We start from the raw sequence: 56,024 nt of genomic DNA, 5'->3' as shown, positions 1-56,024 counted from the left end.
ATGTCGAGATCGCGCCCGCGTGTCGATTCGCGGTGTTCATTCCAGATGGCCTCCACGCCTGCCAATTCATCTGACAGCTGGTAGGGAAAGAGCGGCGATGCAGCCGCTGAATGGTTGATGAGCTTGTCAAGGCGGTGCGCGAAGTCCACCGCAATTGACCAGTCGTGTCTTGATTCACCCGATGCCCTGACGGCAGGACGCACGCGGCTGATGCAGCGTTCGCTGTTGGTCACGGTGCCAATCTTTTCGCCCCATGTCGTGGCGGGCAGAAGAAGGTCGGCGTAGTCACAGGTGGATGTTGTTGCAAAGGCTTCCTGCACGATCACCAGCTCGGCGCGTTCCAGTGCACGCCTGACGGTGGCCTGGTCCGGCATGGATTGTGCGGGGTTGGTGCAGGCTATCCACAGCGCCTTGATCTCGCCATCGGCGGCGGCCTGGAACATCTCAACAGCCGACTTGCCGGGCTTGTCAGGCACGGATGGAATGCCCCACAGCGCTGCGATTTCTGCGCGGTGATCAGGGTTGGCCATGTCGCGATGGGCGCTCATGAGGTTGGACAGGCCCCCCACTTCGCGGCCACCCATGGCATTGGGCTGGCCGGTGAGCGAAAACGGCCCGGCACCGGGCTTCCCGATCTGCCCCGTGGCCAGGTGAAGGTTGATGAGGGCCGCATTTTTCGCAGTGCCGCTGCTGGACTGGTTAAGCCCCTGGCAATACAGGCTGAGGGTCGCCTTTGACGTGGCAAACATCCGTGCTGCGGCCAGCAGGTCTTCTTTTTTGATGCCACAGGTCTCGGCCACAAGGTCCGGCGTGTAGTCGCGTACCGTGGTCTTGAGGGCATCAAAGCCGGTGGTGTGCGCTGCGATGTAAGCCGTGTCTACCCAGCCTTCCCAGAGCATGATGTGCAGCATGCCGTTGAAAAGGGAGACATCGGTACCCGGCTGAATAGGCAGGTACAGGTCAGCGATTTCGGCGGTATCGGTACGGCGCGGGTCGCAGAAAATGATTTTCAGTGCAGGGTTGGCTGCCCTGGCGTCCTCGATGCGACGGAACAGGATGGGATGCGCAAACGCCGTGTTGCTGCCGACGATAAACATGCATTGCGCATGGTTCACATCGTCGTAGCAGGTGGGCGGTGCATCGGCCCCCAGTGTCTGTTTGTAGCCCGCAACTGCACTGCTCATGCAGAGCCGTGAATTGGTGTCTACATTGTTGGTGCCGATCAGGCCCTTCGCCAGCTTGTTGAAGACGTAATAGTCTTCAGTCAGCAGCTGGCCCGAGATATAAAAACCCACCGCATCAGGGCCATGGTCGCGGATGATGTGCGCAAAGCTTTGCGCTGCGAAGTCCAGTGCGTTGTCCCATGACACCTGCTTTGGTGCCTCATGCCTGTGCTCACGCCGCATGGGCTTGAGAAGGCGGGTCTGCATGGTGACCGATGCGGAGGCCGTCAGCGCCAGGGTTGAGCCTTTGGTGCACAGCCTTCCAAAGTTTGCCGGATGGTCAGGGTCTCCCCGCACACCGGTGATCTGATTGTCCACGCTGGTGATCACCACACCACAGCCGACACCGCAATAGGGACAGGTCGAACGCGTTTCCTTTACGGCAGCAGGGGCAGGCAATGTAGTCACGAGGCAGTCACGCGGTATGTGGGGCCTGTACGTCGAAGCTGGCGTCGCCCAGCGCACCCGTGGTGCTGCCGGGGCCGGCACGCGGGGGAGTCACATCAATGGCCAGTGTTGCCAGTTCCGTGTGGTCCAGGTGCACGATACCGGCTTCAACCTTGCAGGAGAACTTCTGCACGCAACCCTCATCCGGGGCGCGGGCGCAACCGTCTTCCAGCTCTATGGTCCAGTTGTGAAGCGGGCAGGCCACGCTGGTCCCGAAGACTATGCCCTGCGAAAGCGGTCCGCCCTTGTGGGGGCAGCGGTCCAGCACTGCAAAAACCTGGTCTTCACTGTTGCGGAACACCGCCACATCCATGCCGCGCTCGCGCGCCACGCGGCGTGATCCCAGAACAGGGATGTCGTTGACCAGGCAGATTTTTTTCCATTCGCTCATTTTTCTTCTCCCTGATTCAGGCCGGTGCCAGTTTTTCGAACTGGCGCGTATCGACAGCTGCTTCCTTGAGGTCAAACCACGGATCGGGTTCGCCATCGAGCGCAAACTGCAGTTGTTCCCACAGTGCCTTGCGGCCTTCATGGTCTTCGAGGATGCGCTTCTTGACATGCTCCAGGCCGACGCGGTTCACATAGTGCACGGTGCGCTCCAGGTACCAGCCTTCCTGGCGATAGAGTTCACAGAAGGCGCCGGTGTATTCCAGCACCTCTGCGGCCGTCTTGACCTTGACCAGAAAGTGGGCCACTTCGGTCTTGATGCCGCCGTTGCCGGCGATATACATTTCCCAGCCGGAATCGACACCAATCACGCCAACGTCCTTGATGCCGGATTCGGCACAGTTGCGCGGGCAGCCGCTGACTGCGAACTTGACCTTGTGCGGTGCATACATGCGCCACATGGCGCGCTCCAGGTCCTTGCCCATCTGGGTGGAGTCCTGTGTACCCATGCGGCACCACTCGCTGCCCACGCAGGTTTTCACGGTGCGCAGCGCCTTGGCGTAGGCATGGCCAGACGGCATGCCGATGTCTTTCCAGACGTTGACGAGGTCTTCCTTTTTCACGCCCAGCAGGTCGATGCGCTGGCCGCCCGTCACCTTGACTGTCGGTATCTTGTATTTGTCGACAGCGTCAGCAATACGGCGCAATTCGCTTGCCGTGGTCTCGCCGCCCCACATGCGGGGGATCACGCTGTAAGTACCGTCTTTCTGGATATTGGCGTGGCTGCGCTCGTTGATGTAGCGGCTTTGCGGGTCGTCCTTGGCCAGCTTGGGCCAGGTGCTGATGAGGTAGTAGTTGATGGCGGGCCTGCAGCTGGAGCAGCCGTTGGGTGTTTTCCAGTCCATGAATTTCTGCACGTCTGCAATCTTCAGCAGCTTGTTGGTGCGGATGGCATCACGCACGGCCTGGTGACCGTGGTCGGTACATGCGCACATGGCCTTGAGCTTGGGCGTGGCAGAGTAGTCGCCGCCGGCCGTGAACATCAGGATCTGTTCAACCAGGCCGGTGCAGGAACCGCAAGACGCGCTGGCCTTGGTGTGCTTGCGCACCTCGTCGAGTGTGAACAGGCCTTTTTCCTTGATGGCCTTGCAGATGGTGCCCTTGTTGACACCGTTGCAGCCGCAGACTTCGGCGCTGTCAGGCATGGAGGCAGCCTTGCTGTGGCCCTCATGGCCGGTGTCGCCGATGTTGGATTCACCGAACATCAGTTTGTCGCGGATGTCGCTGACACTGCGCCCATCGCGCAGCAGCTTGAAGTAATAACTGCCGTCTACCGTGTCGCCGTAGAGGCAGGCGCCGATCAGCTTGTCGTCCTTGAGCACAAGCTTTTTATAGACGCCGCCAAAGGGGTCGCTCATGACGATTTCTTCGGTGCCTTCGCCACCCATGAATTCGCCGGCGCTGAACAGGTCAATGCCGGTTACCTTGAGTTTGGTGGAGGTGAGTGAGCCGGTGTAGCGGCCAATGCCGAACTGGGCCAGGTGGTTGGCGGCGACCCTGGCCTGCTCAAACAGCGGAGCCACCAGTCCATAGGCGATGCCGCGGTGGGCGGCGCATTCACCGACCGAATAAATACGTGCGTCGGTCACGGTCTGCATGGTGTCGTTCACCACAATGCCCTTGTTGCAGTGCAGGCGCATGGCTTCGGCCAGCGCTGTGTTGGGGCGTATGCCGACCGCCATGACCACGAGGTCTGTGGCCAGCTCTGTGCCGTCCTTGAACCTGATTGCGCTGACGCGGCCATCTGCACCACCGACCAGTTCCTGCGTCTGCGCGCCCATCAGGAACTTCAGGCCACGGTCTTCAAGGGATTTCTGCAGCAGCTTGCCGGCCACGCTGTCGAGCTGGCGCTCCATCAGCGTCGGCATGACGTGCACAACGCTGACGTCCATGCCACGCAGCATCAGGCCGTTGGCGGCCTCCAGGCCCAGCAGGCCGCCACCAATGACAACTGCCTTTTTGTATTTGACAGAGGCGTCGATCATTGCGTTGGTGTCTGCAATGTCGCGGTAGGCAATCACGCCCTGCAGGTCCTTGCCGGGCACCGGCAGCATGAAGGGGTTGGATCCGGTGCACATCAGCAGGCGGTCGTATTCGACTTCAGTTCCGTCGTCCGCACGCACAATGCGTTTGATGCGGTCGACTTCGACCACGGTTTTACCTGCGTGCAGGGTGATGTGGTTTTCCTTGTACCACTCCCATGAGTTGAGGACGATTTCGTCCAGCGTCTGCTCGCCGGCCAGCACGGGCGAGAGCAGGATGCGGTTGTAGTTGGGGTGGGGTTCAGCACCGAATACGGTGATGTCGTAGAGATCCGGGGCGATTTTCAGCAACTCTTCGAGGGTACGTACCCCTGCCATGCCATTGCCCACCATCACCAGTTTTGATTTTTTCATGGAGACTCCATCGTCTGATCGTGGAAAACAAAAATGGCGTCCTCACCTCACGTGCAAAACTGAATTTGCTCACGGGTGGGGACGCCATTGTCCTTTTGATGAATCTTCCTGTGCATCGTTGCGCGGGCTGACTCGAAATGACCTGCAGTGGTCTTGCGTGCACAGGATGCAAGACACATGCCAGTATTGATGCGTGCTCTCACTTTCAAATGAATAGCTTCAAGACCCTTGAATTCATTAAACTTTTTGCTATCAAAATGATTTTCTTCAAGGCTTCTTTTCCCTTGGGGATGCCCGCATATGCTTGCGGTATTGGTGCGTCGCACCATTTCCGGTTTTTACTCTGGTCTTTTCTGCCGCCAGCCGCCGGCATCGATGGACATGGGGTCTGCACTGTTTTGGGCACAAAACCTGCTTGCGGTGGTGCATGAGTTTTGACATCGACATTGGCTTCACGTCGCACGCCGGCAAGAAATCCCTGAACGAAGATTTTGCGGCGGCCATGCTGCCAGAGCCCGGTCAGGAGGGAATGGGCGCCATTGTGGCCATCGCCGATGGCGTCAGCACAGGTGGTATGGGGCGTGAAGCCGCACAGACAACGGTGACCAGTTTGGTGCGTGATTACTTCGGCACCCCTGAAATATGGGACACCACCGTCGCGCTTGATCGCATTATTGGTGCACAAAACTCGTGGCTTGCCGGCCTGAACCGCCGCAGGCACCCGGTCATGGGACTGACGACGCTGACGGCACTGGTGTTGCGCGGCCAGTCCTACACCCTGGCGCATGTGGGCGATTGCCGGGCTTACCTGATACGCGAGGGTAAAACCACCCAGCTGACCCACGACCATGCTGTCATGCACCCCGATTTCCGGCACCAGTTGCTGCGTTCCATCGGGGCGGAGGACCATGTGGTGGTCGACTACATGCAAGGCGAGTTGCATGTAGGGGATGTATTTGTGCTGGTGTCCGACGGGGTGCATGGTTCGGTGCGCGACACGCGGCTTGAATCCTTCGTGGGGGCGCCAGAGGTGGAGGGCGCGCAACCCGCCAGCCAGCGTCTGGTGGATGCCGCCCTTGCCAAAGGAAGCCTGGACAACGTGACCGCCGTGGTGGTTCGTGTGCTCGGCCTGCTGGACGCCACCCTGCAGGACCTGGACCGCGCTGCGCAGGCCCTGCCTGTCCCGGCCCGCCTGAAGGTTGGCGAGGTCATTGATGGCCTGACCGTGACTGCGACGGTTGCCGACAGCGGCATCAACGTGCTCTACCAGGTCAGGGGCCCGACTTCCGCCGAGCCAGGCTCTACACCCGGCAAACTCTACGCACTCAAGACCCTCAACCCTGCGAGGGCCCATGACGACGAGGAGCGCGCCATGCTGGCGCATGAGGGCTGGCTCGCCGCCCGAATGCAGTCGGGGCGGGCTGCAGAGCACCTGGTCAGGATTCATGAAAAGCTGCCGGGCGGGCAGGCGCGCTCGGCTTTTTATCTGCTTTATGACTGGCACAGCGGCGAAACCCTGCAGCAGCAACTTGCCAGGGGCCAGAAGTTCAGTGTGCAGCAGGTGCTGGCCGTCGCGACCCAGACGGCGGCGGCCCTGGGACGCCTGCACCGCCAGTGCGTGATTCACCGCGACATCAAGCCTGCCAACCTGCACCAGGGCGAAGACGGCGTACTGCGCCTGCTTGACCTGGGTGTGGCGCTCAGCGGCAGGGAGCCCGAGTCCGCGCGCAAGCTGCATGCCGGAACGCCCAGCTTTGTGAACCCCGAGCAGTGGGGGTTTAACGGAGCCGGTGCAGCCGGCAGCGATGCCGTGGAAGAGTTGCCTGATACGCAAAGCGATTTGTTTGCGCTCGGCGTGACGCTCTACCAGTTGCTGACCGGACGCCTGCCCTACGGCGATGTATTGCCCTACCAGGTGGGGCGTTATTACCGCGATCCGCGGGCGCCCAGCCGCCACAACCCGGAGGTGCCAATCTGGCTGGACCACATCGTGCTCAAGGCCATTGCGCGCGACAAGCGCAAACGGTTTGAAACGGCCGAGGAACTGTTGCTGGCACTTGAACGCGGTGCCTCCCGGCCCCTGACAAGCCAGCAGCTTGCACCGCTGATGCAGCGCGACGCTACCGCGATCTGGAAGATCGCCCTGGCGGTGTCCGTGCTGGTCAACCTGCTGCTGGTTTACTGGCTCGCGTTTTTACCCCGGTAAAGGGCATCAGATCTGCGGGAAGGTGGTCATGCGCTGCGTGCTCTCCCGCCTTTCTCTGCCCAAGTCCTTGTCCAGCGAATCTGCATCAGGCGCAGCATTGCCAGCATGATGAGTGAGAGCGCCGCGAAGAAGAAGAAACCCCACATATAGGTTCCGGCGTATTGTTTTGAGACGCCCATGGCGTTGGGCACCAGCCCGCCGCCCAGTGCGCCTATTTCGCCGATCATCGATCCGGCGACTGCCGTTGACAGTGGCCAGCGCAGGGGCACCAGCTGGAACAGTGCGCCGTTACCTGCGCCCAGGGCCGCAAAGCACAGCATCACCAGCAGGGTGGTCGCCACCAGCGAACCACCGGCCAGACCGCAGGCGACCAGCGTGAGCGCGATGGTCAGCAATACCACCGTGAGTGTGTTGACGCCGCCCCAGCGGTCGGAAATCCAGCCCCCAAAAATGCGCAGGGCTGCACCCATGAAGGCGGCGAGCATGGACAGCTGCCCAGCCTGTACCTTGCTGACGCCGAACTGGTCGTAATAGTAGGAGGGCAGAAAGGTGGCCAGGCCGATGAATCCGCCAAAACTCACCGCATAGATCAGGCTGAAAGCCCAGCCATCCTTTTCGAACAGGCAGGCGATGTGCTCGCGCAGCGTGGCGTGGCTGTCAACGTCGTCGGGTTCCTTTGCAAACAGGATCATCGCCATCATGGGCAGCAGCATGGCAATGGCTGCTATGCCGTAGACCGACTGCCAGCCGAAACGCTGGGCCAGTGCCGGTGCGACCAGCACCGAGACGGCCGTCCCGACGTTGCCCGCGCCCACCAGGCCCATGGCCAGACCTTTGTAACGTGGCGGGAAAGAGCCGGAACCCAGGCTCAAGGCCACACCGAAGCTGGCGCCGGCAATGCCCAGCAGCACACCCATGGCCAGCAGGGAGCTGTAGGAGTTGACGAAAAAATAGCCAAACAGCAGGGCCACCATGATGAGCCCCATCTCGACCAGGGTGGCGCTTTTGCGGCCAATGTACTGGGCCAGCACGCCCAGCGGAAACCGCATCAGCGCCCCGGCGAATATGGGGACGGACAGCATCACGCCCTTTTCCGTCGGTGACAGCTTGTAGGCTTCTGAAATGAAGGGCGCCATCGCGCCATTCATGACCCATATACAGCAGGAAAAAGCAAAGTAGAAAAACGCTGCTCCCAGCGTTGGGGCGTGCCCCGCCTTGAGGAAATTACGAAACCCGGACATGATGTATTTTTCTTTTAAGGGTAATTGAAGGACGAAAACAGGCCGGGTGGGCTACAGACGTCTTCCGTGTCTGGCCCACCCGGCGGTGAGGTGGTTGGCAGTGTGTGCTGTGCGTAGGGCGTGGTCCCGATGTTGGTGTTTTGGGTGGTTGAAGGGTCAGGCTGCGGTACAGCCAGCCGCGTCAGCGTCAGTGTTTGCGCTCCATGTCCACGCAGACCATGGCAAGGTGGTGGTTCCAGCGCAGTGTGATCACATAGGGCCGCTTGCGCACCCTGGCCTTCATGCCGTGTGCGCCCTGGAGCTTGATGGGTACCGAAATCTGCAGGTCAGCACCCATGGCCTTGCGCGCATTGCCGGCCAGTGTGTTGGCGATTTCGCCCACCGCGTCCAGCAGGTTGCCGTCGCTCAGGTCGGTTTCATGTTGCAGCAGCAGGATTTCACGCACCAGCTTGGGCGGCATGGACACCACCACATGGCCGTTGTAGCTGCCCGAAAAAGTCACGATGCCGTTGAACTCAAAGCCTTCGACATCGCCGGTGCCGAGAAAGGCCGAAGTGATCTGCGGCTCCTGCCGCGTGGTCACCTGGAGGTAGCGCTTGATGGAGTTGACGAACATCTTGAGGTCGTCTTCATTGAGGGTTTCCATGCGCGACTCCTAATGAACGTCGGCAACGTCGAGCAGTGCGATCTGCAGCTCTTCGTCGGTGAAGGGTTTGGAGACGAAGCCGCGTGCGCCCAGCTTCAGCGCCTGGATGGCGGTTGACTTGTCGCTCAGTGCGCTGACCACCAGGATGTTGATCTTGGGGTCGAAGGCGATCAGTGCCTGTATGCATTCGATGCCGTCCATCTCTGGCATGGTCAGGTCCATGGTGACAACTTCAGGCCTTGCCGCTTTCGCAATGCGCAGGGCTTCGTGGCCGTTTCTGGCCAGCCCGGTAATGACGACATTTTTCAGTCCGCCGTTTTGCACCACACGCGAGATGCGCGTGCGGATCATGTTGGAGTCGTCGACGATGAGCAGTCTCATAATGTTTAGGCCTTTAGCGCGAAAGATATGGGACAGAACGGCCGCAGCGTCGGGCCGCCCCAAGCAAGGCCAGCCCCCACGGGGGGCAGAGAGCTACACGCCAGTGAGCGAGCGTGGGGGCCGCATGGTTTCGCCGGGCCGCCCCAAGCAAGGCCAATCCCCCCGGGGGGCAGAGAGCTAAACGGCAGTGAGCGAACGTGGGGGCTCTCATGTTCACGCCGCGAAGCGGACCTTGAATTCGGTGTGTTGGCCCGGCACGCTTGACAGGAGCAGCCGTGCACCGAGGCGTTGAACTGTGGCCTGCACCAGATCGAGGCCTACGCCGCGGCCGGCATGTTTGCCCGCTTCGGAGGCTGTTGAGAAGCCGGGCTTGAAGATGTGCGCGACGATCTGTTTGTCGCTGAAGCTTTCAAGCTGCTCGCTGCTGTACCAGCCCAAATCTTCCAGCTTGCGGCGAATGCGGTCTGCATTCAGGCCTGCGCCATCGTCGCGCACGCTCAGCTGCCATTCACTGGACGCATCACGAACCAGCTCCACCTGCAACTGCCCTTCGGCGGCCTTGCCCGAAGCCATGCGTACCTGAGGCGCTTCAACACCGTGCACGACGGCGTTGCGCACCAGTTGAATGGCGATCTCGCGGACCTGGTCCAGCTTGTCTGCCGGCATGTCCTGGGCGCTGCTCATGCGTACGCTTGCCAGCACACGTTTGCCGCAATCTGCGCCCACATCGCTGGCGAGCTGCGCCAGTACCGCATTCAGCGATGCGGCGTTGGCACCAGCAGCGGAGTCTGTACCTGTCTTGCGGGCACCGATCAGCTTGAAGGTCGCCAGCTTGTTGAGCAGGTCTTCCAGCGGCAGGGGCAGCGCCAGCAGGGTGTCGCCCGAGGCAACACCCGTGTCCTTGAGCTTTTGCAGCTCGCTTTCAAACTGGTGCGCCAGCGTGGCCAGCACGTCAAGGCCGAGGGAGGCGGCATCGCCCTTGAAGGCGTGGATGCGGCGGTATGCGCCATCTACAGCCTTGAGCACCTGATGCTCGGACGATGCGGACGATGTGCTGCGCAGCAGGTCATTGATCTCCAGCAGGGAGGCTTCCGAGCGGGCCACAAAGTTGCGCATCATGGCCGGCTCTGTTTCAAAAGCCTTGAGCAGCATGGAAAATTCTTTTTGCGAGCGCTGGCGCTCGCCCTGCAGGCGGGCTTCGAGTTCCACTTTCTGCGAGATGTCCTGCACGGTAACCAAGAGGTGCCGCACCACGCCGCCGTCCAGCACGCGGTTGAAGTGGAATGAGAGATAGCGGGTAGTGTCCTGGCCGAGGCGGTTTTTGGTGGTTGCCTGCACTTCGGCCAGTGGATTGATGCCCTGCACCAGCTGCTCCTTGACGTGGGGCGAGAACAGCAGGTCAACGTAATCCCGGCCGTCGCTGAGTACCTTGCCCGGAACCAGCGTGCCCAGCACCTGGAAAAAATCCTGGCCCGGGGACAGCGTCTTGCCAAACAGTTCATGCGTTGAACGCGAGAGCTGCGAGCCGAGCTGGCCATCGGGCGTCAGCAGGAAAAGGCCTTCACGTACGCTCGCGAGAATTTCGCGGTTTTCTTCAGTGGCTGCTTCAATGGCCGCGTCCGATGTCTTCAGGCGCCTGAGGAACTTGAACAGGATGAACGCAAAGTTCAGCAATGCCAGCACGATGCCGCCGGTCTGCACCATGCGCAGCACACTGGCGCGCGAGGCGCCGATCTGCTGGGTTTCCGTCACGAAGTCATTGGCCACGCCCAGCAGCTTGATGTTGTAGGCCTGGCTGTAGGCCAGGGCGTCGGCGAGGTCTTCCGGCGTGAAGCCGTCCTTCAGCAGGGGCTGAAGCTTCTGGTAATAGGGTTTCCAGAGGGCATCGACCTTGTCTTCAAGTTCGCGGCCACGCTCCGATATGACGGGCTCAAGGTAGACAGGTTTTCCGTCACCGCCGGGAATGGTCCCGCCATCGCGAAAGGCAGCCTGCGAGATCTGGAAGATCTTCGTGCCGGCGCGCAGTTCCGCCAGGGTTTCAGGTTTGTACGGTTTGCCTGCGGCGCGCATGGCGTCAAGTTCAAGCAGGGTTCGGGCGACGCGCTGCGAGACATAACGCTGGCGGCCCGAGAGGTTGATGGCGACGGTGTCCTGGTCAATCTTGAACGAGGTATAGAAGTTCAGAACCAGCACGCCAAGGTCAAACAGCAGGAAAAAGCCAACCGCAATGATGATCTCGCGGTACTTGCCAAAGGCAAAGCTGCTGCCTTTTTGGGAGGCACGGGATTTTTTTGCCGGCTTGGCGGCAACCGGGAAGCTGCTGTCGGATTGGAATACTGCGCTCATATGGTGTCCTCGGGCTTTTTTCCAGTGGCTATTGATGCAGGCCGGCTGTTGTGGCCTGCATGCTTGGCGATATCCGTGAGGGGGGCTATTTCTCAGGCTGTCAGTTTTTCCACATGCGCCTGGCGGGTGTACAGGAAGTCGATGACGGCCTTGCGGTAGTGCAGGTATTGCGTGCTCTCTGCAAGTGCCACGCGGTCACGCGGGCGGGGCAGTTCTATGGCGAGCACTTCGCCGATAGTTGCTGATGGACCATTGGTCATCATCACAATCTTGTCGCTCAGGAGTACGGCTTCATCGACATCATGCGTAACCATCACCACGGTGCTCTCGGTCTTTGCCACGATCTGCAGCAACTCGTCCTGCAGCTTGGCGCGGGTCAGGGCGTCCAGTGCGCCGAAGGGCTCATCCAGCAGCAACACTTTTGGTTCCATGGACAAAGCGCGTGCGATGCCGACGCGTTGCTTCATACCGCCCGAGATTTCGCCGGGGCGTTTTTGCGCAGCAGCCGTCAGTCCGACCATGGCGAGCACCGCATCAGTGCGTGCCTTGAGTTGTGCCTTGTTTTCGGTGGCCGAGAACACCCGTTCTACGGCAAGGTAAACATTCTCGAAACAGGTCAGCCAGGGCAGCAGTGAATGGTTCTGGAACACCACAGCACGTTCCGGCCCGGGGCCGGCGATTTCACGGTTGGCGCAGATCAGGCTTCCCTGCGTGGGTGTGGTCAGGCCGGCGATCAGGTTGAGTAGCGTGGACTTGCCGCAACCGGAGTGGCCGATCAGCGCGACAAACTCGCCCTTGGCAACCGTGAGGTTGACGTTCTGCAATGCGCAGAAAGGCCCCTTCTTGGTCTTGAAGGTCTGCTCGACGTTCTGGATCTCGATGTACTTGGTGGTCAGTGAACTCATGGTGTGTCCTTGGTTTTCCGTATGACCGGTCAGTTTTTGACTTCTTCAAACGTGAATGCGGTGGCCAGCTTGATCAGCGCGAATTCCAGCACCAGGCCGACGATGCCAATCACAAAAATCGCGATGATGATGTTCTTGACGTTCAGGTTGTTCCACTCGTCCCAGACCCAGAAGCCGATGCCGACGCCGCCGGTCAGCATCTCTGCGGCCACGATCACCAGCCAGGCGGTGCCTACAGCCAGGCGAACGCCGGTCAGCATGTAAGGCAGCACAGCGGGGAAGAGGATCTTGGTCACGATCTTCCATTCGCTGAGGTTCAGCACACGCGCCACGTTCATGTAGTCCTGCGGCACACGCTGCACGCCCACGGCGGTGTTGATGATCATGGGCCAGATAGAGCAGATGAAGATGGTCCAGATGGCGGCGGGGTTGGCGCCCTTGAACACCAGCAGGCCGATAGGCAGCCAGGCCAGCGGGGAAACCGGGCGCATCAGGCTGATGAGCGGGTTGAACATCTTGCTCAGGAAAGAGAAGCGTCCGATCATGAAACCGACAGGAATGCCGACGATGGCCGCCATGCCGAAGCCCATGGCCACGCGCTTGAGGGATGACAGCACATTCCAGCCCACGCCCTGGTCATTGGGACCCTTGCTGTAGAAGGGGTCGCTGAAAATCTGCACGGCCTGGATGAAGGTGTCCTTGGGCGATGGAATGCTGCCGCCCGTGCCCATAAAAACCAGCTCCCACAACAGTGCAAGCAGGCCAAGGCCGAGTACCGGCGGCAAAACGGTGAGCCAGAGGAAAGATGCATCCCGGGGAGGGCGGGGCGCGGCGGCAGTCGTGGAATTCATGGGTGTACTGGTTTTGACGTCCGCAGGCGGGGCACTGGCAACTGCCACCGGCGCTGCGGCTCTGGATGGAGCAGGTGTCGCCAGGACAGTGGCGTCGAGTGAGGAGTGAAATACGGCACTGACCATGGCTTGACCTCTTTGATGATTGAAGACTTTTGCGCTCGTGTTCAGGCGCGGATCTTGAAGCTGTCTGCGTACTTTTTCGGGTCCTTGCCGTCCCAGATCGAGCCGTCCATGAGCTTGCTGGTGCGCATGGCGTCCTTGGGGACGCTGGCCTTGGCGGCTGTTGCGGCCTCCTTGTAGAGGTCAATGCGGTTGATCTGTTTGGCGATGCCCAGGTAGTCCGGGTGATCCTTGATCAGGCCCCAGCGTTTGTGCTGGGTCAGGAACCACATGCCGTCGGACAGGTAAGGGAAGCTCACCGCGCCGTCGTTGTAGAACTTCATGTAGTTGGCGTCATCCCAGGTCTTGCCCATGCCGTTCTGGTAACGGCCCAGGATGCGCTGGTTGATGGCGTCCACGCTGGTGTTCACATAGGACTTGTCAGCGATGGTTTCTGCCATCTTGTTTTTGTTGCTGAGGTTGGCGTCAATCCATTTGCCGGCCTCGATGATGGCGGCGGTGACTGCACGCGCGGTGTTCGGGTTTTTCTGCACGAAGTCAGACGTGGTGCCCAGCACCTTTTCAGGGTGGTCTTTCCAGATGTCCTGTGTGGTGATGGCGGTGACGCCTATGCCGTCGATGATGGCGCGGTGGCCCCAGGGTTCGCCGACACAGAAACCATCCATGTTGCCGACGCGCATGTTGGCGACCATTTGTGGTGGCGGCACGGTGATGACCTTGGCATCCTTCATCGGGTCAATGCCGTTGGCCGCCATCCAGTAATAAAGCCACATGGCGTGGGTGCCGGTGGGGAAGGTCTGGGCAAAGGTGTATTCGCGCTTGTCCGACTTCATCAGTTTGGCGAGACCCGCACCATCAACAGCGCCCTTGTCGGCCATCTTCTTGGACAGCGTGATGGCCTGGCCGTTGTTGTTCAGCGTCATCAGCACGGCCATGTCTTTCTTGGGGCCGGAGGTGCCCATGTGCACGCCGTAGATCAGGCCGTAGAGCACGTGGGCGAAGTCGAGTTCGCCGTTGACCAGCTTGTCGCGCACGCCGGCCCAGCTGGCTTCCTTGGTCGGGATGATCTTGACGCCGTATTTCTGGTCAATTCCCAGCACCGAGGCCATGACGACGGACGCGCAGTCGGTCAGCGGGATGAAGCCGATCTTGACTTCCTTCTTCTCAGGCGCGTCCGAACCGGCCGCCCAGGCACCGCCTGAGCCGGCGCTGGTCAGAAGCGTGGCGGCGCTGATGGCGCCTGCCTTCTTGATGAAATCGCGACGGGCGGGTGCTGCGGGTCCGGGAAACTGCTGGGTCATGTGAACTCCTGGTTGGCAAAACTGAAAGAGATAAAACGAAATCGGAAAACAAAAACGGCGTCCATCCTTCGCCCGCCGTGAAGCAGGTGAGAGATGGACGCCGTTGTCCAAAACAGGCCATTGGGGACCTGGTGCCAAACCGCCATTGGTTCAGCTTGGGTTCAATAAAGCAGAAACCATGCCAGCAGGTTTAAAGGTGTTTGGGTTGAAAATTTTCCTTGTGAATCAATGACTTGGGAGATCTGTTCGGTGCCGCATGCGCTGGCAGATGCTTTTCCCATCGTGGTGCACAAGGTGTGCAGTGGCACGAGATTTGTGCGGTGCAGCAGTGCATGACCGGGCTGGTGCGTCAACTGGTACCTGCTATGGGGCCTCCAGCGATTGATATGAAAAAATTTAACGTATACGTTAAAAAATCACCAAAAGTTAACCTGGGTATTAACTTTTTGACCTGAAACCGCGGTTTCAAGCCGCTCAAGGTTCAAAAACGGCTAAAAAATGCCTGTTTTTGAGGCCAAAATAGGCTGCAAGTCAATAAATACGTGCGTGAGCCGCTACTGAATTGATAGCGAAAAATCCTGACCTGCGTTTTTTACAGGTAGTCAGACATCGCCAGGACCGACTCGGCGACATGAACCAGCTTGCGGTTCTGGCTCATGGCCGTCTGGCGCAGCATTTTGTAGGCGTCTTCTTCGCTGAGCTTGCGCGTGGCCATCAGCAGACCCTTGGCGCGTTCAACAATCTTGCGCTCGTTCAGTGCGGCGCGCACCGTTTCGAGCTCGTCGCTCATGTCCTGGAGGCGCCTGGCCTGCTCCTGCACCATGCCCAGCACCGAGCGTTCCAGTTGCGGGCCGTAATGGGTTGAGGCGTCCGGGCTGGCACTGCTTGCCTGGCGCGACAGCTCTTCAAGGATGACCTGCTGGTCGCGCAGTTCGGTGCGGGCCTGGGCAATCTTGCGTTCGCAGAGTTCGCGCAGCTTGCCGGCCAGCACCTCCTCGACGTTTTTCATGGCGTCAATGCGGCGGGTGCAGCAGTCAAACCAGGCCTGGCTGAGGTTGGCGTCGAGTTTTCCGCCGGCGCGGGTCATGGCGCCGGTGCGCCGCAGGCGCTCCAGTTCGGCGAGCGATTCGCCGGTCTGGCTGTTGTTCCAGGCGTGAAGGGCGGCTGTATCGGCAAACTCGCTGAAGACCTGGAAGCAGCGTTCCTGCGATTCGATCAGGTGCAGCCATTGCTGCTGGTGGACGTTGTCGGTTTTCCCCGACGCAAACGCGGCAGAGCCCAGGGCGCGCTCCTGGCCGGTGAATTCCTTGCCCTGCATGAAGTTGAACAGCGCCACCAGCGCGCGTGAGATTTCAGGGTCGGTCGCACTGTCTGCGGCCTCAAACACCACCACCAGCAGGCCGGAAATCAGCCGCGAAAAAGCAATGGTGGACTCTTCCGGCACCAGTTCCTGAGCGCCTATACGGCGGCGCAGCTCAGGCAGGGAGTCCAGCGCGTGCAACACAAAGGCGATCCGGCTGAAAAGCCTGGCGCCATTGCGCACCTGGCTGGAATCCGTGTCCAATGCATCAAAGTGTGCGCGCACCTGCAGTTCAATCTCCGCACATTCGGCGGCCTGCTGCAGCCGCATGTCATCGAAGCGTGTGCCGTTCGAGCCGAGGAAAACATTGGAAATGCCGCGCTCTTTCTGCAAGGCGTGAATCAGGCGGCCAATGCCGCTGACCAGCTCGCTGGTGCGTGCGAGCTGCTCAAGCTCGCCAATTTCGCACTGGCGGGCCGCAACAAGGAAATTGAGTCCGGATTTCATCGTGGTTTGTTCTTGTGTATCAGCAGCAACATTCGTGCCCCGGACGCCGCGCGCCCCCACTGCCTTCATTGAATGCCCGTGACTTTACACTCGTCCCATGCTGGTATTGGGAATCGAGTCGTCATGCGACGAAACAGGGGTAGCCGTGGTGGACGCCAGCGGCCATGGTGTGCCGCGCCTGCTGGCGCACCAGTTGCACAGCCAGATCGACATGCACCAGGCCTATGGCGGCGTGGTGCCCGAACTGGCCAGCCGCGACCATATCCGCCGCGTCGTGCCGCTGACCCGGCAAGTCATGGCGGAGGCCGGCCTTTCACTGGCAGATATTGACGTGGTGGCTTACACCCGCGGGCCAGGGCTTGCCGGCGCATTGCTGGTGGGCTCGGGCGTCGCCTGTGCGTTGGCTGCCAGTCTCGGCAAGCCCGTCATGGGCGTACATCACCTGGAAGGGCATTTGCTGTCGCCGTTTCTGGGCGCCGATCCGCCCGAGTTCCCTTTTGTGGCATTGCTCGTCTCCGGCGGCCATACCCAGCTCATGCGTGTAGACCGCGTCGGAAGTTACGAACTGCTGGGCGAGACCATAGACGACGCCGCTGGCGAGGCCTTTGACAAGTCGGCCAAGCTGATGGGCCTGCCTTATCCCGGCGGGCCGCATCTTTCAAAGCTGGCGGCGCAAGGCGATGGCGCGGCTTTCAAGCTGCCCCGGCCGCTGCTGCACAGCGGGAATCTCGATTTCTCGTTTGCCGGTTTGAAGACGGCCGTATTGACGCAGGCGAAGAAACTCGGCGATGAGCTTGAAGTGCGCAAAGCCGACCTGGCGGCATCCACGCAGGCGGCCATCGTCGAGGTGCTGGTCAGGAAATCACTCGCGGCGATGAAACAAACCGGCCTCAAGCGGCTGGTGGTCGCGGGTGGTGTAGGCGCCAATGCGCTGCTGCGCCAGCAGCTCAATGACGAATGCAAAAAGCGCGGTATTCGCGTGCATTACCCCGAACTGCACCTGTGCACCGACAACGGCGCGATGATCGCGCTGGCAGCCGGCATGCGCCTGCAGGCGGGGCTGGAGGCGCCCGAAAAAAATCCAGCGGGCTACACTTTTGACGTGAAACCGCGCTGGAGTCTTGCCGAGCTGGTCCCCTGAGGACCAGCGGCTTTTTATTGAATGGCCAACTGGCTGACGTTGCTGACAGGTACTTTTTTGCCAAGCGTCAGGGTCAGCACGCCGTTTTCAAGTTTTGCGCTGCTGGCCGCAACATCAATCTCGAGCGGAAAGCGCCAGGCGGCTTTGACCTTGCGGGCAGCGTCTTCCTTGCTGGAGACGCGCACCACATCGCCTTCAATACCGATGTCCAGCTGTTCTTTTGCCACGCCAGGCACGTCAAACGTGAGCAGATAGGTTTTTTCCTGGTCTTCAACAGAAGCCGAGCGCGCCAGGTTGCTGTCTGCAAACGACGAGAAGGTGTCGTTCAGGAAGCGGTCAAGTGCGCCGTTGCTGACCACGGGTGCGTGGGTGCGCTGGACGCTGCGGACGGGGCGGGTAGCGAGCGAGTAAAACATCATGGCTCCTTTAATGGGTTAATGCTGGAAAAACAAGGGGACCATTCCCCTTACACTTCGCGGCGTTCACCGTGATTGCCGCATGCAACCCAGCTATGGTTTGCAAATGATTAATTCAAGTAAAAAAAGGGATGTATTTTTTTATGCAACGACTCTTGAAACGTGTTCTCGCAGCCTTATTTCTTGGCGCTGCCATTGCCGCCTCATTTGCCGCCGCTGCCCAGACGTCAGTACAGCCGCCCATACGCATCGCGCTGATCGAAAGCATGTCGGGCGCCTTCGCCAACACCGGCGAAGCGGTGTTCCGCAACCTTGTCTGGGCAACCGAGCGGGTCAACGCGCGCGGTGGTGTGGCCTTGCCCGGCGGCGCGCGCAACCTGGTCATGGAACGCTATGACAACAAAGGCCAGAACGAGGAAGCGCTGGCCGCATTGCGCTCTGCGATTGACGACGGTGTGCGGGTGGTTGCCCAGGGCAATTCTTCGGCCATTGCTGCGGTATTGATTGATGCGATCAACAAACACAATGAGCGCGAGCCGGGCAAGCGCGTCATCTTCCTGAATTACTCGGCAGTAGACCCCATCCTGACCAACGAAAAATGCAGCTTCTGGCATTTCCGTTTTGATGCCCACGCCGACATGCGTATGGCCGCGTTGATGGACGTGCTCAAGGATGATGCCTCTGTCAAAAGCATTTACCTGATTGGGCAGGACTACAGCTTTGGCCAGTCGGTTCTGCGTGAGGCACGCAAACAGATCGCGGTGCAACGCCCCGACGTGCAGATTGTTGGAGATGAATTGCATGCGCTGGGACGCGTCAAGGACTTCATTCCCTATGCCGTGAAGATCAAATCCAGCGGCGCGCAGGCTGTGCTCACCGGCAACTGGGGCAACGACCTGACCCTGCTCATCAAGGCCGCCAAGGAAGTCGGCTATGAAGGCAAGTTCTACACCTTCTACGGTAATGCGCTGGGCGTTCCTGCCGCGCTGGGTGATGCCGGCATTGACAAGGTGGTGGCCGTGGCCGACTGGTTCCCGAATGCGCCCGGTGCGGCATCCGAGGCGTTTTACCGCAGCTTCCGCCAGCGCTTTCCCAAGCCGCAGGACGACTATGTGCACATGCGCATGCAACTGATGATGGAGGCGCTGGCCCAGGGCATAGAAAAAGCCGGCACGACCGATGCGACGGCTGTTGCGACACAACTGGAAAAAGTCTCGGTGTCGCTGGCCGGGCGCCAGGGCACCATGCGCGCTGCTGACCACCAGTTCCAGCAGCCGCTGGAAGTGGCGCTCATGGGCAAGCAGGGCGCCCCCGGCGTCAGGTTTGATGTTGAGGGGTCTGGTTATGGCTTTCGTATCATCAAGACCATTGCTGCCGATCGTGCAGCGCAGCCGCAAAGCTGCAAGATGGCCAGGCCTTAAACGACGCCTCACGTTCAACGGGATTTTTATGCGCCAGGCAGTATTGAACCTCGAAGAGTCCATGATCCGTCAGGTCGCCAACGCAGGCATGGGCCGCAGCGACGTGCTTCGCTTCTGGTTCGGTGAAAGTGACGAAGCCACACCTGCTTTCATCCGTGATGCTGCGGTGGCCTCATTGCAGCAGGGCGAAACCTTTTATGCGCAGAACCTTGGGTTGCCGGAACTGCGCGAAGCCATCGCGCACTATGCAAGCGGCCTGCGCTGTGAAGGCGCTGTGCCGATTGGCGTCAACCGGGTCGCGGTGACCTCCAGCGGTGTGAACGCACTGATGCTGGCGGTGCAGGCCCTGGTCGATGCGGGCGACGAGGTGGTGGCGGTGACGCCGGTCTGGCCCAACCTGCTCGCGCAGCCGGCCATCATGGGCGCGACGGTCACCTGCGTCAGCCTGCGGCCCGTGGGTGGCGAGTGGCAGCTTGACCTGCAGGAACTGCTGTCTGCGGTGACTTCACGCACCAAACTGCTGGTCATCAATGCCCCCAACAACCCGACCGGCTGGACGCTGTCGCGTGATGAGCAGCGGGCCATCCTCGACCATTGCCGCAGCACCGGGACGTGGATTCTGGCTGATGAGGTCTATGAGCGCCTTTATTTCGAAACCACTCCCAATGGGTGCGCTCCCAGCTTCCTCGACATCGCCGCAGAGGACGACAGGCTGGTGGTCGCGCACAGCTTTTCCAAGAGCTTCCTGATGACCGGCTGGCGTCTGGGCTGGCTGGTGATGCCCCCGGCCATGACCGAACAGGTCGGCAAGCTGATCGAATTCAACACATCCTGTGCGCCCGTTTTTGTGCAGCGCGCGGGGCTGGTGGCGATTGATCGGACAGACGAAATCACGCCACGGGTGGTGCAGCACCTCAGGCTTTGCCGCGACACCCTGGTGCCGCTGCTGCAAGCCGTGCCGGGCGTGCAGGTCGCCCCGGCAAAGGGCGGCATGTATGCTTTCTTCAGGCTGGAGGACCAAAGCCGCTTCAGTGATTCGCTGGAAACCGCCAAAAAGCTGGTGCTGGAGGCCGGGCTGGGCCTGGCGCCGGGCGATGCCTTCATGGTCAACCCCAGGCCGGAAGCCCGGGGCTGGCTGCGCTGGTGTTTTGCCAGCCAGGACCTGGACAGGCTGCGCCAGGGGGTGGGGCGGCTGGAACGCTGGCTTGGGCTATAATCCAAGGCTCTGCGCAAAACGGCCCTCAAAAGCCGGTTTACCAGAACACGACGAAAGCGGCCAAATCCCATGTCGGGAAAGCTGCATCGATCGCAAGTCAATGCACCGCGCGAGCGTGTGCAGGAAAGAAAATCATGATCGCAAAATCAGTGAAGGCCGAGATTGTCCAGGCCAACGCACGCGCTGCCGGAGACACTGGCAGCCCTGAAGTTCAAGTGGCGCTGCTCACGGGCCGCATCAATGAACTTACCCCCCATTTCAAGGCCAATGCCAAGGACCATCACGGTCGCCGCGGCCTGCTGCGCATGGTCAGCCGCCGCCGCAAGCTGCTGGACTACCTGAAGTCCAAGGACGCCGACCGTTACACCGCGCTGATCGCCAAACTTGGCCTGCGTAAGTAATCGGTAACAACGATTTGAAAGCGCCTGAGTTAGTTCACTAGCTCAGGCGCTTTTTACTTCGGAGCAAGGCAAAACGGACACGCGCTGTGTCATTCCACAAGAAAAGCCCCTGATTTGATAAATGTTCAGGGCATTTTGTGGAATGGCATCGTGTCAAAAAGCCGCTACTCCGGGCCTCGGGCGCTGCCTCAAGCGCCAGACACTAGTGGAGAAAAACACATGAGCATTTTTAACAAAGTCACCAAATCCTTCCAGTGGGGCCAGCACAAGGTCACGATGGAAACCGGCGAAGTCGCACGCCAGTCGAGCGGCGCCGTCATTGTTGATATGGACGGCACCGTTGTGCTGGCCACCGTGGTCGCCAAATCCGATGCCAAGCCCGGCCAGGATTTCTTCCCGCTGACCGTTGATTACCTCGAGAAAACCTACGCCGCAGGCCGCATTCCCGGTAGCTTTTTCAAGCGAGAAGGCCTCCCCAGCGAATTCGAAACGCTGACGTCCCGCCTGATCGACCGTCCTATCCGCCCGCTGTTTCCTGAAGGTTTCTTCAATGAAGTTCAGGTCGTCATCCACGTGCTGTCGCTCAACCCTGAAGTTGAAGGCGACATCCCTGCGCTGATCGCCTCCAGCGCTGCGCTGTCGATCTCCGGCATCCCGTTCAACGGCCCCATCGGCGCCGCACGCGTTGCCTACATCAATGGCGAGTACGTGCTGAACCCCGGCAAGACCCAGCTGAAAGATTCGCAGATGGACCTCGTCGTGGCCGGCACCGAAGCCGCCGTGCTGATGGTCGAGTCCGAAGCCCAGCAACTGTCAGAAGAAATCATGCTCGGCGCCGTGGTGTTCGGCCATGAGCAGGGCAACATCGCCATCAATGCGATTCATGAACTCGTTCGTGACGCCGGCAAGCCGGTCTGGGCATGGCAGGCGCCTGCCAAGGACGAGCCACTGATTGCAAAGGTCAACGAACTGGCCGGCGCCAAGCTGCAGGCCGCATACCAGATCCGTGCGAAGCAGGCGCGTACACAGGCCTGCCGCGTGGTGACGTCTGAAGTCATGGCCGCGCTGAAGGCTGACGGCGTTGTTTTTGATGGCGTCGCTGTTGAAGGCATGCTGTTCGACATCGAAGCCAAAATCGTCCGCAGCCAGATCCTGGCCGGCGAGCCACGCATTGACGGACGCGACACGCGTACCGTTCGCGCGATTGAAATCCGCAACAGCGTGCTGCCACGCACCCACGGCTCCGCACTTTTCACCCGGGGTGAAACCCAGGCGCTGGTCGTGACCACGCTGGGCACCGAGCGCGATGCACAGCGCATCGACGCACTGAGCGGCGACTACGAAGACCGTTTCATGCTGCACTACAACATGCCTCCGTTCGCCACCGGCGAAACCGGCCGTGTGGGCTCGCCAAAGCGCCGCGAAATCGGCCACGGCCGCCTTGCCAAGCGTGCCCTCGTTGCCGTGCTGCCATCGAAAGAAGAGTTCCCGTACACCATGCGTGTCGTCTCTGAAATCACCGAGTCCAACGGTTCTTCGTCCATGGCTTCGGTCTGCGGCGGCTGCCTGTCGCTGATGGATGCAGGCGTACCGATGAAGGCGCACGTGGCCGGTATCGCCATGGGCCTGATCAAGGACGGCAACCGCTTTGCCGTGCTGACCGACATCCTGGGCGACGAAGATCACCTCGGTGACATGGACTTCAAGGTGGCCGGCACGACCAACGGCATCACCGCACTGCAGATGGACATCAAGATCCAGGGCATCACGAAAGAAATCATGCAGGTTGCGTTGGCCCAGGCCAAGGAAGCCCGCATGCACATCCTCGGCAAGATGCAGGACGCCATGGGCGAAGCCAAGGCTGAAGTCTCCGATTTCGCACCGCGCCTGTATGTCATGAAGATCAACCCCGAGAAGATCCGTGACGTGATCGGCAAGGGCGGCGCCGTTATTCGCGCGCTGACCGAAGAAACCGGCACGCAGATCAATATCGAGGAAGACGGCACCATCACCATCGCTTCGAATGACAGCGCCAAGGCTGATGAGGCCAAGCGCCGCATCGCCGAGATCACGGCTGAAGTCGAAATCGGCAAGGTCTACGAAGGCCCCGTGACCAAGATTCTTGATTTTGGCGCACTGATCAACCTGCTTCCGGGCAAGGACGGCCTGCTGCACATCAGCCAGATCGCCCATGAGCGTGTCGAAAAGGTGACCGACTATCTCAAGGAAGGCCAGATCGTCAAGGTCAAGGTCATGGAGACCGACGAGAAGGGCCGCGTCAAGCTGTCCATGAAGGCTTTGCTTGATCGTCCTGCCCAGCAGGAACAGGATCGCGGCTGATCGGCATCTGCTGTGGATTTTGTAGCTTGCCTGCATCCGTTCGCGGGTGCCGCAGGCGCAGAAAGCAAATGAAACCCCCATGAAAGCCGTTGAAATAACTTCTTTTGGAGCGCCTGAGGTGCTGCGTCTCGGCTCGCGCCCTGCGCCTGTGCCAGGCGCGGGTGAGCTGCTGATACGTGTGAGCGCCAGTGGCGTGAATCGTCCTGACGTGCTTCAGCGTACTGGCAACTACCCCGTGCCGCCTGGTGCTTCGGATATTCCGGGCCTTGAGGTTGCCGGCGTCATAGTTGAGGGCGACAAGGCCGCAATGGCGGAAGCCGGCCTCAAGGTCGGTGATCGCATTTGTGCGCTGGTGGCTGGTGGCGGCTACGCTGAACTTTGCGTTGCGCCTGTGGGTCAGTGCCTGCCAGTGCCGCAAGGCCTGAGTGACATTGAGGCAGCTTCCTTGCCGGAAACATTCTTCACTGTGTGGAGCAATGTATTTGAGCGTGCAGGGTTGCGTTCCGGCGAAACCCTGCTCATTCAGGGTGGCTCCAGCGGTATCGGTGTTACGGCGATCCAGATGGCCAAGGCTTTGGGCGCCACTGTCATCGTGACGGCGGGTACCGATGAGAAGTGTGCGGCCTGCGTGGCGCTCGGTGCCGACCACGCGATCAACTACAAGACTTCGGACTTTGTCGAAGAGGCCAAAAAACTGACGGCGGGCAAGGGCGTTGATGTGGTGCTGGACATGGTCGCCGGCAGCTATCTTTCGCGTGAGGTGGAATGCATGGCCGAAGATGGCCGCATCGCCATCATCGCGGTGCAGGGCGGGGTCAAGGCCGAGGTCAATGCCGGTCTTGTACTGCGCAAACGGCTGACCATCACGGGCTCAACATTGCGGCCACGTTCGCTGGCGTTCAAGACCGGGCTTGCAAAAGCGCTGAAAGACAAGGTCTGGCCGTTGATCGCAAGTGGTGCCATCAAGCCTGTGATTCACAGCACCTTTGCTGCTGGTGAGGCCGCCAAAGCGCACGCATTGATGGAGTCCAACCAGCATGTGGGCAAGATTGTTTTGACCTGGTGATGCAGAAATGAAAAAACTGATTGCAGGAAACTGGAAGATGAACGGCAGCCTGGCCGCCAACGAGGCCTTGCTGTCTGCGTTGGCCAACGGGCTCGCGGGCAAGCCGGCAGTGGATGTCGCGGTCTGTGTGCCTGCACCTTACCTGGCGCAGTTCCAGGCGCTGAAATCCGTCCAGCCTGCACTGTCTGCCATCGACCTCGGTGCGCAGGATGTTTCTGCACAGGCTTCCGGTGCTTACACAGGCGAGGTCAGTGCTGCCATGCTGCATGATTTTGGTTGCCGCTATGCCATTGTTGGCCATTCCGAGCGGCGCCAGTATCACGGCGAGAGCGATACGCTGGTGGCTGAAAAAGCCAGGGCTGCTCTGGCGTCCGGCATCGCACCCATCGTGTGTGTGGGTGAAACGCTCGCCGAGCGTGAAGGCGGTCATACGGAAGAAGTCGTCAAGCGCCAGCTGGCGGCGGTGATTCATCTGAATGGGCACTGCATCAGCGAGATCGTGGTGGCTTATGAACCCGTCTGGGCCATTGGAACCGGTAAAACCGCTTCGCCAGAAGAAGCGCAAGCGGTGCACGCCGTGCTGAGGGCGCAACTGAAGGCTGCGACCGACAAGCCTGATCGTGTGAAGATTCTCTACGGCGGCAGCATGAACGCTGCCAATGCGGCAAGCCTGCTCGCCCAGCCTGATATTGATGGCGGCCTGATAGGCGGCGCTTCACTCAAGGCCCCGGATTTTTTGACAATTATTGCTGCGGCTCAATAAATCAGCGCGCAGCCAGCTATTAAATTAGGAGTAGATATGAACGTGATTCTGACCATAGTCCTTGCGGTGCAAATGCTGACTGCGCTTGGCATGATCGGCCTGATCCTTGTCCAGCACGGCAAGGGTGCCGACATGGGTGCAGCCTTCGGCAGCGGCGGTTCCGGCAGCCTGTTCGGTGCAAGCGGCAGCGCCAACTTTTTGTCGCGTACGACCGGCGTTCTTGCAGCGGTCTTCTTTGCATGTACCCTGCTGCTGGCTTACTTCGGAAATGCCCAGCCGCGCAGTGTCGGTTCCAGCGTGCTTGAAAATGCCGTTGTGGTCCCGGGGGCTTCCCCTGCGCCCGTAACCGCAGCTTCTGGTGCGGCGCAGATTCCAGGAACAAGCGCGCCGGCTGCAAGTGCGGTAGCCGCGCCTAAAGCTCCTGCATCGGGTGCTGCGCAAATCCCGACGAAATAACGTGATTTAGCTGCCGTCCTCAGGAGGGCAGCGCGTGATTTCAGGGTAAACTCTGAGACTGTCTGGAAAGCCAAAAAGCCGCAAGGTTCCTCATGCCATCCAGACATTTGGCTTTCAGGCCAAGAAGAGCGGACGTGGTGAAATTGGTAGACACGCTATCTTGAGGGGGTAGTGCCGAAAGGTGTGCGAGTTCGAGTCTCGCCGTCCGCACCAAAATTTGAAAAAGGGGTTATTGGGGTCAGGCACCAATTTCGCAGCAGTGCAGGCACTGCTCCCTGCGGGCGAGCCAGAGGCTCGGCGAATTTGGGCCCTGACCCCAAAAACCCCAAACGGCAAACTGGCTCGAAGCAAAAACCGCTTTCCAGAATTTGAGTCCACGATGAACCTCGATCAATACCTTCCCGTTCTCCTGTTCATTCTGGTCGGTGTTGGTGTAGGCGTAGCGCCCCAGGTTCTCGGCCGTTTGCTGGGCCCCGTCAAGCCCGACAGCGAAAAAAACTCCCCTTATGAATGCGGCTTCGAGGCTTTCGAAGATGCCCGCATGAAATTCGATGTGCGCTATTACCTGGTCGCCATCCTCTTCATCCTTTTCGACCTTGAAATTGCTTTCCTTTTCCCATGGGCTGTTGCGCTCAAGGATATTGGTGCAGTCGGTTTCTGGTCGGTGATGATTTTCCTGGGCATTCTGGTCGTGGGCTTCGTCTACGAATGGAAAAAAGGCGCCCTGGACTGGGAATAGACAAGATAAACGAGATCCCCGAGGGTTCTTGCGACGCTGTGTCGCCATCCAATCCACCAACGAAGGTACGGGTATGTCACTTGAAGGTGTTTTCAACGAAGGCTTCATGACCACGAGCTACGACTCGGTGGTCAACTGGGCCAAAACGGGCTCGCTCTGGCCCATGACTTTCGGGTTGGCCTGCTGCGCCGTCGAAATGATGCATGCTGGCGCCGCACGCTACGATATTGACCGCTTCGGCATGCTGTTCCGCCCCAGCCCCCGTCAGTCTGACCTGATGATCGTGGCCGGCACGCTGTGCAACAAGATGGGCCCCGCGCTGCGCAAGGTCTACGACCAGATGTCAGAGCCGCGCTGGGTGCTGTCCATGGGTTCATGCGCCAATGGGGGTGGCTACTACCACTACAGTTATTCGGTAGTCCGTGGCTGTGACCGCATCGTGCCGGTAGACGTCTATGTCCCCGGTTGTCCTCCTACGGCTGAAGCTTTGATGTACGGCATCATCCAGCTCCAGCAGAAGATCCGCCGCACCAACACGATTGCGAGGGTCTGATGCAATCGTCCTCCACTGTCCTGGCTTCCCCGGCAACCGCTCTGCAAATCGCAGAGGCGGTTTCAGCCGCGCTTGGTGACAAGGCAAAAAGTGTCCAGGTTGCGTTTGGCGAAGTGACTGTCGTTGTGGCTGCTGCCGACTACCTGGTTGCCGCCAGGTTGTTGCGTGATTCCGCTGGATGCAGGTTCGAACAACTGATTGACCTCTGCGGCCTCGATTACTCCGAATACAAGGATGGCCAGTACGACGGCCTGCGTTATTGCGTTGCATCGCACCTGCTTTCTGTGAGCCTGAACCAGCGTGTGCGCCTCAAGGTGTTTTGCCCTGATGATGATTTCCCCGTGGTCGATTCGGTCAATGACATCTGGAACGCTGCCAACTGGTTTGAGCGCGAAGCTTTCGATCTGTATGGCATCGTCTTTGAAGGCCACAACGACCTGCGCCGTATCCTGACGGATTACGGCTTCATCGGTCACCCCTTCCGCAAGGACTTTCCTACAACGGGCCATGTCGAAATGCGCTATGACCCCGAGCAGAAGCGCGTGATTTACCAGCCAGTCACTATTGAGCCGCGTGAAATCACCCCGCGCGTCATCCGTGAAGACAACTACGGCAACGGCCTCCAGTAAGCAGCTGAAAAAACATGGCTGAAATCAAAAACTACACGCTCAATTTTGGGCCCCAGCATCCTGCGGCTCACGGCGTTTTGCGTCTTGTGCTTGAGCTCGATGGCGAAGTCATACAGCGCGCTGACCCACACATCGGGCTGTTGCACCGCGCGACTGAAAAGCTCGCCGAGAGCAAGACTTACATCCAGTCGCTACCCTATATGGATCGCCTCGACTACGTGTCGATGATGTCCAACGAGCACGCCTACTGCCTGGCGATTGAAAAACTGCTCGGCGTTGATGTACCTGTACGCGCGCAATACATCCGTGTGATGTATGCCGAAATCACCCGCCTGCTGAACCACCTCCTGTGGCTGGGCGCGCATGGTTTCGATTGTGGTGCGATGAACATCCTGATTTATTGTTTCCGTGAGCGTGAAGCCCTTTTTGACATGTATGAAGCCGTTTCCGGCGCGCGCATGCATGCGGCTTATTTCCGTCCGGGTGGTGTGTACCGGGACCTGCCGGACACCATGCCGCAGTACAAGGTCAGCAAGATCAAGAACGCCAAGGCGATCGAAGCCCTCAATGAAAACCGCCAGGGCTCGCTGCTGGACTTCATTGACGATTTCGTCGCTAAGTTCCCCGGCCTGGTTGATGAATACGAAACGCTGCTGACCGACAACCGCATCTGGAAACAGCGCACCGTGGGTGTTGGCGTTGTGTCGCCCGAGCGTGCCCTCAACCTGGGTTTCACGGGTCCGATGCTGCGCGGCTCCGGCTTCGCATGGGACCTGCGCAAGCAGCAGCCTTACGACGTCTACAGCCATATGGACTTTGACATTCCCGTCGGTAAAACGGGTGATTGCTACGATCGTTACCTTGTGCGTGTTGAGGAAATGCGCCAGTCCAACCGCATCATCAAGCAATGTGTCGACTGGCTGCGCGTGAATCCCGGCCCGGTCATAACCAGCAACCACAAGGTGGCTGCACCTGACCGTGAATCCATGAAATCCAACATGGAAGAGCTGATTCACCACTTCAAACTTTTCACTGAAGGCTTCCATGTGCCCGAAGGTGAGGCTTACGCCGCTGTTGAACATCCCAAGGGCGAGTTTGGCATCTACATCGTGAGCGATGGCGCCAACAAGCCTTATCGCCTGAAAATTCGTCCACCCGGCTTCCCGCACCTTGCTGCCATGGATGAAATGTCTCGCGGCCACATGATTGCCGACGCTGTCGCTGTCATCGGCACCATGGATATTGTTTTCGGCGAAATCGACCGTTAAAAATAATGAGCTCCACCATGACTCCAGTCCATGCGCCGGTTGGCGCGCGCGCCTTGTCCGAGCAGGCCTTCACCCGTTTTGCACGCGAGGTCGCCAAGTACCCGGCAGACGGCAAGCAGTCCGCTGTCATGGCCTGCCTCACCATCGTTCAGGAAGAGCTGGGTTTTGTCAGCGCAGAGAGCGAGAAGGTTGTTGCGGAATATCTCGGCATGCCGCCCATCGCCGTGCATGAAGTCACGACCTTCTACAACATGTACAACCAGCAGCCGGTTGGCAAGTACAAGCTCAATGTGTGTACCAACCTGCCGTGCCAGTTGCGCGATGGTGCCAAAGCACTCAAGCACCTTGAGCACAAACTTGGCATAACGATGGGCGAGAGTACGGCTGACGGCCTGTTTACCCTGCAGCAATCCGAGTGCCTCGGTGCATGTGCAGATTCCCCTGTCATGCTGGTCAACGACCTCACGATGTGCAGTTTCATGAGCAACGACAAACTCGACCAGCTTATCGATGGTCTCAAATCCGCCGAGGCGAAATAACATGACGCTCGCAAGCCCCACAACCTCTGCTGCGGCCCTGTCAGTGTTGTCGCAATTTGCGGCCACCGGCGTGCAGACCTGTTTCCACGGCCGGCACATCAACCCGCAGATCCTCGCTGATCTCGACGGGAGCAACTGGCGTCTGAAAGATTACGAAGCGCGCGGTGGTTATCAGGCGCTGCGCAAGATACTGGCGCAGGACGGTGGTGCGGGCCTGACGCCCGACCAGGTGATTGCAGAAGTGAAGGCCGGCGCCCTGCGCGGTCGCGGTGGTGCGGGTTTTCCGACCGGGCTCAAGTGGAGCTTCATGCCGCGCCAGTTCCCGGGCCAGAAATACCTAGTGTGCAATTCCGATGAAGGCGAGCCTGGCACCTGCAAGGACCGCGACATCATGCAGTACAACCCGCACAGCGTGATTGAAGGCATGGCAATTGCCGCTTACGCGATGGGCATCAGCGTTGGCTACAACTATATTCACGGCGAGATTTTTGCCACCTATCAGCGCTTTGAAGAAGCGCTCGAAGAAGCCCGTGCTGCAGGCCTGCTCGGCGACAAAATCCTCGGCAGCGCCTTCAGCTTCCAGCTTCATGCATCGCATGGTTTTGGGGCCTACATCTGCGGCGAAGAAACCGCGCTGCTTGAATCACTGGAAGGCAAAAAAGGCCAGCCACGCTTCAAGCCCCCATTTCCTGCGAGCTTTGGTTTGTATGGCAAGCCGACCACCATCAACAACACCGAAACCTTCGCGGCCGTGCCCTGGATCATCCGCAATGGTGGTCAGGCCTATCTTGATTGCGGCAAGCCCAACAACGGTGGCACCAAGATTTACTCGGTTTCCGGCGATGTCGAATTGCCTGGCAATTATGAAGTGCCCATGGGCACACCCTTCAGCAAGCTGCTGGAGCTCGCGGGCGGCGTGCGCAAGGGCCGCACGCTGAAGGCCGTGATTCCTGGCGGCTCTTCCGCTCCCGTGCTGCCTGCATCGCTCATGATGGAGTGCACCATGGACTACGACTCCATTGCCAAGGCGGGTTCCATGCTCGGTTCTGGCGCCGTTATCGTGATGGACGACAGCCGTTGCATGGTCGAGTCGCTCAAGCGCCTGTCCTATTTCTACATGCATGAGTCCTGCGGCCAGTGCACGCCCTGCCGTGAAGGCACGGGCTGGCTCTGGCGCGTGGTGGACCGCATTCACACAGGCCATGGCAAATCAACCGATATGGATTTGCTGAACTCTGTCGCTGACAACATCCAGGGCCGCACCATCTGCGCGCTGGGCGATGCGGCTGCCATGCCGGTGCGCGCGATGATCAAGCATTTCCGTCATGAGTTCGAAGCCATGATCAAGCCAAAAGCTGCAGCGCCTGCTGCCCAGGCCGCCGTACAAGCCTGACCCGCGAAAGACAAGAAACATGGTTGAAATAGAACTCGACGGCCAGAAGGTGGAAGTGCTCGAAGGCAGCACGGTGATGCATGCGGCCGAAAAGGCCGGCACCTACATTCCGCACTTCTGCTATCACAAGAAACTTTCCATCGCGGCCAACTGCCGCATGTGTCTGGTGGATATCGAGAAAGCGCCCAAGCCCATGCCGGCCTGCGCGACGCCTGTGACCCAGGGCATGATTGTCCGCACCAAGAACGACAAAGCCATCAAGGCCCAGAAGGGCGTGATGGAGTTTTTGCTGATCAACCACCCGCTGGATTGCCCGATCTGTGACCAGGGCGGTGAATGCCAGCTGCAGGATCTGGCTGTCGGTTACGGCGGCAGCGAGTCGCGCTATGAAGAAGAAAAGCGTGTGGTCTTTCACAAGGACGTCGGTCCGCTGATCTCCATGGAAGAAATGAGCCGCTGCATTCACTGCACGCGCTGCGTCCGTTTCGGCCAGGAAGTCGCTGGCGTGATGGAACTAGGCATGTCGCATCGCGGCGAGCATGCAGAAATCGAAACCTTTGTCGGCATGTCGGTTGATTCCGAACTCTCGGGCAACATGATCGACATCTGCCCGGTCGGCGCGCTGACCAGCAAGCCTTTCCGTTACAGCGCCCGCACCTGGGAACTGTCGCGCCGCAAGTCTGTCAGCCCGCATGACTCCACCGGCGCCAACCTCATCGTCCAGGTCAAGAGCAACAAGGTGATGCGCGTTGTGCCGCTCGAAAACGAAGATGTCAACGAATGCTGGATTGCTGACCGTGACCGCTTCTCCTATGAAGCGCTGAACAGCGACGAGCGCCTGAGCGCACCCATGCTCAAGCAGGGCGGTGAATGGAAGACGGTTGACTGGCAGACTGCACTTGAATACGTAGCCAATGGCCTGAAGCAGATCAAGACGGATTACGGCGCTGCCAGCATAGGCACGCTGGCCAGCCCTCACAGCACACTGGAAGAGCTGTACCTTGCCGCATCCCTGATGCGCGGCCTGGGCAGCGACAACATCGACTACCGCCTGCGTAACGCAGAATTTGCACCGTCCGGTGCGGTCCGCTGGCTCGGTACGTCCATCGCATCACTGTCACAGCTGCAGCGTGTGCTGGTCGTGGGTTCCAATCTGCGCAAGGACCACCCGCTGTTTGCACAGCGCATCAGGCAGGCAAACCGCAAGGGCTGCGTGGTCAGCACCGTCAACTCCGACATCGAGTTCGCGGGTGGTGATGCCTGGGCCATGCCTGTGGCCAATGCCGTCATCGGTACACCTGAATCCTGGGCGCAATCGCTTGCTGATCTGGCTTCAGCCATTGCTGCTGAAAAAGGTGTGCAGGCGCCAGCTTCAGGGCAGGCTACAGATACCGCCAAAATGCTCGCCAAGTCCCTCATGGGCGGTGAGCGTAAAGCCATTCTGCTGGGCAATGCTGCCGCACATCATGCCAACGCTTCCAGCCTGCTGGCACTGGCCAACTGGATTGGTGCACAGACGGGTGCAACTGTCGGGTATCTCACGGAGGCTGCCAATACGGTGGGCGCCCAACTGGTAGACGCTTTGCCCACGGGCAAGGGTCTCAATGCTGGTCAGATGCTGGGCGGAAAGCTCAAGGCCGTTTTGTTGCTCAACAACGAGCCCGAGTTTGATTCTGCTGCGGGCGCAAAAGCAGGCGCATCGCTCAATGCCGCACAAATGGTGGTGACTTTGAGCCCGTTCAAATCCAATATGGCTTTCAGCGATGTGCTGCTGCCGATTGCGCCGTTCACTGAAACCCCCGGCACATTTGTGAATGCAGAAGGCCGTGCGCAGGGCTTTCATGCTGTCGTCAAGCCACTGGGTGAGACGCGTCCCGCGTGGAAGGTACTTCGCGTGCTGGCCAATCTTCTTGATCTGCCTGGTTTTGACTTTGAGTCATCGCAGGATGTGCTTAAACAGATCGCTGGCATTGATGCGGGCCAGGTCAACGCCGCGCGCCTTGGCAATGCGTCCGAAGCTCCTGTCACGCTGTCGTCCCCTGGTGGCGGTGTGCCCGCAGTCGCTGGTATCTATCAGCTCGACGGTCTTGTCAGGCGTGCAACATCCCTGCAGTTGACGGCAGACGCGCGGCAAGCCGGCGCGCAGCCAGCAGTTGCGCAAGAGGTGGCAGCATGATCGACACCATTTACGGTTTTGGACAGGGGCTGATGGGTGGCATGTGGCCGGCAACGATATGGCCGGTCGTCTGGACGCTGATCAAGATTATTTGTGTGGTCGCGCCGCTCATGGGTTGCGTGGCTTACCTGACGCTGTGGGAACGCAAGGCTATCGGCTTCACGCAGATTCGCCTCGGCCCCAACCGGGTCGGCCCTTTCGGCCTGCTGCAGCCGATTGCCGATGCGCTCAAGCTGCTGACCAAGGAAATCATTATTCCTACGGCCGCCAGCAAGGGCCTGTTTGTGCTCGGCCCCATCATGACCATCATGCCGGCGCTCGCTGCATGGGCTGTGATTCCATTTGGTCCTGACATTGCGCTGGCCAACATCAATGCCGGCCTTCTGTTCCTGATGGCAATCACTTCGCTTGAGGTCTATGGCGTGATCATTGCCGGCTGGGCATCCAACTCGAAGTACGCATTTCTGGGTGCCATGCGCGCATCGGCGCAGATGGTGAGCTACGAAATCGCCATGGGCTTTTGCCTGGTGGTGGTGCTCATGGTCTCGGGCAGCCTGAATATGACCGACATCGTGATGGGCCAGGGCAAGGGCATGGCGGCAAGCAATGGCCTGACATTCCTGTCATGGAACTGGCTGCCACTGCTACCCATATTTGTGGTGTATTTCATCTCCGGCCTGGCCGAAACCAACCGCCACCCATTCGACGTGGTGGAGGGCGAATCTGAAATCGTTGCAGGCCACATGGTCGAATACTCGGGCATGGCGTTTGCCATGTTCTTCCTGGCTGAATACGCCAACATGTGGCTGGTCGCCATCCTGGCAGTGCTGCTGTTCCTGGGTGGCTGGTTGCCGCCGGTGGAATTCCTGAGCTTTATTCCCGGCTGGATCTGGCTCGGCATCAAGACCTTCATGGTTGTCACCATGTTCCTCTGGGTGCGCGCCACTTTTCCGCGCTTTCGCTATGACCAGATCATGCGTCTGGGCTGGAAGATTTTCATACCTGTGACCCTGGTCTGGCTGGTGGTCGTTGGGGCCTGGATGCAGACCCCTTACAACATCTGGAAGTGAATATGAGCCCCCACGTTCGCTCACTTCGTGTAGCTCTCTGCCCCCTCAAGGGGCTAATTTCCCTAGGGGCGGCCCGTCGGGAAATTGGCCGTTCTTCTTTGAAATCTCTTATCAGCTTCGGCAAAACACCATCATGAGTGCAGTAGCTTCATTCAAAGACTTCGCATCGAGCTTCATGCTCACCGAGCTGTTCAAGGGCATGGCCCTGACCGGCAAGTACATGTTCCGCCGCAAGATCACGGTGCAGTTTCCTGAAGAAAAAACTCCGGCGAGCCCGCGTTTTCGCGGCCTGCATGCCTTGCGTCGTTACGAAAACGGCGAAGAGCGCTGCATCGCCTGCAAGCTGTGCGAAGCGGTTTGCCCGGCCATGGCCATCACCATTGAGTCCGATGTGCGTGAAGACGGCAGCCGCCGCACCTCGCGTTATGACATTGACCTGACCAAATGCATCTTCTGCGGGTTCTGCGAGGAGAGCTGCCCGGTCGACTCCATCGTCGAAACGCACATCTTTGAATACCACGGCGAAAAGCGTGGCGACCTCTACTTCACCAAAGAGATGCTGCTGGCGGTGGGCGACCGCTACGAAACCGAGATCGCTGCCAACCGTGCAGCCGACGCGAAGTACCGCTAAGCGGCGTTCGCCAAGCTACAAGAAAGAATTCGACACAACATGGACGCCAAAACAGGTCTCTTTTACGTCTTTTCGGCGATATTGCTGTTCGCAGCATTTCGCGTGATCACGGCGCGTAACCCGGTGCATGCAGCACTGTTCCTGGTGCTGGCGTTTTTCCAGGCATCTGCTGTCTGGATTTTGCTTAAGGCCGAGTTCCTCGCCATCACGCTGGTTCTTGTTTATGTCGGTGCCGTGATGGTGCTTTTCCTGTTTGTGGTGATGATGCTGGACATCAACCTCGACGGCGTTCGCAAGGGGTTCTGGAAGCATTTCCCACTGGCCGGAACGGTTGGCGCCATCATTGCGCTTGAGATGTCTTATGTGTTGATGGGTGGTTTTCGCGACCCGCCAAAAGCTGCAGCCGCAGCTACGGCTGGCCAGATTGGTGCCCAGGTTTCCAACACCAAGGAACTTGGCAAACTTCTCTATTCCGAATATCTCTACCCGCTTGAGATCGCTGCCGTTATTTTGCTGGTGGCCATCATTGCTGCGATTGCACTGACCCTGCGCGAGCGCAAGGACTCCAAATACCAGAACCCTTCCGAGCAGATTCGCGTCAAGAGCACTGACCGCGTGAGCCTGGTCAAGATGAAGTCGGTAGTGCCTGTAGCGCCAGTCATTCCCGCCGCTGAGGACAAACAAGCATGACACTCACCCTCGGACACTTTCTTTCATTGGGCGCGATGCTGTTCGCGCTGTCGGTGATCGGCATCTTCCTGAACCGCAAGAACCTGATTGTTCTGCTGATGGCGATTGAGCTCATGCTGCTTGCCGTCAACATGAATTTCGTCGCCTTCTCTTATTACCTCAACGACATGGCCGGCCAGGTGTTTGTGTTTTTCATCCTGACCGTTGCTGCGGCTGAATCGGCCATTGGCCTCGCCATTCTGGTTCTGCTTTTCCGCAATAAATCCAGCATCAACGTCGATGAACTCAATACGCTGCAAGGCTAAACAGATATGAGCCAGACCCTTTCAGCCTCAACATTGCTGGCAGTTCCGCTAGCGCCACTGGCCGGCGCCATCATTGCCGGCGTTTTCGGTACTGCTTTCGGTGGCAACCTGCTGGGCCGCCGCCTGTCGCATTCGCTGACCATTATTGGCGTGCTGGTCGCATTCATTCTTTCTGTCATGACGCTCAAAAGCGTGGCCATCGACGGTGCGCGCTTCAACGAGACGCTCTACACCTGGATGACGGTCGGCAGCCTGAAGATGGAAGTCGGCTTCCTGGTTGATGGCCTCACGGCCATGATGATGTGTGTGGTGACCTTTGTGTCGCTCATGGTGCACATCTACACCATAGGCTACATGGAAGAAGAAGAGGGCTACAACCGCTTTTTTGGCTACATCTCGCTGTTCACCTTCGCCATGTTGATGCTGGTCATGAGCAACAACATGCTGCAGTTGTTCTTCGGTTGGGAAGCCGTGGGCCTGGTGTCTTACCTGCTGATCGGCTTTTACTTCAACAAGCCGACGGCCATCTTCGCCAACATGAAGGCCTTCCTGGTCAACCGCGTGGGTGATTTCGGTTTCATCCTCGGCATTGGCCTGATCGCGGCCTACGCAGGTACGCTGAACTACGGCGAGGCCTTCGCCAAGGCGGGTGACCTCGCCAAACTCAACCTGCCTGGCACCACCTGGATGCTGGTCACGGTGATCTGCATCTGCCTGTTCATCGGTGCGATGGGCAAGTCGGCGCAGTTCCCCCTGCATGTCTGGCTGCCTGATTCGATGGAAGGCCCGACGCCCATTTCCGCACTGATCCACGCTGCGACCATGGTGACGGCCGGCATCTTCATGGTGGCGCGCATGTCGCCGCTGTTTGAACTCAGCGACACCGCGCTCAGCTTCATCATGATCATAGGCGCCATCACCGCGCTGTTCATGGGTTTCCTCGGCATCATCCAGAACGACATCAAGCGTGTGGTGGCCTATTCAACGCTGTCGCAGCTCGGCTACATGACGGTTGCGCTGGGTGCGTCGGCTTATTCGGTCGCTGTGTTCCACCTGATGACGCACGCCTTCTTCAAGGCGCTGCTGTTCCTGGGTGCAGGCTCGGTCATCCTGGGTATGCACCACAACCAGGACATCCGCTGGATGGGCGGCGTGCGCAAGTACATGCCCATCACATGGATCACCTCGCTGCTCGGCTCGCTCGCCCTGATCGGTACGCCGCTGTTTGCTGGTTTCTACTCCAAGGACAGCATTATTGAAGCTGTGCATGAGAGCCACCTCACCGGCTCTGGCTTTGCCTACTTTGCCGTGCTGGCCGGTGTCTTCATCACCGCCTTCTATTCGTTCCGTTTGTACTTCCTTGTCTTTCACGGCAAGGAGCGTTACGACCAGAACCCGGATGCCCACCATGGCGACCATCATGGCGCGCATGATGCACACGATGACCACGGCCATGGCGACCACGCCAAACCACATGAGTCACCATGGGTTGTCACCGTGCCGCTGATACTGCTGGCCATTCCGTCGGTGGTGATTGGTTTCATGACCATTGAGCCCATGCTGTTTGGTGAATTCTTCAAGGACGCGATCTTCGTCAACCTTGAGAAGCACCCGGCGATGGAAGAGCTCGCCAAGCTATTCCACGGCCCGGCCCAGATGGCTTTGCATGGCCTGATGACGGCACCGTTTTGGCTGGCATTGTCAGGCGTGGCGCTGTCGTATTACATGTACATGGTCAACCCGGCACTGCCTGCGGCCATCAAGCGCAACATCATGCCGATCTACAACCTGCTTGATAACAAGTACTACCTCGACTGGTTCAATGAGAACGTGCTTGCCCGTGGTGCCCGCATGCTCGGCATGGGCCTGTGGAAGGGCGGCGATCAGAAGTTCATCGACGGTGCGCTGGTTAACGGCTCCTGGAAGGTCGTCGGCTGGGTGTCCAGCATCGTGCGCCGCCTGCAGTCCGGCTACATCTATCACTACGCCTTCGGGATGATCATCGGCGTGTTTGTGCTGATGACCTATTTCGTCTGGCTCAATAAATAAGAACAAGGAAGAACAAAAATGGGTTTGTTGAGCCTTGCCATCTGGATGCCGATTGCTTTCGGTGTCGTTTTGCTGGCCTTCGGTCGTGACGACCAGGCCAAGAGCGTCCGCTGGATCGCGCTGATAGGCGCTGTCGCCAGCTTTCTGGTCACGCTGCCTTTGTACGACGGCTTCAAGCTGGGTACCTCGGCCATGCAGTTTGTCGAGAAGGCCAGCTGGATACAGCGCTTCAACGTCAACTACTACCTCGGTGTCGACGGCATTTCGCTGTGGTTTGTGTTGCTGACCGCCTTCATCAACGTCGTGGTCATCATCGCCAGCTGGGAGTCCATCACCACCCGCGTGAACCAGTACATGGCGTCGTTCCTGATCCTCAGCGGCCTGATGATCGGTGTGTTTACCGCACTCGATGGCCTGCTGTTCTATGTGTTCTTTGAAGCCACGCTGATCCCGATGTACCTCATCATCGGTATCTGGGGCGGCCCGAACAAGATTTACGCGGCCTTCAAGTTCTTCCTGTACACGCTGCTGGGCTCTCTGCTGATGCTGGTCGCGCTGATTTATCTGTACAGCAAGTCGGGTGGCAGTTTCGACATTCTGGTCTGGCACAAGCTGCCGCTGGGCAGCACCATACAGACGCTGCTGTTCTTTGCCTTCTTCGCGGCATTTGCCGTCAAGGTGCCGATGTGGCCGGTACACACCTGGCTGCCCGATGTGCACGTTGAAGCACCCACAGGCGGTTCTGCCGTTCTGGCAGCCATCATGCTCAAGCTCGGCGCCTACGGCTTTTTGCGTTTCTCGATGCCGATTGCGCCCGATGCGTCGCGCGAGTGGGCCTGGCTCATGATTGCGCTGTCGCTGACGGCCGTGATCTATGTCGGCCTGGTCGCCATGGTGCAGCAGGACATGAAAAAGCTGGTGGCTTATTCGTCTGTCGCGCACATGGGTTTTGTGACGCTGGGCTTCTTCATCTTCAATGATCTCGGTGTTTCCGGCGGCATCGTGCAGATGATTGCGCACGGTTTTGTGTCGGGCGCGATGTTCCTGTGCATTGGCGTGCTGTATGACCGCGTGCATTCGCGAGAGATTTCCAGCTACGGCGGTGTGGTCAACACCATGCCCAAGTTTGCTGCGTTTGCACTGCTGTTTGCCATGGCCAATTGCGGCCTGCCTGCCACTGCCGGTTTTGTCGGCGAATGGATGGTCATTCTGGGTGCGGTCAAGTTCAACTTCTGGGTTGGCCTGGCATCGGCTACGGCGCTGATCTTCGGCGCGGCCTACACGCTGTGGATGTTCAAGCGCGTCTACCTCGGCCCCGTGATCAATGATGACGTCAAAGGCCTGACCGACATCAACAGCCGCGAGTTCCTGATGCTCGCCATCCTCGCCGTCGCCGTGCTGTACATGGGCATCTATCCAAAACCGTTCACCGATGTGATGAACACCTCCGTGGCTGATTTGCTCAAGCATGTCGCCACGTCGAAACTGAACTAATCCAGAGCATCAAGATGATAGACAAACTCTCCTTGATCGCGGTCTACCCGGAAATCATCCTCCTGGTCATGGGCTGCGTGATCGCGCTGGTTGACCTGGGTGTCAAGTCACCACAGCGCACCCTGACCTATGTGTTGACGCTCATCACGCTGGCCGTTGTTGCCGCCCTCGAAGCCGCCTACGCTGCCGGCGGCGAAACCTTCTACGGTTTCAACAAGATGGTGGTCGTTGACCCCATGGGCGGCTGGCTCAAGTGTTTTGCCTGCCTGGCCCTGATGGTGACTTTTGTTTACGGCCGCCCCTATGCTGCAGGCCGCGACATGCTGCGCGGCGGCGAGTTCTTCACGCTGGGCCTGTTTGCGCTGCTCGGCATTTTTGTGATGATTTCCGGCCACAACTTTCTGGTGCTCTACATGGGCCTTGAGCTCATGACCCTGTGCAGCTACGCGCTGGTGGCGCTGCGCCGCGACAACGCGACGGCCACAGAAGCGGCGATGAAATATTTTGTGCTGGGTGCGCTGGCTTCGGGCTTTCTGCTCTACGGCCTGTCGATGCTCTATGGCGCTACCGGCTCACTGAACGTCAACACCGTGTTCAACGCCATCGCCAGCCGCACGGTGAACCATCAGGTGCTGATATTCGGTCTGGTTTTCATTGTTGCGGGCCTGGCCTTCAAGCTGGGTGCCGTGCCTTTCCACATGTGGCTGCCTGATGTGTATCAGGGTGCACCCACCGCGATCACGCTGCTGATAGGCGGCGCACCGCAACTGGCGGCATTCGCCATCTGCATCCGCCTGCTGGTCGAGGGTATGTTGCCTCTGGCTATTGACTGGCAGCAGATGCTGGCGCTGATGGCGATTGGCTCGCTGCTGGTGGGTAACCTGGCTGCTGTCGCGCAATCCAACCTCAAGCGCATGCTGGCGTTTTCGACCATCTCGCAAATGGGCTTTTTGCTGCTTGGCCTGATGTCTGGCGTGGTTAACGGCAACCAGCTCAACACCGAGTCGGCCTACAGCGCAGCCATGTTTTATGCCATCACCTATGTGCTGACCACGCTCAGCGCATTCGGCATCATCATGCTGCTCGCCAGAGCAGGTCACGAGTCGGAAGAAATTTCCGACCTGGCCGGCCTCAACCAGCGCAGCCCGCTGTATGCCGGTGTCATGGCCATCTGCATGTTCTCGCTGGCTGGTCTGCCGCCGCTGGTTGGTTTTTACGCCAAGCTGTCTGTCCTGCAGGCACTGATCTCGTCCGGTCTCACCAGCTACCTGGTGCTGGCCGTGTTCGCGGTGATGATGTCGCTGATCGGCGCCTTCTACTATCTGCGCGTCGTCAAGGTCATGTATTTTGATGCCCCGCAAGGCGCCAACACCGGCGTGCTGGTTGCGCCGGCTGATGTGCGTGTGGTGCTGTCCATCAACGGCGCGCTGATACTGATTCTCGGCATCATGCCCGGTGGGTTGATGACGCTCTGCGCGCAGTCCATCAGCGGCATCGTCAAGACGCTGGGCACCTGATAGCGCTTGCCATGACCCAAACTGCCTCGGTATGGGTGGTGGTGCTGGTAGCGCTGCTGTTGGCCAACCTTCCTTTCGTCAGCAACCGGCTGTTCGCCGTGCTGGCGCTCAAGTCGCCTAAAAACCTGGCCACCCGTCTCGCAGAGATGGTGATCTGGTATTTTGTGGCTGGTGGCCTCGGCCTTTTTCTTGAGCAGAGGGCAGGGCAGATCGCACCCCAGGGCTGGGAGTTTTACGCCATTACCGGCGCGCTCTTCATTACCTTTGCGTTTCCTGGTTTTACCTACCGCTACCTCTTCAAACACCGCAGCTAAAGGCTGGCGTTGGCATATGAAAGACGACGCACACCTCACCGAAACGGCCATCGCCTCCACGGAAATCCTCAAGGGGCGCTTCCTTCACGCATTCCGCGACACGGTGCTCCTGCCCGATGCGACCGAGACCACACGTGAATACATAGTCCACCCCGGCGCGGTGATGGTGATCGCCCTGCTGGATGATGGCCGCGTGCTGCTTGAGCGCCAGTACCGCTACCCCATGCACCGCGTGATGATCGAGTTCCCTGCAGGCAAGCTCGATGAAGGCGAAGCCTCACTGGCCTGCGCCAAGCGCGAGCTGTTTGAAGAAACCGGCTACACGGCACGCGAATGGGCAAAGGCCGGCGTGCTGCACCCGGTGATCTCGTATTCAACCGAGTTCATAGACATCTGGTTTGCACGCGGCATGATCGCAGGCGAACGCGAGCTTGATGCTGGCGAGTTTCTAGAGGTGTTCACCGCCACGCCCGCCGAGCTTTCAGACTGGTGCCGTGACGGCCAGGTCACCGATGCCAAAACCCTGACCGGCATGCTCTGGTTGCAGAACGTGTTGTCAGGCGCATGGGCATTGGACTGGCAAATACCCACCTCGTGACGCTTTGCAGATAATGCAACCATGAAGGTCCTTAATCTCCAGTGCGCCCACCAGCATTCGTTTGAAGGCTGGTTCGCGTCCGAAGATGACTTCCAGAGCCAGCTGACACGCGGCCTGGTCGAGTGCCCCATGTGTTCAGACAAGGCCGTGCAGAAGATGCCCAGCGCGCCACGCCTGAACCTCGGTGGTCATGCAGCGCCTGCTGCTGCGTCCAGCACTTCTTCTGAAGCGGCTCCTGGCGCGGCGGCATCAACGGCTGTCGCACCAGCCCAGGCAGACGCCAGCAACGTGATGAACCCCGCAGCCCAATCCGCCTTCCTCAAGGCCCTGCGCCAGGTCATGGCCAACACCGAAGACGTAGGCAACCGCTTCGCCGAAGAAGCCCGCCGCATGCACTACGGCGATACAGAAGCCCGCAACATTCGCGGCCAGGCCAGCATGAAAGAAACGGTCGAGTTGCTGGAGGAAGGCATAGAGGTCATGCCCCTGCCGCTACCCGCTGCGCTAAAGGAAACGCTGCAATAGCGTTTTGGGCCATCCATGGGATGACGTCATTTCGTGGGTGCGACCGTGCCAGAATGAAAAACCGGACCCAGTAAAGGTGGGTTTTCGGTGCTGAGGCTATAGTGCAAATACCGAATTCGCTCCCGAACCTGGTCCAAAAGGCGCACAGATTGCAATGGCGGGTTGCGAGGTTTCATGGCTTGTTTATAACTGTGTGAATAAACAGTATGTTTGCCGCAGAGCCAATGTGCAAGCGTGTTTCAGGAGGATGGGATGACCACGTTATATTGCAACCGCATTTTTATACCGCAGGCTTTGCGGCATACATTACGTTAGATTGCAGAAACGATATGCCTATGCCCAACACCATCCAAAGAAAGAGCTTTAGCATTGGCGCTCGTGTTTCCGTTACGCCTGGTGGGGGATGGAAGCAGTCCTTTATGGGCACCGTGTGCGATGGCCCTGAGTCAGTCGATACCCTCAAGGGTCCCGGGTATTTCTATTGGGTTGAGTTTGATGAACCGCAAGAAGATATCAACGGCCCAGACCGCTACCGCAAGGCTCAAATTCTGAGTTGCTATCTTGAGCATGCAATCTAACTGGTCGGCCAACACGGAGCCGCACCTGCACGAGGCGGCTTCGCCGCTGGGGCTGCGGTCCGGTTGCCTTCAACGTTAAAGGACTACCAATGAGCGCGACGCTTAGCACGCGGAAGCCGATCGACCAGCTTTCGGTTGACGACCTCACCGTGTTTCCTATCTGGGAGTTCGCAATGGATGAAGAAGATATTCCCGGCCAAGATGAGACGTGGGTTAGACCAGTTGCGGCGAAGGCTGTTCCCCTTGATGCATCCTCGCTCTCCGTCGCTGCGGAGTTTAGAGGGCCAAGGCAAACCTTCGAGGGCTTCCTGGTGCTATCTACTGACTCGGGCTGGAATGAGCCACACGGGGCTGTGCTGCTTCACGATGGTCGGTATCTACCCGTCTCCTTCGGCAACAAGGTCGCACGTAGTCGCTTCGCCAAATTGATGGACATTGAAGAAGACCGCATCTTTCCGCTGCAATACGTTCTTCGCGTCAGGGTGGATGGGGAACCCTCGTACAGGCAAGGAGTGCTCGAGTGACGCGCTTTAACATGCCAATCGACACGGACCCAAAACAGCAGAAGGCGGCTTCGCCGCAACTTGTTGTGGCCCGGTCATCTTCACGTTAAGGCGCAGAAAACATGCCTGTCGGTTTCCGATTTGTTTCATTCATTTTTGTCGCCGTGTCGGGAGCGACAATTGCACATGCCGATGTGTTGTCACCTAAAGGGTATGGCCCAATTCATTTTGGGATGCGCGTTGAAGCCGCCGAATCGACTCTAAAGCAACGAACCAAACAGAGGCACACAGGCGAAGGGTGCGAGTATGTGGAGTTCAGGAAGTACCCGAATTTGCGATTCATGGCCGAAGAAGGCATTCTTACGCGCGCGGACGCTGGTCGTGGAATCCGGAACAGCGCACGTGTTTCAGTCGGCGCCTCCTTGGCCAAAGTAAAGGCAATGCATCCCAAAGTCGAAGTTCGACCGCACAAATACGACGATGATGGCCATTACCTTATTCTTGACGCCGCTGGCGCGCGCGCGGCTCTCGTTTTTGAAGAGAGCGGTGGCAAGGTCACAGCAATTCGCGCCGGACTCAAGCCAGCAGTTGAATATGTTGAGGGTTGCGCGTGATGCTCTTCGCCTTAACATGCCGCTGCATCCGAGCGCCTTCGGCGTCGGCTGAGCGGCGGCGTTAAAGCGCACAGTAGCTATATATGGACGTCGCCACTTTCCCCTTGGTATGGAGATGGACTCAGCCATCGCATGCGGTGCTGCCGGTCGATGTTTTGCAAGCGCTGCAACCACTAACGACCACACAGATTGAGGCACTTGGCCATTCCACGACCAAGAGTTTTGGCTCGACGATGGTTCAGCATAGTGCGACAGGGAACGCGGATGAAACCAGCCGTTGGCTCGCAAGCCTGCCACTGAGGGGCGGTCGCGTCATCGCTGTTTGGAACAAGGACACTGCGCTGTCTCTGCCATGGCAGACCTTCGTCACATATTGGAACGACTTTTGCTACCCTTCGAGTGACGATGTGGACATCTTTATAGAAGGTGGGCCGCTTGCTTTGAAGTGGCGTCACGACGAGACTTTTGAGTATGACGTCGATGCGCTTTAACAAGTTGCTCATCGCGGACACGCAGCCCCAAATTGCCGCTTCGCGACGCGTGCTGCGCGCCGTACAGCGCCAACGTTAAGTCTGGGGGAACAGTCACCGTGCGAATTCGCGTTGTGTCATCTGAAGATGTGTACTGGTCCGAGATGGCCAGCTTGAAGGGGACACACGAGTTCTTCGCGGATCAGGGCGACGCGCACGGGGAGATTGACGGAAACCTCCAGGAAGCAATCGAGGGACTACTGGTTCCCCTTGTTGGACCTTGGGAGAGCTCAGATGTCTGGTTTCACAACCAGGATTTTTTCGGTGATGGGGTTCGTCAGCTCACGTTTCGTGCCGGTGAGTTCCCATGGCAAGTCGTCGTTCCGCTGCAAAACTTGTTGGTTGGGGAGGCCGCAAGGTTCTGCATCTTTGTGCACTTCGCTGACACTCTTGGTCTGAATGGGCAGTGGGTAGGGACGATGGGAATACTTGAGTATGAAGTGGTTGCAACACCTTACGTGGCTGAAATGCTTAATCAACATGTCCACGCTTAGACTTAACCTGTCAGTCAACACGGACCAACAACATCAAGAGGCGGCTCCGCCGCGAATGTTGTTGGCCAGGTCACTTTTACGTTAGAGCGTATGAAATACATCAGTCGGACGATCAATGTTGTTGCTGGCATTCTCCTGCTCGTTTTCGTGACAGGGGTCGCCTCATTCGCAATTGGCGGCAATCCACCACCCGGCCGGCTATCGATGACCGCATTCGTCACACTTGTGGCCGTGTGCACCCTCGCTCACTTTGTTGGTGCATTTATGGCCTGGCGTTCTGACAGCGGTCATCGAAATGCGTTCTCGGCCTATGGATTGGGTGCTGCATCTATCTCCACCTTTGTATGGTTGGTCATCTGCATTGGCGCGCTTGCCCTCGCCCTAACGGAAACGCAGTCAGTTCCTCTTTGGGTTTTGGCGGTTTTCGTCGTGGGAGCTCTCTCGTTGCCATGCGCTGGTGTTCTGAACTTTCTCAGCATCAAGCGGGCCGTATTCGGTGCAGCAGAGAATGCGCTCTAACTGGTCGGCCAACGCGGCCCCGAAACTGCAGGACGCGGCTTCGCCGCAAGTGTTGCGGTCCGGTTACCTTCAACGTTAGGTCGCGTGGGCGATGCCCCGCGGATCTGGCCCCGGCCAGCCCCGCCCTCAATGTGACATCAGCACCGGAAGTGTCATGGACTGCAGGATGGTGCGTGTGGCGCCGCCCCATACCCATTCACGGGCGCGGCTGTGGCCGTAGCAGCCCATGACGAGCAGGTCTGCGCCCAGATCCGCGGCCATGGACAAAAGATTGCCGCCTGCATCACCTTCTTCCGGCCCGCCGGGATGCAGCCTGGCCGTGACGCCCTGTGTCTTCAGGTAGGTCTGGAGTGACTGCAGCGGGACGTCTGCCGCATCGCCATAACAAACGACGTGCACCTGCTTTGCCTTTTTCAGCCAGGGGATGGCCGCAGAGACGGCGCGGGCGGCTTCGCGTGTCTCCTTCCAGGCCACCAGAACCGTTTGTCCGATGGGCGACGCTGCGCCGATAAATGGCAGTATCAGCGCGGGCCGTCCACTTTCAACCAGCAGGCTGGGCAGGAAGTCGGCGGGGAGTTCGTCGGCAGCGGCGTCCTCCGGATCACGCTGGCCCAGAATCATCAGGTCGGCATAAAGCGCCTGGTGGGCGAACCCCCATGGCGCATCAGCCAGGGGCTCTGCCCATACGAGGCGCGGCGATCCGCCGCTTGCGGACAGAAATGTTGCGCGAACCTTGTCGCGGAACTCCCTGTCAAGTTTGACCATGATGGCGACCGCCTGTGCTGCGCCTTCAATCGCGAAGGGGTAGCGCATCAGCGAGGGCAGGGTGCAGGGCATGCAGGTGACTTTGGCTTCCCATTCTTCAGCGAGCTGGCGTGCGACCCTGATGCGGTCAGCCGTGCGCGGGGAACTGTCGAGATGTACCAGGATGGATTGATGAGTCTGCATGGCGGCCCCTTTGAAGATGTAGATCGACACCTTACGCCGTGTGCAAAATCATGGTTTTGCGCCACATCAAACCCGCTTCAATCCGCAATCAGGGCTTGCCACGGGTCGCGCGCCGCGCTTACCCTCGAACACGCGCCGACCGTCCCGCCGACGCGGCCAAAAATTTTGAAACCGCCATGAATGTCACGGAGGGCGGAGCGGGGAGATCACCGTGTGCGACGATTAGGGCCTGTTAACAGGCCCTGGCGGTTTCGGAGTCCATGATGCAAAGCTTGGGGTTGAGTCATCTGCTGACGCTTCACGGCCTGACAGCTTTTTCAGGTCTGGTCATCTATGTCCTGGCTTCGCACGTCCGGGGGCAACGCCGCCATCCTTCTGCCGCCATTGCCTGGGTGGTTTCGCTGGCGCTGTTGCCCTACGTGGCGCTTCCCCTGTATTTTTTTCTGGGTAACCGAAAAGCGCTTCGCGCGCCTTTCTCGCCACCGGAAGTGCCGCTGCGTTTCGCGCCGGGTCTGGAGGCTGACTCGCTTGCGGCGAGGTTCCAGCACCTGGCGGCCGCGATGGCCCTGCCACCTGCCGACAGCTACGACGCGCTGCAGGTTCATCAGGATGGCCAGGAAGCGCTTGCCGCGCTCAGGCGCGTCATGGGCAGTGCGCAAACCTCGCTGGATGTCTCCACCTTTTTGCTTGGCCGCGACGTGCTGGGCGAGGAAGTGCAGCAACTGCTGATGGTGCGTGCGCAAGCCGGCGCCAGGGTGCGCCTGCTTGTCGATGGCGTTGGGGTGTATATGGGCGGCAGGCCGCATTTCGGGCGCCTGTCTGCTGCGGGTGTGCAGGTCTCTTTTTTTGTTTCCCCCCTGCGCTCGGCGCTGGTGGGCAGAACGAATATGCGCAATCACCGCAAGATGGTGATTGCCGATGGCCGGCGCGTCTGGTGCGGGGGGCGCAACCTGGCCGCCGAATATTTTGTCGGTGATCCGGCCCAAGGCGCCCGACATCCGCCCTGGACTGATCTCAGCTTTGACTTTCAGGGGCAACTCGCGTACCGTGCGCAGCAGCAGTTCGACATGGACTGGGCCTTTGCGACACAGACTGTTGCGTTGCCGTCTCGCCCGAAGACAGAGGAAGAAGGGCTTGCCGCCGGGAGCGCGGCAATGGCCCAGTTTGTTCCGGGCGGCCCTGATCAAAAAGACGATACGGTTTATTCCCTGCTGGTCGCCAGCTGCTTTAATGCCCGACGCCGCATTCTTGTGACAACGCCGTACTTCGTGCCGGGCACCACGCTGCTGATGGCCATGACGCTGGCCGCGCGTCGTGGTGTCTGCGTTGACCTGCTGATGCCGCAAAAATCCAACCATCTCCTGGCAGACGTCGCCCGGCATGCTGCGCTGCGGGACCTGGCCATGGCGGGTGGCCGTGTCTGGATGCTCCCCCGAATGATTCACGCCAAGGCCGTGGTGATCGACGGCGAACTGGCGATGGCGGGTTCTGCCAACCTGGACGGGCGCAGTCTTTTCCTCAACTATGAATTGATGGTCGCTTTTTTCAAACCGGATGACGTCCAGCGATTTACCCGCTGGATTGATGGGCATATCTCAAACGCCGCGCCGTACGCCCCTGTCAAACCAGGTTTTTGGGGTGAGCTGGGGGAGGGGCTGGTCAGGGGGCTCGCCTTCCAGCTTTGAGTGGAGGAATGGTGGATGCGGGCTGCTGCTGAAGTGCTGGCAGCCCCTTGCTGAATTGCCTCCCTATTTTTAACGTACACGTTAAAAAAACCTCAAAGTTAAGTTCCATATTAACTTTTAAGGCCTGAAGCATCGTTCGAGGTCTTTCAACACTCAAAAACAGCCAAAAAATGCCCATTTTCAGGCATAAAAACGGCTGCAGGCCAATAGATACGTACGTGAGCAGCTATCACAACCATAGTAAAAACGGCGCCCGAAAGCGCCGTTTTCTCTTAACCACCCCCCGTCGGGCGGCTCTGCCTGCAGTTCAGGGGTACAAACCACGCAGCTCGCGCGTGTGCAGTATGCGTTTGCAGGCGACGATGAAGGTTGCCGTGCGCAGGCTGACTTTCTGGTCTTGCGACACGGCCCAGACGGCTGCGAAGGCGTGCTTCATGATCTTCACCAGCCTGGCATTGATTTCGTCTTCGTCCCAGAAGAAGCTGGAGAAATCCTGCACCCATTCAAAGTAGCTGACCGTCACGCCGCCGGCGTTGGCGATCACGTCGGGCAGCACGAGGATGTTGCGCTCCTGCAGGATGTCGTCGGCCGCCGGGGTCGTCGGGCCGTTGGCACCTTCGATGATCATGCGGGCCTTGATGCGGCCTGCGTTGCTGGCGTTGATCTGCTGCTCAAGCGCTGCGGGTATGAGGATGTCGCACTCGACATCCCAGAAGCTGTCACTGGCAATCACTTCTGATTCGGGAAAGCCGCCGACGCTGCCGTTTTCTTCAACGTGCTTGAGGAGGGATGGCACATCCAGCCCGGCTTCGCGGTAGATGGTGCCGCCGTGGTCCTGTACGGCGACGATGCGCGCGCCGGCTTCTGCAAACAGCTTGCCGGCCACGCCGCCCACGTTGCCAAAGCCCTGCACGGCGATGCGCGAGCCGGAGATTTCAAGCCCGATGTGATTGGCGGCTTCAACACCGACGGTAAATACGCCGCGCCCCGTGGCTTCGCGCCGGCCCAGCGAGCCGCCCAAATCCACCGGCTTGCCGGTGACCACGCCAGTCGAGGTCGAGCCGGTGTTCATCGAATAGGTGTCCATCATCCACGCCATGATCTGGTCGTTGGTGTTGACGTCGGGTGCGGGGATGTCCTTGTTGGGGCCGATGATGATGCCGATCTCGCTGGTGTAGCGGCGCGTCATGCGCTCCAGCTCGCCGCGCGAGAGCTTCTTGGGGTCGACACGGATGCCCCCCTTGGCGCCGCCGTAGGGCACGTTGACGGCGGCGTTCTTCACCGACATCCACGCCGACAGCGCCATCACTTCAGACAGCGTCACGTCCTGGTGAAAACGCACGCCGCCCTTGCCGGGACCGCGCGAGACGTTGTGCTGTACGCGGTAGCCTTCAAAGTGGGCCACGGTGCCGTCGTCCATGTGGATGGGCACGTCAACAATCAGGATGCGCTTGGGGCGCTTGAGGGTTTCGGCCCAGCGCGCCAGGCTGCCCAGATGCGGGATGACGCGGTCAACCTGCTGCAGGTAGTTGCCCCAGGGGCCCAGGTTGTCTGCCTCAAGGTATGAGGGCAGGGGATGCGCGCTGTGGTCTACAGCGGCTGCGGCTGCCTGCGCGGTTGATGTGGCCTTGGACATGGGAAAACTCCTGTTGGGGGAATCGGTTGGAAGAGTCGATACCCGGAGCTTAGGAGTCCTGCCTGCAAATGTCCAAGGCTGGTCTGATTACTTTTCATGCAAAAAATGCATAACCGCCGTCCAGCTTGATGTGGCTGCCTCTTTTAGTCGAGCTTTGCACCCGAGCGGGTGACGATGTTCGCCCATTTTTCTTTTTCAGACAGGCAGAATTTTGCGAATTCTTCGGGTGTGCTGGCAACGATTTCAGACCCCGAATTACGCAGCTGCGCAGACATCTCGGGCGTGCGGAAGGTGCGGGCGATCTCTGCGGCAATGCGGTTGGCGATTTCTGGCGGCGTATTTTTCGGCGCCCAGATGCCGTACCAGTTGGCCAGCGTGTAGCCCGGCACACCGGATTCGGCAACCGTGGGCGCATCCGGCAACAGGCTGGACCGCTGCAGGCTGGTAACTGCCAGTGCACGCAGCTTGCCGCTGCGGATGTGCTGCAGCGATGAGGTCATGGAGTCAAACATCACCTGCACCTGGCCGCCCATGAGGTCGGTCAGCGCGGGCGCGGCCCCGCGGTAGGGGATGTGGACCATATAGGTGCCCGTCATCTGCTTGAAAAGCTCAGCTGCAAGATGCTGCGCGCCGCCGTTGCCGGAAGAGCCGAACGACAGCTTGCCGGGATTGGCCTTGGCGTAGGCGATCAGCTCCCTGACGTTTTTGACGGGTAGCTGCGGGTTGACCATGAGCACCAGCGGAACGGTGGTCAGTTGCGTGACGGGTGTGAAGTCGCGGATGACATCAAAGTTCATCTGCTTGAACATGGCCGGGTAGATGACATGCACAGACGCATTCACCAGCAGGGTCTCGCCATCGGGTTTGGCCTGGGCGACGGCGGCTGCGCCAATGAGGCTGCCGCCACCTGGCCTGTTTTCAACAAAGAAGGACTGGTTCAGTCCCTTGCCCAGCTCCGTTGCAGCCACGCGCGCAATGAGGTCGGCCGGGCCGCCCGCAGGGTGCGGAACGATCACGCGTACGGGGCTGGCAGGGTAGGGGCGGGCACCGGTCTGTGCGGCGGCTGGCAGCGCCACTGCAGCGGCGATCGCGGGGAGGGCCTGCAGGACTGCACGGCGGTTGGGAAGTGTGGTGTTTTCTGGATTGCGCATGTTGCCTCTTTTTTTCATGTGTGACGATGGTTGCCAGGGAGCTGGCACGCGAACGATTCTAGGCAGGCCTTGCCGTGAAGACTCCGGCCGCTCGCACTAGCTGTTATGTGTTTATTGCGTGGGCCTGGCCTGCGGGCCATGACCTCAGATCGTGAACTTCAGGTCGTGAACTGCAGCGCTGCCAGCCGCGCATACACACCGCCGCGCTGCACCAGCTCGGCGTGCGTGCCCTGTTCAACCAGCTTGCCGTGGTCCAGCACCACGATGCGGTCGGCCTGCTGCACGGTGGCCAGCCGGTGGGCGATGACCAGCGTGGTCCGGTTGCGCATGGCCGATTCGAGCGCGGCCTGCACCATGCGCTCGCTTTCGGCGTCGAGCGCGCTGGTGGCTTCGTCGAGCAGCAGCAGTGGCGAGTTCTTCAGCATCGCGCGCGCAATCGCGATGCGCTGGCGCTGCCCGCCCGACAGGCGCACGCCGCGCTCACCGAGGAAGGTGTCGTAGCCTTCGGGCAAAGCGCTGATGAAGTCGTGCGCAAACGCGGCTTTCGCAGCGGCTTTGGTTTCTTCTTCGGTCGCATCCGGCTTGCCGTAGCGGATGTTCTCCAGCGCGCTGGTTGAAAAGATGACGGCGTCCTGCGGCACGATGCCGACACGCTGGCGCAGGTCCTCGAGCGACATGTCGGCAGTGCGCACGCCATCGAGTTCTATGCGGCCAGAGGCCGGGTCGTAAAAGCGCAGCAGCAACTGGAACACCGTGCTTTTGCCGGCGCCGCTGGGGCCGACGATGGCGACGGTTTCACCGGGTGCCACGCTGAGCGAAAAATCGGTCAGGGCGGGTTGCAAGGGGCGCGACGGGTAATGAAAGTTGACGGCTTCAAACCTGACGGCGCTGCCCGCCTGCGTCACAGCTGCAGGGACCGGGTTGGCAGGTGAGGTCACGGGCGAACGCGATTCAAGCAATTCCATCAGGCGTTCGGTCGCGCCCGCCGCGCGCAGCAGGTCGCCATACACCTCACCCAACACGGCTGCCGCGCTGGCGAGAATGATCACGTAGACAACAGTCTGGCCCAAGTGGCCGGCGCTGATGTCGCCGCGCATGACGGCCTGCGTGCCCTGGTACAGGCCCCACAGCAGCGCTGCCGACGTCGCGATGATGATGAAGGCCACGAGCACCGAGCGCGCCTTTGTGCGCCGCACTGCGACGTTGAAGGCATTGGTGGTCGAGACATTGAAGCGCGCTGCCTCGCGGAGTTCTGCGGTGTAGCTTTGCACCACCGGGATGGCGTTGAGTACCTCGGCTGCGATGGCACTTGAATCGGCCACGCGATCCTGGCTGGCGCGCGAGAGCTTGCGCACGCGGCGTCCAAACCAGACGGAGGGCGCGACGATAAGCACCAGCACGCCCAGCACCTGAAACATCAAATAGGGGTTGGTATAGATCAGCATGACCAGTGCACCCACGCCCATCACGCCGTTGCGCAGGCCCATGCTCAGTGATGAACCGACGACGGTTTGTACCAGCGTGGTGTCGCCGGTCAGGCGGCTCAGCACCTCGCCGGTCTGTGTGGTTTCAAAAAACTCGGGGCTTTGCTGCACGACGTGCGAATAGACCGCATTGCGCAAATCGGCCGTCACGCGTTCGCCCAGCCAGCTCACCATGTAAAAGCGCCCGGCTGAAAACAGGCCCAGCGCGGCAGCGACGGCAAACAGTTCAAAAAAGTGGCTGCGCAGGGCGACCAGTTGTTCGCCCTTGCCCGCGGCAGTCATGCTGCCATTGACCAGCCCCCCATCAATCAGGCTGCGCAGCGCCAGCGGAAACACCAGCGTCGCAATCGCAGCCATCACCAGGAAAAAGCCCGCCAGCGCAATCCGCCCCCAGTAAGGGCGCAGGAAGGGCACCAGGCCTGAAAGTGAGCGCGGAGAGCCCTTGGGCGCGTCTGATGGGATAGGGGAGGTGGCCATCGGGCAAGTTTAGCGCCAAAGTTTGCCCATACAAAGACCGCCTTGACAATATTTGCTTAGGCATGTATTATTTGCTCATGGCTTCAAAAACCGTTCCACAAAATCCGCAAACCGGAAGCAATCCCCTCATTGATGGCCTGACATGCCCGATGGTGGAGTTTTATCGTGCCAAAGGCTACAACCCGGATGAAAGCGTCGCGTATCTGATGCGGCGCATCATTTCGGTAGCCAGCCAGCAGATCGAGCGCGAGCTTGAACCCACGGGCCTGACCAATGCGCAATGGGTGCCCCTGCTCAAGCTCTATATGGGAACCGCTTCCACGGTGGCCGAGCTTGCCCGGTCTTGTGAACTGGACGCAGGGTCCATGACCCGCCTGCTGGACCGGCTTGAAGCCAAGCAACTCTGCCGCCGCGTGCGTTCGTCAGAAGACCGCCGCGTGGTGAACCTTGAACTGACCGACGCCGGCCGCACTGCAGCCCAGGGCATCCCCGGGATTCTTTGCCGCGTGCAGAACGCGCATCTCTCCGGTTTTTCTGCTGAAGAGTGGCAGGTGCTCAAGGGCTTTCTGCGCCGCATTCCATCGTCTGCCGAAAATGAACAACAAGCCTGAAATCGCGTCATGTGACGCCTGTATCGCACAGCCTGAAAGCACGGCCCGCCTGAACAGCGACCTGCCTGTGTGGCACGCGTCTTTCCGCATGGCCATGGTGGCGGCTGCCAGTGTGCTCGCCGCAGGCGTGATAGCCACGGGGCTCACTGGCTGCGCCGACATGTCTGGCATTGCGCCAACGGCTTCCCTGCGCGATGCGGCGTCTGTCGGTTTGCAGGCGCCAGCGTCTTCTGCCTTGCCTGTGGCATCAACACCAGGCGCAGAGTGGTGGAAGGATTTTGGTGACGAGCAGCTCAACCGCCTTGTCGCCCAGGCGCTGTCAAGCAGTCCCAACCTGAAGATCGCCCAGGCGCGACTGGCGCGCGCGCAGGCCGTGATTGAAGTGGCCGATGCCGCAACCCTGCCGCAAATCAATGCGCAGCTTGATGCGACGCGGCAGCTCTATACAAAAAACGGCCTTGTGCCTGCGCCGCTGGCTGGCACCGTCAAGGAAACCGGCACGGCCCAGCTCAACGCAAGCTGGGAACTCGACTTCTTCGGCAAGAACCGCGCTGCACTTGATGCAGCCCTTGGCAGCATGCACGCCGCTGAAGCAGATGCAGAAGCCGCACGCATACTGCTGGCCAGCAATGTGGCGCGCACATACTTTCAGCTCGCCCGCCTCAACGAGCAGGCCGAAGTTGCCAAACGCACGCTGGCGCAACGCGGTGAGACCCTCAAGCTGGTGCAGGACCGCGTGACCGCCGGCCTGGACACGCGGCTTGAACTGCGCCAGAGCGAAGGCGGGCTGCCGGAAGCGCGCCTTCAGCTTGAATCGTTGCAGGAGCAGATGGCCCTCACGCGCAACGCACTGGGTGCGCTGGTCGGCCAGCCCGATGTGGCGCTGAATACCGTTCCGCCACAGCTCTCGGCGATTAGAAATGTCGCCGCTGCAACCGCCATTCCGGCAGACCTGCTGGGCCGCCGCGCCGACATCACAGCTGCACGCTGGCGCGTCGAGGCATCCGTCAAGGATGTGGCCAATGCCAAAACGCAGTTCTACCCCAACATCAACCTCGTCGCATTCGCCGGCTTTTCAAGCATTGGCCTGAACCGCCTGTTTGAATCGGGCAGCCAGCAGTGGGGCGTCGGCCCCGCGCTTCGCCTGCCGATTTTTGATGCAGGCCGCCTGCGCGCGAACCTGCGCGGCAAAACGGCTGACCTTGATGCAGCGGTTGAAAGCTATAACGCCGCCGTGCTTGACGCCGTGCGTGATGTGGCCGACCAGGTGGCTTCATCTCAGGCGATTGCGCGCCAGCAGGCAGAGCAGCGCGCTGCGCAGCAGGCAACGGAAGGCGCCTACGACATCGCGTTGCAACGCTACAAGGCGGGGCTGGGCAACTACCTGAATGTGCTGACGGCCGAAACCAATGTACTGGCGCAACGCCGTGGCGCGGTAGACCTTTCTGCCCGGGCAATCGACACGCAAGTCGCACTCATTCGCGCACTGGGCGGTGGTTACGTGCCAGCGCAGGGCTTGCCGCAAACCGTCGCCGCCTCCCGATAAAAAGCCAGAGACAAAAGTACAGAGACACATTCGTCCTTCCTGAACCAGTCAACGCCAGAAGTCAAACATCATGAACGCACCTCAAGCAGCCACCAACACGCCCGGCCCGGTCAAGGGCAACCCCACCCGCAAAAAAGCCCTCACTGCACTGGCTGCAGTGGTGGTCGTTTGCGGCCTGGGCTGGAGCGTGTACGAATACCTCGTCGCCAGCCATTACGAATCCACCGACAACGCCTATGTGCAGGGCAACGTGATCCAGATCACGCCGCAAATTGGTGGCACGGTGCTGGCCATCATGGCGGACGACACCGATTTTGTGAAAGCCGGCCAGCCGCTGGTCCAGCTTGACCCGGCGGATGCCAAAGTGGCGCTAGACCAGGCCGAAGCGGCATTGGCGCAGGCCGTGCGCCAGGCGCGCACGCTGTATGCCAACAACGGCACGCTGTCTGCGCAGATCATGCTGCGCGACGCTGATGTGGCCAAGGCCCAGAGCGAGATCGCCCGGGCGAACGACGATCTCAACCGCCGCCAGTCGCTGACCGGCAACGGTGCGGTGTCGCGCGAAGAACTGGGCCATGCAGAGACTCAACTTGCCAACGCAAAAAGCGCGCTGGCTGCGGCCCAGGCCGGTGTGGTCGCCGCGCGTGAGCAGCTTGCCAGCAACCAGGCCCTGACCGAAGGCACCAGCGTAGAGCAGCACCCCAGCGTGCTGATGGCAGCCGCCAAAGTTCGTGAAGCCTTTCTGGCCACACAACGTGCAGCACTGCCTGCGCCTGTTGATGGTTATGTCGCCAAACGCACAGTGCAGCTCGGCCAGCGCGTGGCGGCCGGCACACCCATGATGTCCATCATCCCGCTCAAGCAGGTCTGGGTGGATGCCAACTTCAAGGAAGTGCAGCTGCGCAATATCCGCATCGGCCAGCCTGTCACGCTGATGGCTGACGTGTACGGCAAAAAGGTTGAGTACAAGGGCAAGGTTGCAGGCCTGGGCGCTGGTACCGGCGCAGCGTTCTCGCTGCTGCCTGCACAAAACGCCACCGGCAACTGGATCAAGGTGGTGCAGCGCGTGCCGGTGCGCATCGCGCTGGACCCGAAAGAAATCGAAGCCAATCCGCTGCGTGTGGGTCTGTCCATGGACGCAGAAGTGGATGTGCGCAACAAGGACGGCAAGACGCTGGCCGACGCACCGCGCCCTGCTGCGCAGGCTGAAGTGCATGC

53 protein-coding genes, 1 tRNA gene and 1 pseudogene (2 of these 55 cut by a window edge) are annotated in these 56,024 nt (G+C 59.7%); 38 read left to right on the top strand and 17 right to left on the bottom strand.

What is annotated here, in order from left to right; genetic code table 11:
- The 3 genes in view from HYX42_RS10650 to nirB are tightly spaced (at most 16 nt apart) and all read right to left on the bottom strand, a layout consistent with a single transcriptional unit that may run on beyond the window.
- On the bottom strand, window positions 1-1,631 hold the 5' portion of the coding sequence (locus HYX42_RS10650) for a nitrate reductase (RefSeq protein ID WP_293402699.1). It extends 1,318 nt beyond the left edge of the window; 1,631 of the gene's 2,949 nt are visible here — the first part of the coding sequence; the start codon lies at window positions 1,629-1,631; its stop codon lies off the left edge, out of view.
- A gap of 7 nt (window positions 1,632-1,638) precedes the next feature.
- On the bottom strand, window positions 1,639-2,061 hold the full coding sequence (nirD, locus tag HYX42_RS10645) for a nitrite reductase small subunit NirD (protein WP_293402697.1): 423 nt from the start codon (window positions 2,059-2,061) through the stop codon (window positions 1,639-1,641).
- Between the two features lie 16 nt (window positions 2,062-2,077).
- A complete protein-coding gene (nirB, locus tag HYX42_RS10640; protein WP_293402695.1) occupies window positions 2,078-4,513 on the bottom strand; it encodes a nitrite reductase large subunit NirB in 2,436 nt (811 codons plus the stop codon).
- Window positions 4,514-4,722: 209 nt separating this feature from the next.
- Here nirB and HYX42_RS10635 point away from each other — a divergent pair, with 209 nt between their 5' ends.
- Window positions 4,723-4,944, top strand: a complete 222-nt coding sequence (locus HYX42_RS10635; protein WP_293402694.1) for a hypothetical protein — start codon at window positions 4,723-4,725, stop codon at window positions 4,942-4,944.
- Window positions 4,941-6,719 (top strand): bifunctional protein-serine/threonine kinase/phosphatase, encoded by a 1,779-nt coding sequence (locus HYX42_RS10630; protein ID WP_293402692.1) that lies wholly within the window; start codon window positions 4,941-4,943, stop codon window positions 6,717-6,719. Before HYX42_RS10635 ends, HYX42_RS10630 begins: the two co-directional genes overlap by 4 nt.
- 26 nt (window positions 6,720-6,745) lie before the next feature.
- Here HYX42_RS10630 and HYX42_RS10625 read toward each other — a convergent pair whose 3' ends face one another.
- The 8 genes from HYX42_RS10625 to HYX42_RS10590 form a co-directional block, all read right to left on the bottom strand.
- Complete coding sequence (locus HYX42_RS10625; RefSeq protein WP_293402690.1) at window positions 6,746-7,960, bottom strand: nitrate/nitrite transporter; 1,215 nt, start codon at window positions 7,958-7,960, stop codon at window positions 6,746-6,748.
- A 187-nt stretch (window positions 7,961-8,147) separates the two neighbouring features.
- On the bottom strand, window positions 8,148-8,606 hold the full coding sequence (locus tag HYX42_RS10620; RefSeq protein ID WP_293402688.1) for a chemotaxis protein CheX: 459 nt from the start codon (window positions 8,604-8,606) through the stop codon (window positions 8,148-8,150).
- 9 nt (window positions 8,607-8,615) lie between these two features.
- The gene (locus HYX42_RS10615) at window positions 8,616-8,987 is read right to left on the bottom strand and encodes a response regulator (RefSeq protein ID WP_293402686.1); all 372 of its coding nucleotides are present in this window, start codon (window positions 8,985-8,987) and stop codon (window positions 8,616-8,618) included.
- Between the two features lie 213 nt (window positions 8,988-9,200).
- Entirely contained in the window at window positions 9,201-11,333 is a 2,133-nt protein-coding gene (locus HYX42_RS10610) for an ATP-binding protein (protein WP_293402683.1), read from the bottom strand.
- Between the two features lie 92 nt (window positions 11,334-11,425).
- Window positions 11,426-12,238, bottom strand: coding sequence for an ABC transporter ATP-binding protein (locus HYX42_RS10605; RefSeq protein WP_293402681.1), 813 nt, complete (start codon window positions 12,236-12,238; stop codon window positions 11,426-11,428).
- 29 nt (window positions 12,239-12,267) lie between these two features.
- Complete coding sequence (gene ntrB / locus HYX42_RS10600; RefSeq protein WP_293402679.1) at window positions 12,268-13,215, bottom strand: nitrate ABC transporter permease; 948 nt, start codon at window positions 13,213-13,215, stop codon at window positions 12,268-12,270.
- Between the two features lie 41 nt (window positions 13,216-13,256).
- A complete protein-coding gene (locus tag HYX42_RS10595) occupies window positions 13,257-14,513 on the bottom strand; it encodes a CmpA/NrtA family ABC transporter substrate-binding protein (protein WP_293402676.1) in 1,257 nt (418 codons plus the stop codon).
- 592 nt (window positions 14,514-15,105) lie between these two features.
- Window positions 15,106-16,320 carry a nitrate regulatory protein gene (locus HYX42_RS10590; RefSeq protein ID WP_293402674.1) on the bottom strand — a complete coding sequence of 405 codons (1,215 nt, stop codon included), beginning with the start codon at window positions 16,318-16,320 and terminating at the stop codon, window positions 15,106-15,108.
- Between the two features lie 97 nt (window positions 16,321-16,417).
- Between HYX42_RS10590 and tsaD the strand changes: the two genes are divergently transcribed.
- Window positions 16,418-17,461, top strand: a complete 1,044-nt coding sequence (gene tsaD, locus HYX42_RS10585) for a tRNA (adenosine(37)-N6)-threonylcarbamoyltransferase complex transferase subunit TsaD (RefSeq protein WP_293402672.1) — start codon at window positions 16,418-16,420, stop codon at window positions 17,459-17,461.
- Between the two features lie 14 nt (window positions 17,462-17,475).
- Here the strand turns inward: tsaD and HYX42_RS10580 are convergent, their stop codons facing one another.
- The gene (locus HYX42_RS10580; protein WP_293402670.1) at window positions 17,476-17,877 is read right to left on the bottom strand and encodes an Hsp20/alpha crystallin family protein; all 402 of its coding nucleotides are present in this window, start codon (window positions 17,875-17,877) and stop codon (window positions 17,476-17,478) included.
- A gap of 143 nt (window positions 17,878-18,020) precedes the next feature.
- Between HYX42_RS10580 and HYX42_RS10575 the strand changes: the two genes are divergently transcribed.
- The 25 genes from HYX42_RS10575 (at window position 18,021) to HYX42_RS10455 (ending at window position 42,030) form a co-directional block, all read left to right on the top strand.
- Window positions 18,021-19,298 (top strand): branched-chain amino acid ABC transporter substrate-binding protein, encoded by a 1,278-nt coding sequence (locus HYX42_RS10575; protein WP_293402668.1) that lies wholly within the window; start codon window positions 18,021-18,023, stop codon window positions 19,296-19,298.
- 28 nt (window positions 19,299-19,326) lie between these two features.
- Complete coding sequence (locus HYX42_RS10570; RefSeq protein WP_293402666.1) at window positions 19,327-20,514, top strand: pyridoxal phosphate-dependent aminotransferase; 1,188 nt, start codon at window positions 19,327-19,329, stop codon at window positions 20,512-20,514.
- Window positions 20,515-20,648: 134 nt separating this feature from the next.
- Window positions 20,649-20,915, top strand: a complete 267-nt coding sequence (gene rpsO / locus HYX42_RS10565; protein WP_007864491.1) for a 30S ribosomal protein S15 — start codon at window positions 20,649-20,651, stop codon at window positions 20,913-20,915.
- 219 nt (window positions 20,916-21,134) lie between these two features.
- Window positions 21,135-23,255, top strand: coding sequence for a polyribonucleotide nucleotidyltransferase (gene pnp, locus HYX42_RS10560; protein WP_293402662.1), 2,121 nt, complete (start codon window positions 21,135-21,137; stop codon window positions 23,253-23,255).
- A gap of 79 nt (window positions 23,256-23,334) precedes the next feature.
- Entirely contained in the window at window positions 23,335-24,321 is a 987-nt protein-coding gene (locus HYX42_RS10555; protein WP_293402660.1) for an NAD(P)H-quinone oxidoreductase, read from the top strand.
- Between the two features lie 7 nt (window positions 24,322-24,328).
- Entirely contained in the window at window positions 24,329-25,084 is a 756-nt protein-coding gene (gene tpiA / locus HYX42_RS10550) for a triose-phosphate isomerase (protein ID WP_293402658.1), read from the top strand.
- Between the two features lie 36 nt (window positions 25,085-25,120).
- Window positions 25,121-25,540: a preprotein translocase subunit SecG gene (gene secG / locus HYX42_RS10545; RefSeq protein ID WP_293402656.1), complete on the top strand. Its 420-nt coding sequence runs from the start codon at window positions 25,121-25,123 to the stop codon at window positions 25,538-25,540.
- A 128-nt stretch (window positions 25,541-25,668) separates the two neighbouring features.
- Window positions 25,669-25,753: transfer RNA gene (locus tag HYX42_RS10540), tRNA-Leu, on the top strand.
- 166 nt (window positions 25,754-25,919) lie between these two features.
- Window positions 25,920-26,279, top strand: coding sequence for an NADH-quinone oxidoreductase subunit A (locus HYX42_RS10535; RefSeq protein ID WP_293403475.1), 360 nt, complete (start codon window positions 25,920-25,922; stop codon window positions 26,277-26,279).
- 73 nt (window positions 26,280-26,352) lie between these two features.
- Window positions 26,353-26,832, top strand: coding sequence for an NADH-quinone oxidoreductase subunit B family protein (locus HYX42_RS10530; protein ID WP_293402654.1), 480 nt, complete (start codon window positions 26,353-26,355; stop codon window positions 26,830-26,832).
- Window positions 26,832-27,461 (top strand): NADH-quinone oxidoreductase subunit C, encoded by a 630-nt coding sequence (locus HYX42_RS10525; RefSeq protein ID WP_293402652.1) that lies wholly within the window; start codon window positions 26,832-26,834, stop codon window positions 27,459-27,461. Before HYX42_RS10530 ends, HYX42_RS10525 begins: the two co-directional genes overlap by 1 nt.
- Window positions 27,462-27,475: 14 nt before the next feature.
- Complete coding sequence (locus tag HYX42_RS10520) at window positions 27,476-28,729, top strand: NADH-quinone oxidoreductase subunit D (protein ID WP_293402650.1); 1,254 nt, start codon at window positions 27,476-27,478, stop codon at window positions 28,727-28,729.
- 17 nt (window positions 28,730-28,746) lie between these two features.
- Window positions 28,747-29,268 (top strand): NADH-quinone oxidoreductase subunit NuoE, encoded by a 522-nt coding sequence (nuoE, locus tag HYX42_RS10515; protein WP_293402648.1) that lies wholly within the window; start codon window positions 28,747-28,749, stop codon window positions 29,266-29,268.
- 1 nt (window position 29,269) lies between these two features.
- On the top strand, window positions 29,270-30,661 hold the full coding sequence (nuoF, locus tag HYX42_RS10510; protein WP_293402646.1) for an NADH-quinone oxidoreductase subunit NuoF: 1,392 nt from the start codon (window positions 29,270-29,272) through the stop codon (window positions 30,659-30,661).
- Between the two features lie 19 nt (window positions 30,662-30,680).
- A complete protein-coding gene (nuoG, locus tag HYX42_RS10505; protein WP_293402644.1) occupies window positions 30,681-32,837 on the top strand; it encodes an NADH-quinone oxidoreductase subunit NuoG in 2,157 nt (718 codons plus the stop codon).
- Window positions 32,834-33,907, top strand: coding sequence for an NADH-quinone oxidoreductase subunit NuoH (gene nuoH, locus HYX42_RS10500; RefSeq protein ID WP_293402642.1), 1,074 nt, complete (start codon window positions 32,834-32,836; stop codon window positions 33,905-33,907). The genes nuoG and nuoH overlap by 4 nt, the downstream gene beginning before the upstream one ends.
- 133 nt (window positions 33,908-34,040) lie before the next feature.
- On the top strand, window positions 34,041-34,538 hold the full coding sequence (gene nuoI, locus HYX42_RS10495) for an NADH-quinone oxidoreductase subunit NuoI (RefSeq protein ID WP_293402640.1): 498 nt from the start codon (window positions 34,041-34,043) through the stop codon (window positions 34,536-34,538).
- A 39-nt stretch (window positions 34,539-34,577) separates the two neighbouring features.
- A complete protein-coding gene (locus tag HYX42_RS10490) occupies window positions 34,578-35,228 on the top strand; it encodes an NADH-quinone oxidoreductase subunit J (protein ID WP_293402638.1) in 651 nt (216 codons plus the stop codon).
- Window positions 35,225-35,533: an NADH-quinone oxidoreductase subunit NuoK gene (gene nuoK, locus HYX42_RS10485; RefSeq protein WP_007864437.1), complete on the top strand. Its 309-nt coding sequence runs from the start codon at window positions 35,225-35,227 to the stop codon at window positions 35,531-35,533. Before HYX42_RS10490 ends, nuoK begins: the two co-directional genes overlap by 4 nt.
- A 6-nt stretch (window positions 35,534-35,539) precedes the next feature.
- Entirely contained in the window at window positions 35,540-37,582 is a 2,043-nt protein-coding gene (gene nuoL, locus HYX42_RS10480; protein ID WP_293402631.1) for an NADH-quinone oxidoreductase subunit L, read from the top strand.
- An 18-nt stretch (window positions 37,583-37,600) separates the two neighbouring features.
- Window positions 37,601-39,076, top strand: a complete 1,476-nt coding sequence (locus tag HYX42_RS10475) for an NADH-quinone oxidoreductase subunit M (RefSeq protein ID WP_293402629.1) — start codon at window positions 37,601-37,603, stop codon at window positions 39,074-39,076.
- Between the two features lie 14 nt (window positions 39,077-39,090).
- Window positions 39,091-40,593: an NADH-quinone oxidoreductase subunit NuoN gene (gene nuoN, locus HYX42_RS10470; RefSeq protein WP_293402627.1), complete on the top strand. Its 1,503-nt coding sequence runs from the start codon at window positions 39,091-39,093 to the stop codon at window positions 40,591-40,593.
- Window positions 40,594-40,604: 11 nt separating this feature from the next.
- Window positions 40,605-40,907, top strand: a complete 303-nt coding sequence (locus HYX42_RS10465; protein WP_293402625.1) for a DUF2818 family protein — start codon at window positions 40,605-40,607, stop codon at window positions 40,905-40,907.
- Window positions 40,908-40,923: 16 nt separating this feature from the next.
- On the top strand, window positions 40,924-41,505 hold the full coding sequence (locus tag HYX42_RS10460; protein ID WP_293402623.1) for an NUDIX hydrolase: 582 nt from the start codon (window positions 40,924-40,926) through the stop codon (window positions 41,503-41,505).
- A 21-nt stretch (window positions 41,506-41,526) separates the two neighbouring features.
- Window positions 41,527-42,030, top strand: coding sequence for a DUF1178 family protein (locus HYX42_RS10455; protein WP_293402621.1), 504 nt, complete (start codon window positions 41,527-41,529; stop codon window positions 42,028-42,030).
- Window positions 42,031-42,082: 52 nt separating this feature from the next.
- On the opposite strand, the pseudogene HYX42_RS10450 reads toward HYX42_RS10455, so the two are convergent.
- Window positions 42,083-42,206, bottom strand: a pseudogene (locus HYX42_RS10450) (integrase); the annotation flags it as partial.
- Window positions 42,207-42,365: 159 nt separating this feature from the next.
- On the opposite strand from HYX42_RS10450, the gene HYX42_RS10445 reads away from it, so the two are divergent.
- The 6 genes from HYX42_RS10445 (at window position 42,366) to HYX42_RS10420 (ending at window position 45,268) form a co-directional block, all read left to right on the top strand.
- Window positions 42,366-42,608 carry a hypothetical protein gene (locus HYX42_RS10445; protein ID WP_293402619.1) on the top strand — a complete coding sequence of 81 codons (243 nt, stop codon included), beginning with the start codon at window positions 42,366-42,368 and terminating at the stop codon, window positions 42,606-42,608.
- A gap of 89 nt (window positions 42,609-42,697) precedes the next feature.
- Complete coding sequence (locus HYX42_RS10440; RefSeq protein WP_293402617.1) at window positions 42,698-43,132, top strand: hypothetical protein; 435 nt, start codon at window positions 42,698-42,700, stop codon at window positions 43,130-43,132.
- Between the two features lie 101 nt (window positions 43,133-43,233).
- The gene (locus HYX42_RS10435) at window positions 43,234-43,725 is read left to right on the top strand and encodes a hypothetical protein (RefSeq protein ID WP_293402615.1); all 492 of its coding nucleotides are present in this window, start codon (window positions 43,234-43,236) and stop codon (window positions 43,723-43,725) included.
- Between the two features lie 83 nt (window positions 43,726-43,808).
- Window positions 43,809-44,216 (top strand): hypothetical protein, encoded by a 408-nt coding sequence (locus HYX42_RS10430; protein WP_293402613.1) that lies wholly within the window; start codon window positions 43,809-43,811, stop codon window positions 44,214-44,216.
- 113 nt (window positions 44,217-44,329) lie between these two features.
- Complete coding sequence (locus tag HYX42_RS10425; protein ID WP_293402611.1) at window positions 44,330-44,749, top strand: hypothetical protein; 420 nt, start codon at window positions 44,330-44,332, stop codon at window positions 44,747-44,749.
- Window positions 44,750-44,839: 90 nt separating this feature from the next.
- Window positions 44,840-45,268 carry a hypothetical protein gene (locus HYX42_RS10420; RefSeq protein WP_293402609.1) on the top strand — a complete coding sequence of 143 codons (429 nt, stop codon included), beginning with the start codon at window positions 44,840-44,842 and terminating at the stop codon, window positions 45,266-45,268.
- Window positions 45,269-45,394: 126 nt separating this feature from the next.
- Here the strand turns inward: HYX42_RS10420 and HYX42_RS10415 are convergent, their stop codons facing one another.
- Complete coding sequence (locus HYX42_RS10415) at window positions 45,395-46,216, bottom strand: universal stress protein (RefSeq protein WP_293402607.1); 822 nt, start codon at window positions 46,214-46,216, stop codon at window positions 45,395-45,397.
- Between the two features lie 263 nt (window positions 46,217-46,479).
- Between HYX42_RS10415 and HYX42_RS10410 the strand changes: the two genes are divergently transcribed.
- Window positions 46,480-47,901, top strand: coding sequence for a phospholipase D-like domain-containing protein (locus HYX42_RS10410; RefSeq protein WP_293402605.1), 1,422 nt, complete (start codon window positions 46,480-46,482; stop codon window positions 47,899-47,901).
- A gap of 307 nt (window positions 47,902-48,208) precedes the next feature.
- On the opposite strand, the gene HYX42_RS10405 is transcribed toward HYX42_RS10410, so the two are convergent.
- The 3 genes from HYX42_RS10405 to HYX42_RS10395 all read right to left on the bottom strand — a co-directional run bounded on the left by HYX42_RS10405 (window position 48,209) and on the right by HYX42_RS10395 (window position 52,649).
- Window positions 48,209-49,537, bottom strand: coding sequence for a Glu/Leu/Phe/Val dehydrogenase (locus HYX42_RS10405; RefSeq protein ID WP_293402603.1), 1,329 nt, complete (start codon window positions 49,535-49,537; stop codon window positions 48,209-48,211).
- Window positions 49,538-49,680: 143 nt separating this feature from the next.
- Window positions 49,681-50,688, bottom strand: a complete 1,008-nt coding sequence (locus HYX42_RS10400; protein ID WP_293402601.1) for a tripartite tricarboxylate transporter substrate binding protein — start codon at window positions 50,686-50,688, stop codon at window positions 49,681-49,683.
- A 158-nt stretch (window positions 50,689-50,846) separates the two neighbouring features.
- Window positions 50,847-52,649: an ABC transporter transmembrane domain-containing protein gene (locus HYX42_RS10395; protein ID WP_293402599.1), complete on the bottom strand. Its 1,803-nt coding sequence runs from the start codon at window positions 52,647-52,649 to the stop codon at window positions 50,847-50,849.
- Between the two features lie 77 nt (window positions 52,650-52,726).
- On the opposite strand from HYX42_RS10395, the gene HYX42_RS10390 reads away from it, so the two are divergent.
- The 3 genes from HYX42_RS10390 to HYX42_RS10380 all read left to right on the top strand — a co-directional run.
- Window positions 52,727-53,260, top strand: coding sequence for a MarR family transcriptional regulator (locus HYX42_RS10390; RefSeq protein ID WP_293402597.1), 534 nt, complete (start codon window positions 52,727-52,729; stop codon window positions 53,258-53,260).
- A gap of 88 nt (window positions 53,261-53,348) precedes the next feature.
- Complete coding sequence (locus tag HYX42_RS10385; RefSeq protein ID WP_293403473.1) at window positions 53,349-54,806, top strand: efflux transporter outer membrane subunit; 1,458 nt, start codon at window positions 53,349-53,351, stop codon at window positions 54,804-54,806.
- 70 nt (window positions 54,807-54,876) lie between these two features.
- Window positions 54,877-56,024, top strand: the 5' portion of a protein-coding gene (locus tag HYX42_RS10380; protein WP_293402595.1) for an HlyD family efflux transporter periplasmic adaptor subunit. It continues 181 nt past the right edge of the window; the window shows 1,148 of its 1,329 coding nt (coding positions 1-1,148); its start codon is at window positions 54,877-54,879; the stop codon falls past the right edge of the window.

Origin of the sequence: Polaromonas sp., assembly GCF_016185115.1 — a bacterium.
Classification (GTDB): domain Bacteria; phylum Pseudomonadota; class Gammaproteobacteria; order Burkholderiales; family Burkholderiaceae_C; genus Polaromonas.
Note: the sequence above shows the minus strand (reverse complement) of the source record. Positions and strands in the feature narration are given on the sequence as shown.

Excerpts from the sequence above, each read along its gene's own strand:
- nirD (WP_293402697.1), bottom strand. The coding sequence starts at position 2,061 with ATGAGCGAATGGAAAAAAATCTGCCTGGTCAACGACATCCCTGTTCTG.
- nirB (WP_293402695.1), bottom strand. The coding sequence starts at position 4,513 with ATGAAAAAATCAAAACTGGTGATGGTGGGCAATGGCATGGCAGGGGTA.
- HYX42_RS10635 (WP_293402694.1), top strand. The coding sequence starts at position 4,723 with ATGAATAGCTTCAAGACCCTTGAATTCATTAAACTTTTTGCTATCAAA.
- HYX42_RS10630 (WP_293402692.1), top strand. The coding sequence starts at position 4,941 with ATGAGTTTTGACATCGACATTGGCTTCACGTCGCACGCCGGCAAGAAA.
- HYX42_RS10625 (WP_293402690.1), bottom strand. The coding sequence starts at position 7,960 with ATGTCCGGGTTTCGTAATTTCCTCAAGGCGGGGCACGCCCCAACGCTG.
- HYX42_RS10620 (WP_293402688.1), bottom strand. The coding sequence starts at position 8,606 with ATGGAAACCCTCAATGAAGACGACCTCAAGATGTTCGTCAACTCCATC.
- HYX42_RS10615 (WP_293402686.1), bottom strand. The coding sequence starts at position 8,987 with ATGAGACTGCTCATCGTCGACGACTCCAACATGATCCGCACGCGCATC.
- HYX42_RS10610 (WP_293402683.1), bottom strand. The coding sequence starts at position 11,333 with ATGAGCGCAGTATTCCAATCCGACAGCAGCTTCCCGGTTGCCGCCAAG.
- HYX42_RS10605 (WP_293402681.1), bottom strand. The coding sequence starts at position 12,238 with ATGAGTTCACTGACCACCAAGTACATCGAGATCCAGAACGTCGAGCAG.
- ntrB (WP_293402679.1), bottom strand. The coding sequence starts at position 13,215 with ATGGTCAGTGCCGTATTTCACTCCTCACTCGACGCCACTGTCCTGGCG.
- HYX42_RS10595 (WP_293402676.1), bottom strand. The coding sequence starts at position 14,513 with ATGACCCAGCAGTTTCCCGGACCCGCAGCACCCGCCCGTCGCGATTTC.
- HYX42_RS10590 (WP_293402674.1), bottom strand. The coding sequence starts at position 16,320 with ATGAAATCCGGACTCAATTTCCTTGTTGCGGCCCGCCAGTGCGAAATT.
- tsaD (WP_293402672.1), top strand. The coding sequence starts at position 16,418 with ATGCTGGTATTGGGAATCGAGTCGTCATGCGACGAAACAGGGGTAGCC.
- HYX42_RS10580 (WP_293402670.1), bottom strand. The coding sequence starts at position 17,877 with ATGTTTTACTCGCTCGCTACCCGCCCCGTCCGCAGCGTCCAGCGCACC.
- HYX42_RS10575 (WP_293402668.1), top strand. The coding sequence starts at position 18,021 with ATGCAACGACTCTTGAAACGTGTTCTCGCAGCCTTATTTCTTGGCGCT.
- HYX42_RS10570 (WP_293402666.1), top strand. The coding sequence starts at position 19,327 with ATGCGCCAGGCAGTATTGAACCTCGAAGAGTCCATGATCCGTCAGGTC.
- rpsO (WP_007864491.1), top strand. The coding sequence starts at position 20,649 with ATGATCGCAAAATCAGTGAAGGCCGAGATTGTCCAGGCCAACGCACGC.
- pnp (WP_293402662.1), top strand. The coding sequence starts at position 21,135 with ATGAGCATTTTTAACAAAGTCACCAAATCCTTCCAGTGGGGCCAGCAC.
- HYX42_RS10555 (WP_293402660.1), top strand. The coding sequence starts at position 23,335 with ATGAAAGCCGTTGAAATAACTTCTTTTGGAGCGCCTGAGGTGCTGCGT.
- tpiA (WP_293402658.1), top strand. The coding sequence starts at position 24,329 with ATGAAAAAACTGATTGCAGGAAACTGGAAGATGAACGGCAGCCTGGCC.
- secG (WP_293402656.1), top strand. The coding sequence starts at position 25,121 with ATGAACGTGATTCTGACCATAGTCCTTGCGGTGCAAATGCTGACTGCG.
- HYX42_RS10535 (WP_293403475.1), top strand. The coding sequence starts at position 25,920 with ATGAACCTCGATCAATACCTTCCCGTTCTCCTGTTCATTCTGGTCGGT.
- HYX42_RS10530 (WP_293402654.1), top strand. The coding sequence starts at position 26,353 with ATGTCACTTGAAGGTGTTTTCAACGAAGGCTTCATGACCACGAGCTAC.
- HYX42_RS10525 (WP_293402652.1), top strand. The coding sequence starts at position 26,832 with ATGCAATCGTCCTCCACTGTCCTGGCTTCCCCGGCAACCGCTCTGCAA.
- HYX42_RS10520 (WP_293402650.1), top strand. The coding sequence starts at position 27,476 with ATGGCTGAAATCAAAAACTACACGCTCAATTTTGGGCCCCAGCATCCT.
- nuoE (WP_293402648.1), top strand. The coding sequence starts at position 28,747 with ATGACTCCAGTCCATGCGCCGGTTGGCGCGCGCGCCTTGTCCGAGCAG.
- nuoF (WP_293402646.1), top strand. The coding sequence starts at position 29,270 with ATGACGCTCGCAAGCCCCACAACCTCTGCTGCGGCCCTGTCAGTGTTG.
- nuoG (WP_293402644.1), top strand. The coding sequence starts at position 30,681 with ATGGTTGAAATAGAACTCGACGGCCAGAAGGTGGAAGTGCTCGAAGGC.
- nuoH (WP_293402642.1), top strand. The coding sequence starts at position 32,834 with ATGATCGACACCATTTACGGTTTTGGACAGGGGCTGATGGGTGGCATG.
- nuoI (WP_293402640.1), top strand. The coding sequence starts at position 34,041 with ATGAGTGCAGTAGCTTCATTCAAAGACTTCGCATCGAGCTTCATGCTC.
- HYX42_RS10490 (WP_293402638.1), top strand. The coding sequence starts at position 34,578 with ATGGACGCCAAAACAGGTCTCTTTTACGTCTTTTCGGCGATATTGCTG.
- nuoK (WP_007864437.1), top strand. The coding sequence starts at position 35,225 with ATGACACTCACCCTCGGACACTTTCTTTCATTGGGCGCGATGCTGTTC.
- nuoL (WP_293402631.1), top strand. The coding sequence starts at position 35,540 with ATGAGCCAGACCCTTTCAGCCTCAACATTGCTGGCAGTTCCGCTAGCG.
- HYX42_RS10475 (WP_293402629.1), top strand. The coding sequence starts at position 37,601 with ATGGGTTTGTTGAGCCTTGCCATCTGGATGCCGATTGCTTTCGGTGTC.
- nuoN (WP_293402627.1), top strand. The coding sequence starts at position 39,091 with ATGATAGACAAACTCTCCTTGATCGCGGTCTACCCGGAAATCATCCTC.
- HYX42_RS10465 (WP_293402625.1), top strand. The coding sequence starts at position 40,605 with ATGACCCAAACTGCCTCGGTATGGGTGGTGGTGCTGGTAGCGCTGCTG.
- HYX42_RS10460 (WP_293402623.1), top strand. The coding sequence starts at position 40,924 with ATGAAAGACGACGCACACCTCACCGAAACGGCCATCGCCTCCACGGAA.
- HYX42_RS10455 (WP_293402621.1), top strand. The coding sequence starts at position 41,527 with ATGAAGGTCCTTAATCTCCAGTGCGCCCACCAGCATTCGTTTGAAGGC.
- HYX42_RS10445 (WP_293402619.1), top strand. The coding sequence starts at position 42,366 with ATGCCCAACACCATCCAAAGAAAGAGCTTTAGCATTGGCGCTCGTGTT.
- HYX42_RS10440 (WP_293402617.1), top strand. The coding sequence starts at position 42,698 with ATGAGCGCGACGCTTAGCACGCGGAAGCCGATCGACCAGCTTTCGGTT.
- HYX42_RS10435 (WP_293402615.1), top strand. The coding sequence starts at position 43,234 with ATGCCTGTCGGTTTCCGATTTGTTTCATTCATTTTTGTCGCCGTGTCG.
- HYX42_RS10430 (WP_293402613.1), top strand. The coding sequence starts at position 43,809 with ATGGACGTCGCCACTTTCCCCTTGGTATGGAGATGGACTCAGCCATCG.
- HYX42_RS10420 (WP_293402609.1), top strand. The coding sequence starts at position 44,840 with ATGAAATACATCAGTCGGACGATCAATGTTGTTGCTGGCATTCTCCTG.
- HYX42_RS10415 (WP_293402607.1), bottom strand. The coding sequence starts at position 46,216 with ATGCAGACTCATCAATCCATCCTGGTACATCTCGACAGTTCCCCGCGC.
- HYX42_RS10410 (WP_293402605.1), top strand. The coding sequence starts at position 46,480 with ATGCAAAGCTTGGGGTTGAGTCATCTGCTGACGCTTCACGGCCTGACA.
- HYX42_RS10405 (WP_293402603.1), bottom strand. The coding sequence starts at position 49,537 with ATGTCCAAGGCCACATCAACCGCGCAGGCAGCCGCAGCCGCTGTAGAC.
- HYX42_RS10400 (WP_293402601.1), bottom strand. The coding sequence starts at position 50,688 with ATGCGCAATCCAGAAAACACCACACTTCCCAACCGCCGTGCAGTCCTG.
- HYX42_RS10395 (WP_293402599.1), bottom strand. The coding sequence starts at position 52,649 with ATGGCCACCTCCCCTATCCCATCAGACGCGCCCAAGGGCTCTCCGCGC.
- HYX42_RS10390 (WP_293402597.1), top strand. The coding sequence starts at position 52,727 with ATGGCTTCAAAAACCGTTCCACAAAATCCGCAAACCGGAAGCAATCCC.
- HYX42_RS10385 (WP_293403473.1), top strand. The coding sequence starts at position 53,349 with ATGGCCATGGTGGCGGCTGCCAGTGTGCTCGCCGCAGGCGTGATAGCC.